This window comes from Ureibacillus galli, assembly GCF_014836845.1.
Classification (GTDB): Bacteria; Bacillota; Bacilli; order Bacillales_A; family Planococcaceae; genus Ureibacillus; species Ureibacillus galli.
Genome location: NZ_JACSQA010000002.1, coordinates 234,186 through 291,856 on the forward strand (window position 1 = coordinate 234,186; position 57,671 = coordinate 291,856).

Below are 57,671 nucleotides of genomic sequence, written 5' to 3' on the forward strand. Positions count from 1 at the left end.
TCATTACTATATCGAGTATAGCTATTTTCCCAGTAATTTTTGTACCGTAACATACTAATAAATTCTTCTACTTTAAAAACTGTTCCATTTGTAATTTCTAATGTATAAGTTTGTCTTATGATTTCATTCGAAAGTAATTTCTCTATCAATTCTTTTTTGTAATTTCTTAAATCATCAATAACCCTACTTTTTATTAAAGAGTTGTTTTCCCAGTAATCAGGAAAATCCTTTAAAACATTTTTTATTTCAAACTGCACTTTTGTCTCCATCATTTTTTCCTCCATCTATCTATACATAACCAAAAGATTTAATATTAAAATAAAATCATAAGGTTATTTTTATCTAGCTATAAAATACGCTAAATGTTTTCCTGAATTTTTGGCATCTTTACAGCCATTGTAGATGGATTCCAATTCTCCCGAATTGCCATTCTAATTAAACCCTCCGGATTTTTCATCTTTTTGTATGATTGTTGCAAAATAAGTAGAATCTCTAACGTTCGTTTAATTCCGATACTTGTAAGGATTTGTAAGACTTCGTTAGTTGGTACGGTTAAAGTTACAGCTTGGTAAGCTAAATTAATTAATTCTTTTTCATCATAGGTTATCTGCTTAATCTGTTTATTTGGTAATAAGGTTAAGGGAATTTTACTACCCCATAAATTTGAAATCATCAGATCTTCTTCTGGAATTTTCCAACCTTCTTTATCACTACGAATATATGCGTTAGGAAATTCTCCTGACCTTAACCATCTTTTTATAGTTTCTTCATGTTTCCCAAATAATTTAGCTACATCTTTAACTGAATATTCTTTCACGACATCACACTCATTTGTTTTCATTATTACAAGTGCAATTTTACTGAAATATTTTGTTGTTGTAAATAAGTACAATTACTGTTGTATTTGCTAATTAGCTCCGTTACTTGCATACATCTCTTCAGAATTTCTATAACACTAGAAAATATTTAATCCCAAAATGTCTCAACAAATAATTTTCTAGTAATAAGATGTTTTTACCAAATGCCTTATGCTCAAATTGAAAAATTATTTATAACAAAACCTATCAAATTTACATATAAAAAAGGATAGAAACTATGTAATTCACATTTCCATCCTAATAAAATATTATGTAATTTATTTGGCTGCCATTATAGTTAAAGCTTGCTTCAAAACTTCTACTTCCTTCTTTAATTTCAAATTTTCTTGCTGAATATCTACATGGTTTATTTCATTTGCATCTAGTGAATATTTGCGAATCCAACTATAAACAGTTGCTTTAGAAATTTTATATTCTTTACAAAGAACTCCTACAGAATGTCCATTTTTAAATAGATTTACGATATTTTTTTTGAATTTTTCATCATAGTTTTTAAATACCATTTCTCTCATCCTTTTCATTACCGGTTCCATTTTATTGTAGCACCCCACACCACCGATGACTATAGTCGGTCGAAGCTTATTTCTTTTTTTCTCTTAATAGAGAGTAAGAGGTGAGCTTATGGAAATAGCAAAAGCATTTGGAATTGTTCTAAAAAAATATCGAACTAACAAAGGATTTTCACAAGAGAAACTTGCATTGATGTGTAATTTAGATCGTACATATATAGGTCTATTAGAAAGAGCACAGAGACAACCTAGCTTAACAACTATTTTTAAAATATGTAAAGTCTTAGAAGTAAGGCCTAGTGAATTTATTAATGAAATTGAAAATATTATACATCAACATAAAAAATAAATGGAAACTAACATAATACTATCTTAAACTACATGTATTTTAAGATTAATTCACTGACAGTATTATTATTTTTTTATTAATACTCTTGATTTCAAGAACACCATGCCATCATTCCAACAGAAGGATATGTGAATTTCTCTAATTTTAATGATAAAGAACGTAAAATATACGATTTAGTTGTAAAACGTTTCTTAGCTGTCCTATTCCCTGCTTTTGAATATGAACAATTAACCTTAAGCGCTAAAATTGGGGATGAAACTTTCATTGCCCGGGGAAAAACAATTTTATCGAGCGGTTGGAAAGAAGTTTATGAAAACCGGTTCGATGATGAAGAAACAGCAGATGAAGTGAAAGAGCAAATTTTGCCACGAATAGAAAAAGGGCAAACTTTAACGACTCAATTAATTGCTCAAACTTCAGGTCAAACAAAACCGCCTGCTCGATTCACTGAAGCAACACTACTGTCCGCTATGGAAAACCCTGTGAAATATATGGACACTCAAAACAAACAATTAGCTGAAACGTTAAAATCTACAGGTGGATTAGGGACTGTTGCAACTCGAGCAGACATCATCGATAAATTATTTAATTCTTTCTTAATCGAAAAACGTGGCGGTAAAGAGATTTATATCACATCCAAAGGTCGCCAGCTTTTAGATTTAGTACCAGAAGATTTGAAGTCCCCTACTTTAACAGCTGAATGGGAACAAAAATTGGACAAAATCGCCCACGGTAAATTGAAAAAAGAAGTCTTCATTTCTGAAATGAAAAATTATACAAAAGAAATTGTTTCAGAAATTAAATCAAGCGATAAAAAATATAAACATGATAACATTTCCACAAAGTCTTGTCCTGATTGTGGAAAACCGATGTTAGAAGTAAACGGCAAAAAAGGAAAGATGCTCGTTTGCCAAGATCGGGAATGCGGCCATCGCAAAAACGTATCCCGTGTGACCAATGCTCGTTGTCCTCAATGTAAGAAAAAATTAGAGTTACGCGGTGAAGGAGATGGCCAAATATTCGTATGTAAATGTGGCTATCGCGAAAAATTATCGACTTTTGAAGCGAGACGTAAAAAAGAAGGCGGCGGTAAAGTAGATAAGCGAACTGTACAAAAGTATTTAAAACAACAAAAACAAGAAGAACCTGTGAATAACGCGTTAGCAGAGGCATTAAAAGGACTAAAACTTGATTAAGTAATAACGAAAAGCCATCTTACACCTAGGTAGTAAGATGGCTTTTTGTCACTTTATAGCTTCATTGGAAATACCATATGGCTATTAAAGCTTGTTATTTCTCTTCTTTACTTGAAATTTTTTTATTCATCCCGCGGAATATTTGGGTATACATCGTTCCTTGCACGACATGCTCTAAGAAAAAATCACCGACTAATTTTAAATAGTCGTCATCATCGTACATCTTTCGGTTTTGAATTTCCATTTCCCCTAAGCCTTCGTATGTTGCAAGAAGTGCATACTTATAATCCTGACCAGTAATAGGAATGAACACTTCCACAGTGTGATCGTAATGTTCATTTCGATATTTCTTAATGTTTTGTAAGTTTTTGATAGCATCTTTAAATTTCCCCTGATTAATTTCAAAGGTTTGATATACATAAACAGGCATTTGTTCTACTCCTTAAAATATTTAAATTGGAAGATTTCAGAATTTGTCCTATTACGTTCAATGAATGAATAGGATGGTAAAAACCATCTATCTGTTACTAAAGGAGTTAAAAAATGAGTGTATTTTTCGGATACGTTTTTCTAGGGATATCACTTGCTGCCCCTATTGGTCCCGTCAACGCCGCACAAATAACGAAAGGTATATATGGTGGCTTTGGACATGCTTGGCTTGTCGGGCTAGGTGCAATGTTAGCAGATGCAATCTATATGCTAATTGTCTATTTAGGGGTATTTCATTTTCTTGAAACTCCGTTTATGCAAACATTATTATGGTCATTTGGTTGTTTTGTTCTCATTTATACTGGTGTTGATAGTATTGTGAATGCTGGGAAAGAAGTGAAAATGAAAAACGTTAAGGAAAGTTCATTAAAAAAATCCTTCTTTTACGGTTTTTTATTATCTATCACAAACCCACTATCAATGCTTTTTTGGCTAGGCATTTTTGGTTCTGTTCTTGCAAAAACGGTTTCCACTTATGACATTGACCATATTATTTTGTATAGTCTAGCTATATTTGTCGGATTATTCATTTGGGACGTTACAATGGCTTTTATTGCGAGTAGCTTCAGGAAAATCTTAACAAATAAATTATTAGGTATTATTTCAATCATATCAGGTCTATCACTTATAGGATTTGGCGTGTATTTTGGTGTACAAGCCTTTAAATTACTCTTTCTCTAAAATAGATACAATTAAACACTACGTGGTAATTCATTTTTTTTCTTCTTCCCTTTACGCATAAATAATATGACTATCAAGATTAATGCAACGAACAATATACTAACGAAAAAACCCATACGGTTCGTTTTATCAAAAATAGTGCCACTTACTGCAAGTAATATTAATAACATTGCTAAAATTCGCTTTATATGGTCAAAGGTTGTAGCTTTGATGAGTTTAGGAAATGAAACAAGAATAAAAAACCAATTATAGATGAGCATTAATCCAGCTGCTGTTGTAATATACTCGTACACTTTGTCTGGTACGAGTCTTGAAATAACAATCGAAATGACTAAAACGGAAATCGTTAATGCTAATGCGAAAGGTGGAACTTTAAGTCTTCCTTTTTTCGAAAAAAGTTTCGGTGCATCTCCTTCTTCAGACATCGTGACGAGCATACTAGTAACTGCAAATAAAGACGCAGCCATTGTAGAAAAACCTGCAATGATAATTCCTGCATTAAATACATGGGGGAAAAAATTCAAATTATAATCTGCAAGGGCAATAACAAAGGGACTTTCTTCTGCATTAAACTGATCAAATGCAACTAAAGTTGAAGCCAAAATGATAGAAATTAAATAAATGGACAATAACATGATTAACATGACTGTCGTCGACTTGATTACTTCTTTCTTTTGTTCGAGTCTTACAGATAAAATCCCCATAATTTCAATACCACCAAAAGCATAAAAACCAAAAATTAAAGATGACCATAAACCAGTTAATCCATTGGCAAATAATTCTTCTGAAGTGTTCGGAATATTAAAGTCGCGAATACTACCGCCGAAAAATCCAAAAAGCAAAAGTATAGCCAGTATGATGAACATAAATATAGCGGCCACTTTCATAACTGCAAATAAGTTTTCTGCTCTCTCAAAACCTTTTGTTCCGATTAATACGACGATAATACCTAGGGCAGCATAAATCGAAGCCAAAATCCATAACGGAATGTTCGGGAACCAGAAACGGGTTAAAATCGAAAGCGCCGTCAACTGACTACCGGAAATAAGCATTTCTGAAAACCAATATACCCATCCGCTACTAAATCCCGCCCAACGTCCAAATGCCTTTTTGGCATATGATCGGAACGAACCTTTTTGCGGATCCTGTACAAACATTTTGCCAAGTAACTCCGACACAATCATCGCTGTTAGTCCAGCGAGTATAAATGAAATGACAATGGAAGGGCCAGTTTTTGATATACCAATACCTGATCCGAGAAAATAACCTGTTCCAATTGTGCAACCAACACCAATTAAGGAAAGTTGCCACCATTTCAGCTTACCTTCACTATTTTTTTCATTTTTTTCTCCTACACGTGCTGGTATTTCCACCAAAACTACCTCCCCTGAATTCCTATTTATTATTGGCGTCGGAATGAAGTTTATTCATAAAAAGAAAACGACAAGATAGAAGATCGAATAACTTTTTTAAAATGTCTTTTCTTATTGAGATTTAAAATTGAAAAACCCCGAATAAGGACACTGTATGTAAGTGTCTCCTATTCGGGGTCTATCATTTCTTCACTAAGGCTTTCCCTTAGCGATTTTCACGGTTGTTTTTATTTTGATCAAGATCACGATTTAAGTTTAAATCTTCTGCAAACTCTTCACGATTGTTCGCGTCTTGATTACGGTTGCGGTTGAAGTTTAAATCTTCTGAAAATTCTTCGCGGTTATTTTCGTTACGATTACGGCTAAAATTCAAATCTTCCGCAAATTCTTCGCGATTGTTTTGGTCTTGTCGACGATTATTATTTTTATCCACTATTATTTCACCTCCACCCAACCTATTTTGAGTAATTACATTATTTTTATACTACAAAGAAAAAACACTCATCATCGAGTGTTTTATTTGACGTATAGGTTAAAAAAGCAACGTGACTTTTAAAAAATAAAATAACAGCGCATTAATTAATCATTTTTCAATATCATAAATTAATGTATCAAATAATTCCTCATCTACATAAGGTAAAATTGCCTATTCACCAGGCTTAGGTAATTTTATAGAAGATGGACTATGGGCATCTGACCCGTTATTTTCTCCTCCAAGTTGAAGGGACCATGCTGTTGTTTAAACAGGAGAAATTGTTTTTGATTTTTTACGAAAGCCGACTACAGTTAAATTTTTATTTACTAAATTGTCCCCCATAAATCCCACATCCATTTTTGATTGTTAAGACTTGGCATTTCAGCACCTATAACACCCGATTTATTTTCATTGCCAATGATTCCCCGTTCTTCAAACTTAGTAGCTTTTTCCCCCATCGATTGATTTAAAATCATTTTCTTCAACAAATTCGGAATATCTTCAGGTAATGTCACATCCTTATTAGAACAACCAACAAGAAATAAAAAAAGCAGAACGATAAAAAACATTGTTTTTTTCCTTTTTCTTATTTCCCAATCGTTTCCCCACTTTCAACTTTAAATTTTTTTACTTCTTCTCTCTAAAAATACGGTATCTCTCCATCTACCATTTAGTTTTCCTAGCTTTTCACGAAAACCTACAACTCGGAAACCAACCTTTTTGTGTAATTGAAGGCTTGCTTCATTTTCCGGAAAAATTGATGATTGCAAAGTCCAGTAACCCAACTTTTCACTTTCTTCTATAAGACGATTAAGTAAAGCCGTTCCCACTCCTTTCCCTATTGCTTTTGGTGCAACATATACACTCACTTCACCAACGCCTGCATAACAACTGCGACTGGATACTGGACTTAAAGAAACCCATCCTATTACATTCGTACCTTCTACAGCAACAAATCTACATAGAGGGTGATGGGATGCGTTCCATGCTACATAACTTGGTGGTGTTAATTCAAAGGTGGCATTACCTGTTGCAATGCCCGCTACATAAATATCTTTCACATCTTCCCAATCTTCTTTTATCATGTTTCTAATTTCAAAAGTCATTCTATTCCTCCTTTTAAACTATTCATTATATTTTGTTTTAACGAACAATTTCCCTTTTAAAAAACATTTTTTCAAACTTTGTATTATTTAAAAAAACATCTCCACTCTAAAAAAGGAGAGATGATTTTAATGACTATATTGTTAAGAAATTTCCTGAATCGCTTTTATAAAGTTCGAATAGGTATACTTACCAAATGTATCAGTATCTCCTTTAAAAAAATGCTCGACTATATAATCCTGGGTTTGAAGCAAGGAATAATTTTTTGCTTTCATTACAAGTTTTATATAAGCAAGGAAATATTCTACCGGTAAATTCCCTCCATGGTTAACGGTCATGATGATTCACTTCCTTAGGAGCAGCAACAACTACTTGATGTTGTATTTTTTTGAACTAAGGTAATGCTACATACGCCTGTTTCAGGTAATTCAAGTTCTACTTTTTTCGAAGCTTCTATATCCCCTGACAGATAGGAAACAACAGAACGTACTTGTTCGTAACCGGTCGCCATTAAAAATGTTGGAGCACGTCCATAACTTTTCACCCCAACTATATAGAAATTTTTCTCAGGTTGTCTTAATACTTCTTCACCGTGTGGACGTACAGTTCCACAACTATGGAAATTTGGATCTATTAAAGGAGATAAAGCCGCTACACTTTCAGTTGCTGTATCTACACTTAATCTAATTTCCCGTAAAAAGGAGAAGTCAGGACGACTACCTGTGTTCGTTATAATTTCATCGATTCCACATAGTGTGAAGTCGTTTCCTTTATATTCTCCTTTTAAATCAATACGACCATTATTTTGATTTAACTGATAAACCCTAAAAGGTGTTAATACTTTAACGAGACCCGCGTCAACTAATTGATGAATACGACTCCCTAGTTCCCCTCTTCCTTTAAGCGCATCGTTTTCTTCTCCACCATACGCTTCTTTTACACTATTCTTTCTCATAATCCAATAAATTTCTATGTTATTACGTAATTGAGAAAGCTCTAATATCGTATTAATTGCCGAATGTCCCCCACCAACAACTGCAATTCTTTTTCCTTCATATCTTTTTCTTTGTCTCCCTTTCATATCAGGAATGCCATAATATATATGTTTGTTTAGTTCTAGCTCAGATGATGTCCAAATATTGTCTGCGTTAACTGGGTTAGGGTGAGACCATGTTCCTGTTGCATCAATTACAGCCTTTGCCTCAATTCTTTTCGTCATCCCTTGTTGTTCTACATAAATAATAAAGGATGTTTCTTCTCGACCTAGATTTTTCATTTTATCTAGTCCCTTTTTGCTAATGGACACAACTTTTGAGTTTAAAAAAAGATTATTTTGAATGGCGGGTAATTTTGATAATGGCTCTAAATAACATTCAACGAATTCCTTTCCTATTGGAAGTTCGTTAGCAGATGGCTCATTCCACCCACTATTTTCTAACAATTTTTTAGCAACTTTATCAATGTTATATTGCCAAGGTGAAAAAAGTCGTACATGACCCCATTCCAATATATTACTACCAACACTTGGACCTGATTCTAAAACTATGAAGTGTTGACCTTGATTAACTAAATGGGCAGCAGCCGCTAAACCAACCGGACCAGCTCCTATAATCGCTACTGGTAATTGGTTCAGGCTACGACTTAATTGATTCTCCGAAGATTGATTTTGCTGTTTTAGAGAGTTACAGCAACTATTTAATACTCCATTTAATTCATTCATCATAAAACCCCCTATTTTTTACTTGCAAATTACAACTATTAATTAAATAGAAAGCAAGATTTCTCTTGCTTAATATAACGGTTTACAACAAACAGAGGATTTAGACATTGCTTCATTTAGTAATTTTATCGAACGAATGACCGTTTCTCTTTCAAACTCGTTCATATGGGAAAATACCTCATCTAAATATGCATTCATCGAAAGATCAATCGTTGTAGCAACAAACTTCCCTTCAGCTGTTAAACTCAAAATCGAAACTCGCTTATCTTGTGTGGAAGGTGTTTTTTTTACTAAATCCATTTTTACTAATGTTTGGATTTGTCTACTGAATGTCGTTATATCCATCGCTAATGTTTCAGCAACTTGTTGCATGGATGGTTCAAACTGTTTATCGATTTCATAAAGGATATGACTTTGAACTAAAGAAATATCAAAATTCCCAACCGAACAACAATTTTTATCTAATAAACCAAATCTCCTTGTTAGTAAGTGGAAAATATCCCTTTTGTTTTCCATCTTATCACCTCTTGTATTATTTATACGCTATTTAATTGCATATTGCAAGTAATTTAAATAAAAAATATATTCATTGTTTAGCCCATTTCATTAAACGGTTATATAAAGTAACTCAATGATGAAATAATCACCACAAAATAAAAGGCTACCAAAGAAGGTAGCCGTCTTTCGTTAAAGCAAATATCGTACTTATTCGCCCGTTTCTTTAAACTTTTTAATTCTATCTCCAATAGCATCTCGAACACGTTGGAAAGCCGCCCACTTTTCTTCCTCTGTTCCTTGAGCTTTAGTTGGATCATCAAATCCCCAATGTTCAGGTTTAACATTAGGAGGTGTTATTGGACATTTGTCTGCTGCATCGCCGCACAATGTCACTACTAAGTCTGCTTTGTTTAACACCTCTAAATCAATGATGTCCGATGTATGTTTTGTAATATCGATACCTACTTCTTGCATTGCTTTAATAGCATTGGAATTTACACCATGGGCTTCAATCCCAGCACTTTTCACTTCCCATTCAGGGGATAATAATTTTTTGGCCCACCCTTCTGCCATTTGACTTCGACACGAATTACCAGTACATAAAAAATAAACTGTTCTCTTGTTCATAATCTACTCCTTTAAAACATTAATATCGTTACATATAATCCTAATAACGTAATAAATAAAATAGGGATTGTCAGTATTATTCCAGTTTTAAAATAAGTTCCCCAAGAAATTTTTATCCCCTTTTGAGAAAGGACATATAACCAAACTAACGTTGCTAGAGATCCAATCGGTGTAATTTTAGGGCCTAAGTCAGAGCCAATAACATTCGCATAAACAAGTGCTTCTTTTACTACTCCAGTTGCATTCGTTTCAGCAATGGCTAGTGCATCAATCATTACAGTTGGTAAATTATTCATAATCGATGATAATATAGCGGCGATAAAGCCCATTCCCATTGTTGCTTCAAATAAACCATGATTGGCAATCGATTCGATTACTTTAGCTAATGCAATTGTTAACCAAGCATTGCCGACACCATAAACAACGACGTACATCCCAATTGAGAAAAACACAATGTTCCAAGGTGCCCCTTTTACAACATCTGCTGTATTCACAACGGAACTTCTTCTTGCCATTAATAAAAAGAAAATAGCAATAACCCCTGCTACAATGGAGACAGGAATGTCTATGAATTCACTCGTAAAATAACCAATCATCAATAGAATGAGTACGTACCAAGATAAATGGAACATTCTCTTATCTTTAATCGCATCTTTCGGATTTTTTAATTTTGACATTTCATAAGTGCTCGGAATATTTCTTTTAAAATAAATTAGTAATACGATAATCGTTGCGAATAGTGAAAAAATGTTCGGAATGATCATTCTTGAGGCATACTCGGCAAAGCCAATATCGAAGAAATCCGCTGAAACAATATTCACTAAATTACTTATTACAAAGGGTAAAGACGTAGTATCGGCAATAAACCCACTTGCCATTATAAATGGGAAAATCATTTGTTCTTTAAAATTTAAATTTCTTACCATTGCCAATACGATAGGGGTTAATATTAAAGCCGCACCATCATTAGCAAATAACGCTGAAACAATTGCCCCTAATACACTGACATAAACAAACATTTTTATCCCGCTACCTTTTGCGGCCCTTGCCATATGTATTGCCGCCCATTCAAATAAGCCAATTTCATCTAATATTAATGAAATAATAATAATTGCGACAAAGGTCAACGTTGCATTCCAAGTAATATTTACGACCTCTGTGACATCCCCAAAATCAACAACTCCAACTAGTAGAGCAACGATTGCCCCACCACAAGCTGTCCAACCGATATTCAATCCTTTAGGCTGCCATATAACAAAGATTAATGTTATTAAAAATATAATGGTTGCGATAATTGATATTAACACTTCAAGTCCTCCTACACAGACACTTAAACATAATCATATTGTTATATAATATTTCACTTAAACAACAAACACAATATTGTTTCATTTTATACAATATAAAAGGTAGAGACGTCCTAGACGTCCCTACCTTTTAACGATTGTAACATTATACAGTTTGTTTTTCAGACGATAAAGAATAAAGTATTTTCCCTAATCGTTTAATCCCCTCTTCAATTGTTTCTGGGGAAGTGTTTGTATAATTTAAACGGAATGTGTTTACGTTATGTTTATTTGTATAGAACGGGTCCCCGGGTACAAAAGCCACTTTTTCTTCCATCGCTTGATAAAATAAATCTAAGGAAGATACTCCTTCTGGAAGAGTTACCCAAATAAACATACCCCCTTCTGGTTTCGTATAGTTCACATTAGTAGGGAAATATTTCGCCATAGCATTTAACATCGTTTCAGCTTGTGTTTTGTACAGATGAACAATTTTCTTAATATGGGATTGTAAATCATTATTTTTTAAATAATCATAGATAACCATCTGGGAGAAAATATTCGTGTGCAAATCCGTTGCTTGTTTAGCTGTATTCACATGATCCATAAGCTCTTTATTTTTCGTAATGATATACCCGATTCTCATCCCTGGTGTGACGATTTTAGAAAAAGAACCAAGTAATACGGAATTCTCTAAACGTCCGGCACCTATGTAAGGTAATTTTTCACCATTCCAACGTAATTCCCCATAAGGGTCATCTTCAATTAGTACAACATCGTATTTTTTCACCACTTCAAAAATGGCTTCCCGCGTTTCCTTCGAATATGTAATACCTGTTGGATTATGGAAATTTGGTACTAGATAAATAAATCGTATATGCTCGTTATTTTTTAATGTACTCTCTAATTGTTCTACATTTAATCCTTCTTCTTCTAATTGAACGGCATAAAAAGATGGTTCGGCTAAAGTAAAGGCTTGAATTGCTCCAAGATAACCTGGCTCCTCCATCACAATTCCTTCCCCTTTATTTATGAGAACTTGCGATATAAGTTGTAATGCTTGTTGAGAACCAGTTGTAATAAGAATATCGTCAGCATTGAAATTTAAACCGTAGTCCCTATTATATTTATCCGCAATGTATTGGCGTAATGGCAAATAACCTTCTGTCGTAGAATATTGGAATAATTTCGCCCCATTTTCTTCAATCGCATGTTGAATCGATTTTTGCAAATCTTCAATTGGAAACGAGATAGGATTTGGTAACCCACCTGCAAAGGATATAACATCCGGTGCATTTGTCACCTTTAAAATATTTCGAATGAACGATGATGGCGTATTTAAAATTTTTTCGGAGTACTTCATTTTTATTCCCTCTTTTTTTGGATAATCGCTGACCATTCTTTCATCAAATTAATCAGTGTTATCAGATTTTATCAGACTATTCTAAAAATTTCAAAGGGGAAATGAAAAAAAATAATTTTTATAGATAAAAATAAACGTGAAATCGCTAGGAAACAGTAAATTAATACAAGGTATAGATAAAAATATTCTAACTTTTGCATTTACAAAACAAATTTCAAGTTTCCCTAGAGATGTTAAGTTCAAAAAAAGAAAATGCCCAATTAAAAAAACATTTTAATTGGGCATCAATGATTTACTCTGGTGTTAATTCGCTTTCTTTAAACCAAAAATGATCCGTTACAGTTTCACCAAGGGAATTCGTATAATCGACAACATAAACCGTTGTATTTTCCACAGTATCAATGACACCTTGCGCACCTAACATACCATCTAAATGGTCTGCATTAATGATGACATCAGCACCTTGATCTAGCGTTCCTTCGTCAACTGGATCCAGCTCTCCTTCTACAAACCATTTATGATTTTCCTCATAAGGATCACCGTTCGTAGGTGTGTAAGAAACGGAATACACCGTCGTATCATAGGCAGCCTTTATCGTTGCAACTGCCCCTTCCATTCCATCCGTATGACTTGCGTTTACAATAGCCGTACTACCAACTGGATACTTAGGGTTTTCTGCTTCTTTTAACCCTTCTGGTATTTGATGCTCAGTATGTTCAGTATGTTCCCCATGTCCGCCATCTGCTTCTGGCTGTTTATCCGTTCCTTCAAGATTATTCGTCACATTCGTACCCGTCTCCGATGTATCTCCATTGTTCGTATCATTTACTCCACATGCCGCTAATGAAATAGCAGCACCCATTGTTATGATGATACTTAGTAATTTATGACGCATATTAATCCTCCTAAATATTCTCTTTCTATATTAAGGATTGAACTTTGAACTCGATTCTATTCATAAAATTAACTAAACATCATTATGATTGGCAATTGGAGATATAAAAAAATTATTTATCTAATTCAACTTTTTGTAACCTTAGTGCATTTAAGACAACGGATACGGAACTAAAAGCCATCGCAGCACCTGCTAACCAAGGAGCAAGGAAACCTGCTGCTGCAATAGGAATACCTAATATATTGTAACCAAAAGCCCAAAACAAGTTTTGTTTTATATTTCTCATCGTTTTATAACTTATACTAATCGCATCAGCAATACTGTTTAAATCACCACGAATTAACGTAATATCTGCGGCTTCCATCGCAATATCCGTACCAGTTCCCATGGCTATTCCAATGTCGGCAACAGCTAGGGCCGGTGCATCATTAATACCATCTCCTACCATCGCAACCTTTTTGCCCATTTTTTGTAATTTCTTCACTTCTGCAGCTTTTTCTTCAGGTAACACCTCTGCAATAATTTGAGATATTCCTACTTGTTTTGCAATTGCCTGAGCCGCCCGTGTATTATCACCAGTTATCATAATTACTTCGAGCTTCATCTTTTGAAGCCGCTCAATTGCTTTTTTAGAACTTTCTTTCACCGTATCTGCTACTGCTACGACCCCCGCAAGTTGTCCACCAACACTTGCTAATATTGCGGTCTTCCCTTTGGATTCAAGCTGTTCCATTAAAGGAACGACAGTGGAAATATTCATCTTGTATTGTTCCATCAGTTGACGGGTACCCACAATGACTTCTTTTTGATTTACGATTCCTTTTACACCGTATCCTGGAATCGTTTCAAATTGTCGAACATCTCTTAATTCAATTCCACGTTTCCTAATTCCTTGAACAATTGCTTGGGCAATAGGATGTTCAGATTTCCTTTCAATCGAACCAAGAAAAGAAAGGAACAACCTTTCACTCATTCCTTCCGTTACATAAACATCTGTTAGTTCCGGATTCCCATTTGTAATTGTTCCTGTTTTATCAATTACTACCGTGTTGATATAGCGTGTTTGTTCTAAATGTTCTCCACCTTTAAATAATATCCCTAATTCGGCAGCTCGACCTGAACCAGCCATAATGGAAGTTGGAGTTGCAAGTCCTAAGGCACACGGACAAGCAATTACAAGAACAGCTATTAATGCTTTTAATGCAGGAGCAAATTCCCCAGGTGTTATAAAAACGAGCCAAATTAAATAAGTAACGATTGCAATGCCAATAACAATTGGAACGAAAATACCCGAAATTTTATCTGCTAAACGCTGGATAGGTGCTTTAGATCCTTGAGCATCTTCTACTACTTTAATAATTTGTGATATAGCTGTATCCCGTCCAACTTTCGTTGCTTTCATTTTAATAAATCCATTTTTGTTCATAGTAGAACCAAAAACGGTAGAGCCGGCTGTTTTATCAATCGGAAGACTTTCTCCTGTTAACATCGCTTCATCTACTGCCGTATTCCCTTCTAGTATTTCACCATCAACAGGTATTTTTTCTCCAGGTTTAACAAAGAGTATATCCCCTATTACAACTTCCTCTATTGGAATCTCTTGTTCCATATCATTTCGAAGGACAACAGCGGTCTTTGCTTGTAAGCCTATTAACTTTTTTATCGCTTCAGATGAACGTCCTTTTGCTTTTGCTTCAAAAAATTTCCCAAGCAAAATTAAAGTAATTAATACAGCACTTGTTTCAAAATAAAGTTGTGTGTGATGACCGTTTGCATTAGAAAACGTTTGATAAACGCTATATAAAAAAGCAGCAGAAGTACCCATCGTAACAAGAACATCCATATTGGCACTTTGATCTTTTAATGCTTTAAATGCACTTACATAAAATTGCCAGCCAATAATTAATTGAACCGGTGTTGCCAATACCATTTGGACCCAAGGATTATTTAAAAAATCTGGTACGTAAAGAAAAGATGTAAAAGTAAAATGACCTACCATTGTCCATAATAGCGGGATAGAAAGAACAGCCGAAACGATAAATTTTATTTTTTGCTTTTCTATTGCTTGCTGTCGATAATCCATTACATCCTGATTATTTTCTTTTATATGAGCACCATAACCTAACTTTTCCACACGTTGAATAATATCCGTTACCGTTACTTCTGCCGGGTTAAACTCGACGGTTGCATTCTCTAATGTTAAGTTTACATTGGCTAACATGATTCCTTCGATTTTTTGAAGGCCTCTTTCAATTCTCGTTGCACAGGCTGCACACGTCATGCCAGTAATCGTAAACTTTTTTTTCTCCTTCACAACACTAAAGCCAAGGGAATTAATCTTTTTTTCAAAGTCTTTCTCACCGACTTTTTCAGGATCGTATTGGATGACTGATTTTTCAAGGGCTAAATTTACGTTTGCATTTTCGACTCCATCTAATTTATAAAGACCTTTCTCAATTCTATTGGCACAGGCTGCGCAGGTCATGCCAGCAATGTGCAAAGTTGCTTCCTTTTGTTTAGTCGTCAGTTTTCATTCACCTACTTCCTAATACAGTAATGGGGTATATAATTGATACGAAAGAGAGTGCTTTTATAGAGCACTCCTGCAATTCTTCTATTCAACGTCATAACCTATGATTATCAATTGTTTCTTATATATCAGTAAAGGTTACTTTTTTAATTTAGGTCACATCGACTTTACCCAGCTCCAAATTATCACCAACTTTAAAAATTGTTAAAAAACTGTTTAATCGTTACAGCATGTCCCTTCTTCATTCAAATGACCTGAGCGGGCAATTTTCGTTTGCAAATAATTTTTATTGTATTCAGAAACGTCTCCCCATAAAGGTTTTCTAGCATTAACCGGTAAACCTGATTGTTTCAAAGCCTCTAATTTTTTCGGATTGTTTGTAATCAATGTGACAGGCTTAGAGCGAAGGGTTTGTAACACGTGAATCGCATCGTCATAATTTCCAGAATCATTGACAAATCCTAATGCATAGTTAGCATCTACCGTATCGTAACCATTTTCTTGTAGCAGATAAGCCATTGCTTTACTAAATAGTCCAATCCCTCTTCCTTCGTGATTTGCCAAATAAAATAATGCACCTGTACCATGTTCCACAATGATTTTCATTGATTGTTTCAATTGGTACCCACAATCACACCTTTTACTACCAAAAATATCTCCTGTATGACAGATAGAATGCATTCTAATTATTGCATCATCCCCGTCATTAAAGTTTCCATAAACGAGTACACTGGATTGTTGCATTTCAGCTAAGTTAATTGAAGATAGTTTTTCAACTATTTTTTCAATATCTTGATATACTTCATCACAATTTAACCAACAATACCATTGGAAAGTAACCGTTTCATCATATAAGTTCACAGGCAATTTTATCGGACCGACTAAATAAATAGCATTCTTTCCCGTTTGAATAAGTTTAATTTTATCCTTTAAAATTGAAATAACTTGTTGATCTAATTTCATCGAATCGCCTCCTATAAATAGTTTGTAACTTACCAATGTTTTTATGTTTGAAACAATGGAACGTTCCTTTTCAACTTATTTACAAATTTAAAATTCTATTATGGAGGCGAAATGTATAGTTTCTTTTATATCACTTTATTAACGGACATCATAAAAAATACATGAATGATTAACTTTTAAATAAATTCATTCTTCTACTTATAAGTTTAAAACATAAACTACTACTGGATCTAAACTTTAGGTTAAGAGTGTTTATTTAATCAGACATTGATTTCCACATTTTATAAGCTTAAAATTGCCTATAAGAAGAATTTGGTAACCATACATAGGGGGTGTTTCAATGATAGACTTTATCTTAACACTAAAACCAATATACCAAGTATTACTTGCGACGTTATTTACTTGGGGAATGACAGCATTAGGGGCTGCATTCGTTTTTACGACTAAAAACTTTAATCAAAAATTTTTAGATAGTATGTTAGGCTTTGCTGGTGGTGTTATGATTGCCGCAAGCTTTTGGTCTTTATTATCCCCTGCACTCGAAATGGCAGAGGGGGGACGTTTCCCATCATGGTTCACTGTAGCAATTGGGTTTTTACTCGGCGGAGGATTTCTATTCGCTATCGATAAACTGTTGCCCCATCTTCATCCGAATGCAGCGATTGAAACAGCTGAAGGAATACAACCAATACGAAGAAAAAGAAGCACTTTGTTAGTACTTGCTATTACATTGCATAATATCCCGGAAGGATTAGCTATCGGTGTTTCTTTCGGCGCTGCAGCCATTGGGTCTCCATCCGCATCTGTTGCTAGTGCCCTTGCTCTAGCAATCGGAATTGGGATTCAAAACATACCAGAAGGTGCTGCTGTTTCAATGCCTCTTTTACGAGATGGGTTATCAAAAGAGAAGAGTTTTCTATTTGGTCAATTTTCGGGTATGGTAGAACCACTTTCTGCCCTTGTCGGATTTCTCGCTGTTGCTTCCATCGAACCATTATTACCATTTGCTCTTGCCTTTGCTGCAGGTGCTATGATTTTTGTTGTTGTAGAGGAAGTTATCCCAAGCTCCCAAGAAGAAGGAAATAAAGACCTCGCCGTGATGTCTTCAATGATTGGATTTACCATTATGATGATTTTAGATGTGGCATTAGGGTAAAATAAAAGAATAGAAAAAGGAGATGCTTAGAAAGCATCTCCTTTTCTTTATTGAAAATCGATTTGAGTTAATACTGGGTCATGATCACTTGCACGACCTGATTCTTCTGTAAAGTCTGAATTTACATGTAGAATATCAAGAACTGATTTCTCAACTAGATTACTAGATACAAAAATGTGATCAAGAGCTTGAGAATTTCCTTGGTACGTATACGTATATCGATCTGCTTCATCTAGTGAATGAATCATATTTACCATCGATTCATTGTCTCCCTCTAACGTTTGAAGAGCAGGCGTCCATTGAAAATCATTAAAGTCTCCCAATGCAACAATATTGGCTTCAGGATTTTGTGATTGAATCGATTCAACAAAGTTTCGTATGATTGACGCAATTTGAATTCGTTGTTGTTCACTGCCTAATACTGGCGGTTGGATTGAACCGAATAATGGTGAGTCACCTGACTTCGAGTTCCAATGATTAGCAATGACAATTACTTGTTCATCATTAAATGTAAACTGTGCAGCTAAAGGTTTTCTACTATTAGAAAATGCTTTATTTGTAGGATTAATTCGCCCCGGATTTAATGTCAAAGCACCATCCACATATTCTGTTCCAACTGTTGCAGTACCAACTGATTCTGCCTCCGTCAATGACACTCTTTCAGGATTGTAAAGGAAACCAACACGAATATTTCCACCAGGCGCTCCGCCATCTTGATTATACTCTGGATCGATATTGACATACTCATATTGAGGGCCACCTTCAGCAACGATTGCATTAATCAATGTTTGATAACTTTGATCTGCTGCTGAACTTCCAGATGCCGTTTGACCGTCATTATCTTGCATCTCAGTAACCCCAACAATATCCGGTGCATTTAATTTATCCGCAATCGCTACAGCAATCTTCTTCACTTTTGCTGAATCAGATTTAGCCGAGAAGTTTTCTAAATTATAAGATGCGATTGTTAATTTTCCATCAGATTTTGTAATAGAGGTTGTATCTGGTACCTTCCCACCATCGACTATTTTACTTTGAATATCTGAATTCTCTACATAGACTTTATAATTGGAATAACCATAGTTTACAATACCCGTTACAGGTCCATTAATTCGGTCGCCTGTATTAATATCGCCACCATTTGTTAATTCCTTTTCACCGTTAAATAACTTCAATTGAATTCGTTCAGGGTTTGTATCCGTTTCCCCTAATAGAAGCCCTCCATTAATTGTAGTAGCTTCAACTGAGTCAAATACAGCTATTATTTCACCATATTCTTCTGGGGACACGACTCGCAAATTACTTTCTGTACCTTCTCCTATTTGAACACGCATTCCCTCAAGGCTTTCCCAGAAATCAATCGCATCACTCGTTGGGTCAAAGGAAGTTAATTCATCATCATCTATCGATTCTGAAGGAATCATCGACGGTGTAATGACAACCGGATCTGGTAATTCCACATTACTTTCTACAACTACCACAGAACCATTTTTTGCATTAATTTCAGTTACCGGTAAATCAGTATCTGCATCATCATAGCCATCCAAACGGTATTCATCTACAGTACCAGTAACATTTACTAAATCGCCTACTTTAAAAGAATAAGAAGAAGATGCATTACCTGCATAGACAACAATACCTTCTGATGTACTGGCATCATTATCTTCTGTTCCTTTTGCAGATTGCATATAGAAGTATTGGCTACCATCTAACTCAAATAAGGAAGTAATTACCCCTTGTACACCCTCTACAACACTGCCATCAAAGGAAGATGTATGGGAAGCTCCTTGTATTTGACTAATCGTTGGAGACTCATCGTATACTTCATAAGAGATACTAAAAACATCACTATCTTTTAAGCCTTCTTTTACGGCAATCGCTTTAATTGTTGTCGGTTCATTAATGATGATTGGTTCTGAGTATACAGCACTGTCCTTTGTTGGTTCTGAACCATCCAATGTATAGTGAATTGTTGCACCCTCTGTTAAAGTAGAAAGTTCAATTGCAGTTCCTACAGGGATTACAGTGGAACTAATAGAAGGTGTGATTCCTTGTACTTTTGTTGCATCCACAATCACATCCGCTAAACCGCGCGGTATAATTTGATATGTGCTATTAAACTGTTGAATAATTCCAGTAAGAGAATCATAGGTTTCCCCAACTACCAATCCCAGGGTTCCATTTTCATCTCGTACGACAAACGTAGTTCCTTCAGCATCTTTTGCTGCATAGTTTCCGGAACCATTATTAGCTGTAATTGTGATTTGTTTTACAGTAGCTAACTTTGATTCATTTTCTTCATTAATTTCCGCACCTGTTATTTCAATTGGAGACAATCCTTTACCTGTAGAGACTCTTTCTACTAACGAAGGACTTTGAAGTTGTAATAGTCCTCTATAGTCAGCCAGTTCCCCTGATAATACAACTTCATCACCAACTTCTACTGAATCGGCTAAACCATATACAGCAATAGCGGCTGTCTCATCTTGAATATGAATTGTATTTTTTAGTTTAGCTGTTACAATTCCTTGTACTTGCGCCTCTCCAGACCCTTGTTGACGAGCTTCAGCAATAGTAATGGTTACGCCCTCTTCTGGCTCATCAATATACGGATGTTGACCAAGATTTTCAAAAGAGTCTTTCCCTAAGTTCGTCCATTCCGTCTCAAATGTAAAAGCATCATTCGGGTTGATATCACCAGTCGTTACATCCGCATTCCTAACAAGTGTTACATCTTTCGCAAAATCACTACTTGATCCAATTTGTCCAATGGAATCTACGATTTCATCATTTTTTTTTAAAACTAAAGGGTCATTTCCATTAAAATTAATAACCGTCGAATTTTCGATTTGACCCACTGATTTAATCTCATCTGCTGCTTGCCCATGATATAAAACAAGCGCTTCTCCAGCTTCTAAAGTGCCATGTAACTCCATCGATTTAACGCTCTCAGCGACACCATTCGTATAAAGCTCTAATGAATACTCGGAAAGATCGATAACAGAGCTAGATGCATTATATAATTCAATCGCTTTATTGTAACTACTTCCTTCAATATATTGGGAGATCATTAAATCTCCCCTAGAAACCCCCTTTGATACATCTACCAGCCTTCCTTCAATAGATGTTGGAATACTTTCTACACTTACTAAATAATCACGGAAGTTTTCCCAATCAGATAAACCTAAATCTGTTACACGCCCTTCAGCATATGCTGTTGCAAATACATCATAGCCATCTCCACCTTTAGCTGTGAAAGCATTTGTTGCAACTGTATACGATTCGTCGTCTTGAATTTCTACAAAGTTACCTTGTCCATCTTTGTAATAAACGGCAACTACCCGTTCTCCTACAGGCTTTGTTGAATCGAACTCAACTTTCCCACCTGCTACATGTAAAAATCCGCCATTTTCAGCTGGATATTCCTTAAAACTAATTTCAAAAGCCGCTTTTAATTCAGCGCCTGTAACTGTCATTGTCGCTAGTGTATTTCCAAAAGGTAGAACGGTAATTACTTCGCCAACCGTAACTGGACCAGCATCAATAGCTGAACGAATTCCTCCTCCATTTTGGAATGCTAATACAACATTTTCGTTATACTGTTTTGCTTTTTCAAGCATACCGTTTGTAATTAAATTACCAAGAATTGTTTCACTATTTCTTACGCTTATCCCCTCCGTATTTCCACTATCTGATACACGAGGATTTGTAAGGGGTGCATCCAATGTGACACCAATTTCTTCATTTTTAATTTCTGCAATTCTATCTGAATAAGGGGCTAAAAGCTCTTTCGCTTCTTGGTCTTCTTCAAAGGAATCTACTTCCAACAGTTGACCACCATATTCTGTAATAACACCTTTTTTATCAAACGTAAGGTTTAACTCGCCTAGATATTCACTATATTGATAAGCTTGTACAATTACTGTCGGTTCCTTTTCTTCGCCATCTAAATCTTCAACAACTAAAGTAGGTTCATCTAATTGTGTATGACTATGTCCACCTACGATTACGTCAATCCCTTCGACAGCACTTGCTAATACTAAATCATTATCGATTTCTGCATTATCGTCATATCCGATATGGGTTAAGGCAACAATTTTATCCACACCCATTTTCTCAAAAGCTTTAACTGCTTTTTCTGCTTCTTTAATATAGTTTTCGAATGCGATACTTCCAGGACTTGAAATGGCTGCTGTTTCTTCTGTTGTTAAACCAAAAATTCCGACCTTTTCACCTTTAATTTTCTTTACAATCCCTTGATAAATTTTTCCGTCTTTCGGTTTGCTTGAAACTAAATCGGAAAATAAACCGTTAAATTTACTATCTTGTGAGAAATCAACATTCGCACTAACGAATGGGAAGTTCGCCCCTTCGATAAAATCTGCTAATGCTTGGTGACCTTCTGGTGAAGAACCTAAATCAAACTCATGATTACCAAATGTCATTGCATCATAACCCATTAAATTTAAAAATGTTAAATCAGCTTGTCCTTGAAATTCATTGAAATATAGTGTACCGCTAAATACATCTCCTGCATTTAAAAGAAGGGTATTTTTGTTTTCTTCTCTTACTGTTTCAACAGCAGTAACTAACTTTGGAACATTGTCTAAATGGGCATGGGAATCATTCGTATGCATAATCGTTAATTCAAAATCTTTTTTTCCTTTTCCCTTATCTTTGTCTTTGTCCTTGTCTTTCCCTTTTCCGTTCCCATTATCATTCTCTTTTTTATCCACACTTTGTTTCACTGGATGTTGATATTGAGCTACTTTTTCAGACTGACTACTTTTCCCTTCCGATTCCGCTGCCAACACATTTGGGGATACTGCGCCAATTGTCGAGGCAACAAGCGTCGTAGCTAATGTTGCTTTAAAAAAACGATCTCTACTTTTTTTAGAAAAATGCATTCATTTTCCCTCCATTTTTTGATTAATAATGCTATTGGTAATTCATGTAGTAAATTAGTAATTGTAAAGATATAAAACGAATAGATGAAGACTTTATATTACCTACATTATTCGAAAAATAATTCGAAAGAAATAGATTATTTGTAAAATAATCGTAAATAATTATAAAAAAAATCCTTTCCACGTAAATTTAACGAATACAGGTTATTATTTATCAGATTTTTTTGACTTCTATAATAAATTTCTATTCCCATTTCATTAAAAACGAACATCCAATTGTATATATAGGTAATTCCAACTAAAAACAGTCTACATACGGACGTAAAGACAGTTCTGTACCATTAGTATGGTTCACGATTAACCAACTATGTTTGCTAGAGACTTGTCATTTCCCAAAATTATATTCTTAGCCGTAAACATAAAAATGCCCCTAACAATTGTAGGGGCATCTTCATAACATCCATTACTCTTCTTCCATTATTTCATCAAAAGCAGAAGAAACTTTATCGAATTCCTCATCACTTTCAATTGCACTAAAATCTCCATCTTCATCAACTTTTAAGAAGAATACATCAATATCTTCTTCTGTCTCTTCTTGTAAGTCCTCCACGAACCCAACTGCAACATATTCAGTTCCTTCGATATTTATAGCTGCTAGAACTTCAACTTCTAATTCCTCATCATTTTCGTCTGTAATTGTAAAAATTTCTCCTACTTTTAATTCATCCATAAGTCCATTCTCCTTTTAAGAAAGTCTGTTAAACATATTCTTTTATTGCCAATTAGGGGCAAATTCATACTATAGAAAAAGCAATTAAGTCCCACAAAAAGTTCGATACGGTAAATTTGAAGGTTCAGGCAATTGACTATATTCTTGATGCTCTGATGAATCATCAAAGGGATTAGCCAGTACCTTTAATAAACGTTCCATCACACGATAATCTCCATTATTAACTGCTGCATCCAACGCTGCTTCTACACGATGGTTGCGAGGAATAACCGATGGATTACGTTCTTTCATAAGTTGCATTGAATCTTCTATCGTTTGTTGTTGTCTTGAACGACGCTCTTGCCACTTTTTTTGCCATTGATTAAAATCTTCTTTATCGTGAAGAGATGTCATTTCCAACTTATTGACCGTTAACGCTCGGAACGTATTTGTATAATCAGCACGATATTTCTTCATTATATCAAGTAATTCATTGATCAACTCTTTATCTTGCTCTTCTTCATTAAATAACCCTAATTTTTCCCGCATTCCGCCAAGCCAGTTTTTTTCAAAAAGGAGCGGATATTTTGATATTTCATTTTGGGCTATTTGAACCGCCTCATCCTCATCGTCATGGAGTAATGGAACAAGCGCTTCAGCAAATCTTGCCAAGTTCCATCCCCCTATTTTCGGTTGATTTCCATACGCATAACGTCCTTTTGTATCAATGGAACTAAAAACCGTATCAGGATCATACGTATCCATAAAGGCACACGGACCGTAATCAATCGTTTCTCCACTAATGGTCATATTATCTGTATTCATAACACCATGAATAAAGCCAACAAGTTGCCATTTGGAAATTAATTCTGCTTGTTTTTTAATGACTTCTTGAAGTAAATATAAAAATCGATGATCACTGTTTGGAATATCCGGGTAATGGCGAACAATTGTATAATTAGCTAACACTTGCAAGTCTTCATAACTACCCCAATTGGCGATAAATTGAAAAGTTCCGACACGAATATGACTCGATGCTACACGTGTTAAAATAGCACCTGGTAATTCCGTTTCTCTAATAATTTTTTCTCCTGTTTCAACAACAGCTAAGCTTCTAGTTGTCGGAATGCCTAACCCATGCATCGCCTCACTAATAATATATTCCCTAAGCATAGGACCAAGGGCAGCACGTCCATCTCCTCCTCGGGAAAAAGGAGTCCGTCCAGAACCTTTTAGTTGAATATCAAATCGTTCTTCCTTTGGCGTAATTTGCTCCCCATAAAGAGTAGCCCGTCCATCCCCTAGCATCGTAAAATAACCAAATTGATGTCCAGCATAAGCCTGTGCCATAGGAAAAGAACCTTCCGGGGCTACATTTCCTGCAAGAATCTGCACTCCTTCATCACTTTGAAGTTTCGCACTATCTAATCCAAGTTCTTCTGCAAGTTGTTTGTTCAACACGACTAACTTCGGATTACTTACCGGATGTAACTTTAAACTCGCATAAAAAGAATCGGAAAGTCTCGCATAACTATTGTCGAAGTTCCATCCTATTCCCATATAATCCCCTTTTCTTTTACTTAATATTTTTGCGTTTTCTCATCCTCTTTACAAAACCTACTAAGAAAACCAAATTTACCTTTGGTGCACAAGTTCCATCATTATACACTATCCTGGATAACATCACATAAACTCACATACTGGTGGAAAAAATCTTTTAAATAAAAAGCTTATTCCCAGGGACTCGTGTTCTTTTTACAACTTTATTATTATCCATATCTGTTTGATCTATGATAATTTCAAAAACTGTATGGATTTTTTTAAAGTAATCTCTTTGTAAACGCTTTTTTGATTACAATCCGGAATATGAATAAATTTTTTACTCAACGAAAGAACATTCTGTGGTAATATATCCTAATCAAATAAGTTAGAAAGAGGAAAAACATGAACGAAACACTTCAAACACCTCCAAAAAAGTTAAATTTATTTCATTTAACTTGGCCCATTTTTTTAGAGGTTTTTTTATTTATGTTAATGGGGCTTGCCGATACGTTTATGCTGAGTGCGGTATCAGATGATGCAGTTTCAGGAGTCGGTACAGCTAATCAATATATACACATTGCTATTTTAATTTTAGAAGTCGTTGGGAATGGGGCTGCCATCGTTGTTTCCCAATATCTCGGTTCTCGCCGTTATTTTGAGGCAGCAAAAATTTCCGCTTTAGCAGTCACATTAAATTTATGTCTTGGTTTATTAATGTCTGTCCTATTTATATTCTCTTCCAACCATTTAATGGTTATGATGAATTTACAAGATGCCGTTCTAGAACATGCACAAGGCTATTTAATCATCGTCGGTGGAGGTATATTCCTTCAAGCAGTTATTAATTCTTTAGCAGCCATCATTCGTGTACACGGTTGGACAAAACAAACAATGTTCGTTTCATTAGGAATGAATATTATCCACGTTGTAGGAAACTATATGTTAATTTTCGGTAACTTTGGTGCTCCTGAACTAGGTGTACAAGGTGCTGCCATTTCATCGGTTGTGAGTCGATTAATTGCCGTCTTCATTTTCTTCTGGCTACTATATCGAGCATTAGAAGTAAAGATAAAGATGGAATATTATTTTTCCTTATCTAAAGAATATGTACAGAAAATTTTATACATCGGATTACCAAGTGCCTTTGAACAAATTATGTATCAAGTTTGTCAAATTGTGTTCTTATATTATGTGACCTACCTTGGTGCAGAAGCTCTTGCAGCACGACAATACGCGAATAACATATCGATGTTTACTTATCTTTTCGCTATTGCAATTGGGATGGGTACTTCCATCATCGTTGGTCGTTTTGTTGGTTCAGGAGATAAGGACTCTGCCTATAAGCAAGTATGGGCAAGTGTGAAGGCAGCATTAATTTTTACTGTAATTATTGCAGCGATCGTGACCACTTTCCGTGTACAACTGGTTAGCCTATTTTCCGATAACCCAGAGGTCATCAAATTTGGCGCATCTGTTTTAGTTTTAAGTTTATTACTGGAAACTGGTAGAACGATTAACATTACAATTATTAACTCGTTACGTGCTTCTGGGGATGCTCGTTTCCCTGTTAAAATCGGATTCTTATCGATGATATGTATGAGCTTACCTTTAGGTTATTTATTAGTGTTTGTTTTCGATTTAGGGTTAGTCGGCGTTTGGTTAGCCATTGCGGCTGATGAGTGGACTCGTGCTATTATCGTCTTATTTAGATGGAAAAGTCGAAAATGGGAACAGTACGCGTTAGTTTCTCCAGATAAAGAAATTGAACCTGCTGAAAATCCCGTTACTCCTTAACATGTATTTCCTTTAAGAGTGCTTCCTAAAGCACTCTATTTTAAATAAAAAAGACTTCCATTTAGGAAGTCTTTGAAATCTAATTTTTATCCACCGGTTGTTTGGGTAACGTTTCACTTAGCTTACAATATTCAACGAACACGCGAGCTAGTTCACGAAGACGGTCTTGAATCGTCGCATCAATAATTTGATTATTTTCATCAAAATGGGATGAATGGGTATAAACATAGTTCGGTGTCACTAGACAACGGAAGTAATCTAATATTGGTCTAAGTTGATTCTCAACTACTAAATGGTGCTGATATGTACCACCATTTGCTACCATTGAAACTGGTTTATAACGCATTGCTTTCGGGTCAATCATATCAAACGCATTTTTTAATACTCCCGGAATAGACGCTTGGTAAATTGGTGTTGAAATAATATACCCATCCGCTTCTTCAAACTTTCGAATCATCATTTGCATATCTTCATTTAAAGGGCTACCATCTAAAATTTGATGTTTTAAATCAGCGAAATATAATATTTCAAGCTCTAAGCCGCTATTATATTCTTTTATATATTGTTCAACTTGACGCAATATCGCACCTGTTTTAGTACCGAATACAGTGCCATCAACGAGTAAAATTTTCATGTTGTGTATCCTCCACCTTTTTATTTCCATCCGTTATTGTAACAGATGCGATAAAGCACGAGTAGGGAACAAGATTAGATTCATTAAATTTCAGTCTTTTGTCGTAATTTCTGTTTGACTCGCCTTTTCCATCGCTTTCTCCATCATTCGGGTAGGAGATGTAAGACTGACGATTGTTGTTCCAACGTCAAATGAACGCTTCATCCCCTTCGTAAAAAATATTAAATGGTTATCTTTATCTACCGCGAATAATGGGATCGTTTTATGACCATCGCCTTCAAGAAAGCGTTCAAATGTATATTGATCCGTTATTTGTGTTTTTCGAATTAAGTATCCTTCATGAATAAGGCGATTTAACGTGTAAATATCGTAATCCCCGTCAAATAACGTTTTTCCAACAATTGTTTCACTGTAATCACTTGAATCGTCCGTAGGGATAGATGTTTGAAATATATGTTCTCGACCTAATTCAGGAACGAAACGTTGACATATAAGGGCATTATACGCATCCTCTTCCGTGGCGGCTACTAATATTTCGTAAGGAGTTAAGTCTACATGAAACTCCGTATATTCACTTAAGATATCCCCTACCTCTGTTTTTATCCCTAATTGACGAGCTTCAGATAAGGCACTCCATGAACGATCGATAATGAGAACAGGCTTTTGGAAACTTTGTAACGCTTCACCTAATACAGCAGTAAAAGGACTACCTCCAACAATCGTTACGCCCATCTCGTCTGTACATTGTAAGTTCAATTTCTTCGCAAGCCAGCTAATCGATAAACCGTGCGCTAATACGGTAGCAAATACTAACGCTAACGTTAAAGCAGTAATAATATCCGCATCTTCAAATCCCGATTCCGTTAAGACACTAGCAAAAAAGCCAGATACAGTTAAGGCGACGATTCCTCTTGGTGCAATCCAACCAATTAACAAGCGTTCCTGTTTCGTTAAACCTACCCCAATGGTTGATAGCCAAACGGATAACGGTCGGACAATAAACAACATTGCTACTACAAACAAAAGCATACGCCAGTTTAAAATATCGAGTAACGTATGGATTGATAATGAAGAAGTTAACATGATAAATAACGTAGAAATGAGAAGGACAGAAACATTTTCTTTAAAGTGCAGCAATTCTCTTAATGATGTTAAATGCATATTGGCCATGACAATTCCCATTGCGGTCACAGCAAGTATCCCGGTTTCGTGTATGATTTCTTCAGATAGTACAAATACCATCAGTACACTAACTAAGACGACCGGCGATTTTAAAAACTCGGGTATAAAACCATGTTCAAGTAAACGGCCTAATATAAACCCTATTCCAGCTCCTATAATAGCCGAAAAGATTGAAGCACCAAAAAATAATAAAAGGGACGCCTCCGAAATCATGCCATTCAAATATAATACGGCTTCGAGGGCAAATAAGGCGACTAAAGCACCGAACGGGTCAACAATAATAGCTTCCCATTTTAAAATGGTGGCTGGCCTTTCTTTTAGCTTAGCTTGACGGAGTAACGGCAATATCATTGTTGGACCTGTAACGATAAAAAGCCCGCCCATTACAAAGGCAACATCTATTGATAGTCCTGCTATAAAATGAGCAGCTAAAGAACCAATTATCCATGCGATGAAAGCGCCTAAAGTGGATATACGAAAAATCGATTGGCGAAATCCCTTAATTTCTCGAAGATCTAAGCCTAAGCTACCTTCAAATAAAACAACGGCAACAGCAAGCGCAATAATCGGATTAAACACTTCCCCAAAGCTTTCTTGCGGATTAAATAACCCGAATATCGGACCAACTAGCAATCCGACTAATGACATAATAACGATGGCAGGGAGTTTAAATCGCCAAGCTACCCATTGTGACAAAATTCCTAGTCCTACAATTACAACGATTTGAATAAGTAGATTGTCGAGCATTGTAACATCCCTTTCATCCAATATCGAAAAACAAAAAAGTCCTCCATTAGTATTTACGGAGGACGTTCTTTCATTCCATTTCATAAAGCTATTTATTAAGTTCATTTTTCGTCTTGATTTCCCTTAACTTTTCCCGATTAAATACAACTTCTTCATCAATTGGTATCGCTTCTTGCTCTTTAAATTTATCCCAATTAAATAATTGTTCCCTCGGAATCACTTTCTCTTCTTTTACTTCAGGCATTTTCATCATAGCAAGTTGATGGGACTCGTAGATTGTTACCGGTGATTTTTTTCCAAAAAGAGCGATGACTTTCATTGCTAGAGCAAGTTGATCTGCTTCAATCGGACGATATTTTTTCAATGATCCAATAAATAACGGATTTAACCCTTTTAAAATCCATTCACCCATTTTCTCCCCTAAACGAAATTCCTTACGATCTCCAACTAACAAAGAAGGTCGTATAATCGATAATTGGGGCAAATCTAAAGCTATTAATTCTCGCTCTACCTTCCCCTTCACTTTATTATAATAAAAAGCTGATTTTTCACTGGCACCCATTGCAGAAATCATAATGAAGTGCATAATGCCACATTTTTTCGCTAAAGAGGCAATGTGCAATGGGTACTCCACATCCACTTTTTCAAATTGTTCTCTCGTCTTCGCTTTTTTCATCGTTGTTCCCAAACAACAAAAAACTTCATGGGCAAAATCAATATCCTCTTCTTCCAATTGGTCAAAAGAACGAACTTTTACGGTTAGTTTCGGATGTTCGAAATCCAATTTCCTTCTAGATAACACTGTTACCGATACATATTCTTCACTGTCACAAAGTAGTTTTACGAGGGCATTTCCAACTAATCCTGTCCCTCCTACAACGATGGCTGAACGCATTTCCACTTTCACGCCACAACCTTTCATGTTTTTCTTCTATTCAGCATAAAATTGTTAATCTAAGTTTCTCCTATTTTATAGTGTTAATTTTCACACATACTTTCTAATTTTTCACCATAATTTAATTAATAGTTGGGAAAGGATGGGATTTTATGAAAAATGAACTAAGTGTCACTTCGATAAAAAAGAAAATTGCTTTTATAGTGGAGCATAGTTCGATTAAAGGGTATTATCCCCTTGAGCGTGCAGCTACATTAGCAAAACTATTAAAAGATGAAGAAAGTGTCTATGTATTTTTAAAACAAGACGGGCATGAGGCAATTGAAATTTTTACGGATTTACAACTTTCTCCTATTTTATACGACCATTATACAGAGTTAAAAACACAGATTCGTAATCTTGAACCAGATTTAATTGTTCAAGATGGGAAAGATACATTAGTTGAACATATTGAACAACTTAGACCTTTCTGCAAAACGATTGTCCATTTTGATGATTTTGGCGATGGTGCTGAATTAGCAGATTGCAATATCGTTGCCCTTTTTGAGGAAGTAAGGGAAAATACAGCACAAAACATTCTGTCTGGGAGCTTTGCTTTTGCCGTAAAGGATTCCCTTAAAGTAATTGCAAAGGAACGTGTTTCGAATGAACTTTCGAATCCACCACATATTGTCGTTGCCTATGAAGATGGTGATGAAAATAATTTAACTTATCGAACATTACGTCATTTAACTCAGCTACAGATTCCATTAAAAATTACCGTCGCCATTGATCGGGAATATCGTCATTCTGTAGAAGATTTGCAAATGATGGTGCTTAGTCGCCGGAACACGAAAATTTTTAAGGATGACCAAGCTTTAGAAAAACTGCTCCATGAAGCTGATATTGTCATTTGCAACGCGAATTATACACCTTATAAAGTCGCAACAGTCGGTATTCCTTGTATTACAGCTGCTCAAAACGAACGGGAATTAAACAATGCTTTTCCAAGAGAACATAACGGATTTATTCATCTCGGATTAGGACGTAAGATGAAACAATCCAACATCCAAAATGCGGTGATGGAGCTATTATTACATGAAGCAAGACGTGAACGGGCAGTACGAAAACAATTTGAATTGGAAATCTCGGATAACAATGAAGTCATTAAGTCATTGTTATTAGATTTTGCATATGAACGTCATAATATGGTTTCTTTATAGACTAGCCTAGAGTAAATAGGACGTCCCCATTTTAAGTTCTTTCCTGCAACTATAACTACTTAATTTTAACATGTGGCCCGACATCGATTATTAATGAAAAGAGCGCCCTTCTTATGGTACAATGTTTGTACGTTTATTTTGTACGAAATTATATTGAAGGAGCTACTTTCATGTTAACTAAATCAGAACTTCAACAAAAAATCGCAGAATTAAAAATGGATTATATAAATCTTCAAGGTGATATCGAAAAGCTTGAAAGTACAGGCCATGAAGAGTCTGTTCGAAAAGCAGAAGAGCGCCTATCAAACATGGAAAAACAACTAGCAGAACTGAATAAACAGCTCGCGGTGTTGTCTTAACCCGCGAGTTTTTTTGTATCCTTAAACTAAAAAACTTTGAAATACATTATCGGAGGAACATATTATGGCAATATTAACAGTTGAAAATTTAGGACATTCCTTTGGTGATCGCACCCTTTTTAAAGATGTTTCATTCCGCCTCGTTGAAGGGGATCATATCGGATTAGTCGGAGCAAACGGAGTCGGAAAGTCTACATTAATGGGGATTATTACTGGGCAAACGATTCACGATACAGGTCGAGTAGAATGGCTACCAGGAACACATTATGGCTATTTAGATCAGCATACAGTTTTAACAGCCGGCCGTTCTATGCGGGAAGTTTTACGAGATGCCTTCCTCCCTCTTTATAAAAAAGAAGCGGAATTAAATGAAATTGCCAATAAAATGGCGGATGCTTCTCCCGAGGAGTTAGAAACATTATTAGAGCAAATGGCAGAAGTACAAGATGCCCTCGATGCGGGAGATTTTTATACATTGGACATTAAAATCGAAGAAGTTGCGCGCGGTCTTGGTTTAGATGCAATTGGATTAGATCGAGACGTTGCTGCCCTTTCAGGTGGCCAACGTACAAAAGTGTTGCTGGCTAAATTATTACTTGAAAAACCGAAAGTCTTGCTACTCGATGAGCCTACGAACTACTTAGATGAAGAACATATTACATGGCTTTCAAACTATTTGAAAGATTATCCCCATGCGTTCCTATTAATCTCCCATGATACGGAATTTATGAACGGTGTAGTAGATGTCATTTTCCATTTGGAATTTTCTAAGCTTACTCGTTATACGGCAACATACGAGAAATTTTTAGAGCTGGCGGAAATTAACAAGCGCCAACATATTGATGCCTACGAGAAACAACAGGAATTTATTAAAAAACAAGAAGAGTTTATTGCAAAAAACAAAGCAAGATATTCTACAACAGGTCGTGCTAAATCACGCGCTAAACAACTTGATCGTTTAGAACGAATTGATCGCCCAGAAACGGCTGTTAAACCCGAGTTTAGTTTTAAAGAATCACGCGCTTCTAGCCGCTTCGTAGTAGAAGCAGAAAATTTATTAATCGGTTACGATAAACCATTACTTCCTCCCCTCACGTTTACAATTGAACGTGGCGAAAAGATCGCTTTAATCGGGATGAATGGTGTTGGGAAATCTACCTTATTGAAAACAATGCTCGGTAAAATTAATGCTTTAGGTGGAAAAGTAGCTCGAGGGGATTTCCTCCTCCCTTCTTATTTCGAACAAGAAGTAAAGGCAGATAAAATAACACCTATTGATGATGTATGGAACGCCTTCCCAAGTATGGACCAACATCAAATCCGTGCTGCCCTAGCCCGAGCAGGTTTGAAAAATGAACATATTTCCCGTCCATTAAATTCATTATCAGGGGGCGAACAAGCAAAGGTTCGTTTATGTAAACTGATGATGGAAGAATCGAACTGGCTAATCTTTGACGAACCGACAAACCACTTAGATGTAGACGCTAAAAAAGAATTAAAACGTGCTATGAAAGAATACAAAGGTACGATTGTTTTAGTTTCCCATGAACCTGAGTTTTACGAAGGTTTAGCAACAAAAGTTTGGAATGTCCAAGATTGGTTCACAACTGGTAAAACAGACTTATAATATTCAAAATAATCGGTTTGGATTCCTTAGGAGTTCAAACCGTTTTTTATTACCTCCTTTTAAACATTATGAAAATTCTATTCCGCTCTTTTTTATCGATCCAACATCCTTTCAATCATTTCTTACGCTCCATTATCAAATTAACTTGTAAAGAATTGAAACTTTTCTTTTCTTAAGACGTATATATTTATAGGAAAACGGTTATATATTTATATGTAAGATGCCCACTTATAAAATATGGAAAAGCTATTGACTTATAATTATCTTACTGATAAGATATAAATATAATTAAAAATATCTTATTTGTAAGCTATTACAAACAAAAGAAGGCGAGGAGATTTTATGGCAGTTACAATTTACACACAATCTAGCTGTTCCTCTTCACGAAAAGCCATTAAATGGTTAAAAGAAAATAATATTTCTTATAATGAAAAACGTATTACTTCACAACCTTTAACATTAGCAGAATTTAAAAATATTTTAAGAATGACTGAAGATGGAACAGATGAAATTATTGCTACGAACTCCAATGATTTCAAAAATTTAAATATTGATATCGACCAATTATCTATTCAAGACCTATACAACTTAATTCAACAACATCCACGTATGTTACGTAGCCCTATTTTACTTGATGAAAAACGTATTCAAGTTGGCTATAATGAAATGGACATTCGCCGTTTCATCCCACGCAAAGTACGTGCTTATGAATTAAGTGCCATGCAAAGACTGGCAACACAAGGTTAGTCAATAGTCTAGCGATATATAATTTCGTATTGGATTCGTTTTGAGGCATGCGAAATAAGACTTAAGTGGAGCTGAACATAATGGATAACCAGAGATATGAATCACTTTCCTCTCTTTTTGAAGTAGTGTCTTCATTGGAGCGAAAATGGGCAAATGAATGGAACCATCAAAATATATTAGGATTTTCAAAATCTCATATTTTACTGTTAGATTTATTAGCTAAAGAGGGTCCAAAACGCCCTTCTGCTATTGCTGAGCGCTTAAAAGTGACGACTGGTGGCGTAACCGTTTTAACCACGAAATTGATTAAAGCGGGACTCATTGAAAAAACCCAAAGTAGTGCGGATCGCCGCGCTTCTCAGATCGTTATTACACCAGAAGGAAAAAAAGTTTTAGAAGAGTCACAAGCTCAGGTGACAGCAATGGTGAATTCAATGTTCGGCATGCTTACAAATGACGAAATTCAAACGCTACATAACATCTTCGAAAAGTGTCTAGTAAATAGCAATGGGCTTAATAAATTAAAAGATGAAGAATAATTTAACGTTACTAACTATAAATTCAAAAACGCAAGGTGTATGAATGCACCTTGCGTTTTTACATATGAAAATGTTCATATAAAAAGAGACTCTCCCAATCGAGATGGAGAGTCTCTTTTATTTGATATTAAGCCATGACCACATCTTGTAAAGATGCATCTGCTAGTAAAATTTCCTTTAGTCTAGCTTTTGCTCGGAATAAACGTGATTTTACAGTGCCGATGGAAACTTTCATTAATGTCGAAATTTCAGCCAATGAATATTGGTCCACATAAAAATACCATAAAGTTCTTTGATAAATACCGTCTAATTGCTGCATTTTTTCTTGTACAATTTTTGTTACGACTTCTTTTTCCACTTGATCTTCCGTAGAAATTTCATTATTGGGAACCAAATCTAAAATCGGTACGTCTAATGTTTCAGGTTGACTCATCATATATTTACTTCTTCTTACATTTTTACGATAGCGGTCGCGGAATGTATTCATAGTAATAGTAGTAAGCCAAGCTTTTACGTGGTCAACCTTCTCTACTTGTTCTTCATTACGAACAACTTTGACCCAAACTTCTTGCATTAAATCTTCGGCTTCAGCAATATTGCGTGTTAATTTTAAACATAAGTGATATATGTAGCGATTATATTCTTCATAAATTCCTGTTAAACAGTTATTCATTCTTTCTTCCTCCAATTTCTAACTACCTTCTATATACATTTTCCCAAATAAATGTATTACACTCTATCGGATTTGCTTTCAATTTCATTACATTCGTGTAAGATTAAAAGTCTTTCCTTGTAACTTTCGTAAATTCGGTTTATATTGCGTCTACTAAAAAGAGTATGACTCCAAGAATAATTTCCCTTTTTTAAAGTCATCCAACAGTACCTGTCTCTTCTATGTGGTATACTATTTCTACTATCTGAAAAATTTGAAATGAGGGATTAATCATGAGTCATTTACAAACATTAGATGCTTATTTCTCCGAAAACCGTGAAAAACATTTAGAAGAATTATTTGAATTTCTTCGTATTCCAAGTATCAGTTCCCTATCAGAACATAAACAAGACATGCAAACAGCTGCCCAATGGTTAGCAGACAAACTACAACAGTTGAACATTGAAAATGTATCCATTGATCAAACAGAAGGACATCCAGTTGTATATGGAGAATGGCTTCATGCGGAAGGAAAACCAACGATTTTATTCTATGGTCATTATGATGTACAACCTGTGGATCCTCTTCACCTTTGGGAATCAGAACCTTTCAATCCAGTAATTCGCGATAATAAATTATTTGCTCGTGGTGCATCAGATGATAAAGGTCAAGTATTTATGCACTTAAAAATGATTGAAGCATTATTTGCAACTGAAGGAACCCTTCCTGTAAACGTGAAATTCATCTATGAAGGGGAAGAAGAAATCGGTAGCCCTAATTTACCCGCTTATGTAGAAGCAAATAAAGAGAAGCTTTCTGCAGACTTAATTTTAATTTCTGACACTGGATTATACGCTCCTGGGAAACCAGCCGTTTGTTATGGGCTACGTGGACTTACAGGAGTTCAAATCGACGTACGTGGAGCTAAAGGCGATCTTCATTCTGGTCTTTACGGTGGCGGTGTACAAAATGCCATTCATGCATTAACTGAAATTTTAGCTTCCTTCCGTGATGAACACGGCACAATTCAGGTGGAAGGTTTCTATGATAAAGTGCTTCCTCTAACTGAAGAAGAACGTCAAGCTTACCAAGATTTAAATTTTGATGAAGAAGCATTAAAAGAAGAAATTGGTGTAAAAGAATTATTTGGAGAAGAAGGTTTTACTTACTTAGAGCAAACTTGGGCTCGACCAACGTTAGAAATTAACGGCGTATTTGGTGGTTTTTCCGGTGAAGGCATTAAAACGGTTCTTCCCGCAGAAGCTGGCGCCAAAATTACTTGTCGTTTAGTTCCAGATCAAGATCCGAATGAGATTGTCGCTCTTTTAAAGGCACACATTGAAAAACATAAACCAAAAGGTGTAGATGTAACGGTTTCTGAATTTGATAAAGGAGCTCCTTACCTTACACCATTTGATCACCCGTTAATCCAGGCAGCTGGGCGTTCATATGAGCGTGTTTATAACGTTCCTACCGCATTTACTCGTGGTGGAGGATCGATTCCAATCGTTGCAGCTTTTGATGAAATTCTTGCATTACCAGTTGTGTTAATGGGGTTCGGTTTAAATAGCGAAAACTTCCATGCACCAAACGAACATTTCCATTTAGAAAACTTCGATAAAGGGCTTCGTGTATTAGGCGACTATTTATATGAAGTATCTAACTTACAATCATAGCAAAAGACAATTTCCTATATTGACCTAAAGGTTCTTTACGAACTTTTAGGTCCTTTTTTATGCCTTACAATAAAACACTTCATATTAAAATAAATATAAAAATATTTCATTTATGTAACAAAAAGGAATTTTCTAAATATTTGTAGAATTGAATTTATATAATATATTAACAAAAAAATTTAGCTAGCTACTTGTTAACTTTTAAAACAGGAGTGATTCGAGTGGAAAATAAATGGAGTTTTGTTTTACTAATGCAGCCTGTTGCAGGTCTATTACTTATTTTAATTGCCATTTACACTTTTACTGTAGGAAGTCCTCACCTATTACCTTGGGCATTTGTGTTAATGGGGCCTCTCTTTTTGGCAATGGGGATATACGAAATGAAGAGACAAAGTAAAAACCCAAGTATTTTCTATTTCTGTTTAGCAGCAATCTCCTTACTATTTGCTTTATTTTCATTTACGGCCTTCTAATAAACTATACCTATTTACCGATGAAGAATAATTCATCGGTTTAATCATGTATTTTAATAGAATTTTAGATTTGGGGATAACTTTGACAGATGGACTTATAGAAAAAAAGCACCGCGCTACTGGAAGCACGGTGCTTTTGGCTGACCTTTTAAAAAGCGTTATATATATAAACATAGGGGAGGTTATATATCTTGTCGAACAAGCTTTTACAAGGTTCAAATGAGCTTAACTTACCACTTTTACTAAAGAGCGATTTTTCATAAGAAGCAATTTACGTTTCTCTTCTTATGATGTTTTAATCATAACATCCATCTACTCCACCATGGTATACCACCTATTCACATGTCACATTTTTATCACAAACTCGTTCACAATTCCGAAATATTTTGTTATATAACAAGTATTTTTTTAACACTTTTTTATTGAAATCCTTAGATATATATATTTAAAAACCTTTATATAAAGCGCTTTCATGTAATTTAAAATTATATTTATTATACATTATTGATATGGAACAGAGCATTACCCCATTAATTTATACTAATTTTTTATTAGTTACCCCCCTTCCCTTTTTCCATTCCTTAAAGGTTCTAGTGTAAATGCCCTTCCCTTTATTTTTTATCCACATATCCACCATTTGTTATTTATTAGGGGCTTTATCCACAAAATAAAAAGGTGCCCCAATTAGGACACCTTAACATCTTTATTGTAGAATCATACCAACACTTGAATAAATAATGACCGTTATAAATAGTAACATCATATAAATTAAAGAGTAAGCAAACATTTTATTTGCCCATTTTTTCTCATCCATTTGGCGGTAGCCAACAATACTAATCCACAACCAAATTCCACCTAAAATAAGGGAGCATAATGTTAATCCCCAGCTTAGTGGAACAAATAAAAAACTAGTAAACATTAAAATAATTAAATAAATATTTGTTTGAAGATAAGTTCTTCTCATACTTGTCTTCACAGGTAACATTGGTATATTTGCTGCGGCATAATCATCTTTTTTTCGTATGGCAATGGCATAAAAATGTGGCATTTGCCAAATCACCATAATAATGAATAATGCCCAAGCTGCAGGATACCAAATATCAGGTGCAACCGCTGCCCAACCAATTAAAGGCGGCATCGCTCCTGAAATACTACCAACTTCTGTATTCCAAATCGTTTTTCGTTTTGTCCACATCGTATACGGGACAACATAGAAAAACACACCTAGGAAACCAAGAAATGCCGCTAGCAGTGTTGTTAAAGAAAGTATCACTAATCCTACGATAAGTAAAACGATGCCAACGATTAATACTGTACGAGCACTTAGTTCACCTGTTACTGTAGGTCTTGATTTAGTTCTTTGCATAATCGCATCAATATCACGATCGTACAAATTATTAAAAATACCTGATGCTCCGATAATAAAAGCAGAACCTACAAAGGCAAATAGTATATGTGGAATATGTTCAATAAAGCTTAAGTCGTACGTATATAAAGCGAGCATAAGTGCAGCAATCATGGGAATTAAATTTGATTTAATAATCCCTGTCTTAACTGTCTTTGCCCAGAGATCAATAGTATTTTTCATAGTCTTTCTTTCCCCTCATTGTTCAGCAACCTTTCGGAAGCACTATATACTATCATACCACTAATAAACTTCTTCCAACAATGAGCTGAGCCTTTTTTTATGAAAATTCATTGACGATTATTTTAAACGAATAGGTTTTTTGTACATTGTCATCCTACACATACTATTCAGAATCTTTATCGAATAATTTAAACTAGGAGGTGAATTTGAGTGAATCGATACGTGATGCACATTATAAGAATTTTACTTGGTGTCATTTTCTTCAGTGCTGGCGTTAATGGTTTTATTGTATTTTGGGGCATGGAATCCCTTTTTCCCACGAGCAATGAGGCAATGATTCTCTTTCAATTTGATTATTTATTAATAGTAGAAAAAACAATAGAAGTTCTATGCGGTGTCTTCCTATTGCTAAATCGATATGTTCCATTAGCGGTTGCTAGTTTGTTACCCATTATTGTGAATATCTTTTTATTACATGTTTTTGTTGATCCTTCTTTACTTATCTTGGCTATTATTCTCATTATTTTTGAAGTATATTTATTGATTTACTTTAGAGGAAATTTCATTCAATTATTCGAAAAAAAGTCTTCAATATAAAACAAAGGTGTTCCAAATTATTTTGGAACACCTTTTTCGTTCAGTGTTAATTTTATTCCTCTATTTAATTGCCTTTTATCAATAAAAGAACAAGCCATTTTTAATAAAGGTAAAACGAATAAAAAGACAAATAGTAGACGGAACATTTGAAATACCGTTACGGTTATAACATCTGCCCCAATTGCTGTCGCAAGAAGACTCATCTGATCCAGTCCACCTGCTGCTGTACTAAGGAAACTAGTCGGCAACGAATAGTGTAGGAAATATATTAATAAAAGACCTTGTGCGAAAGTAGCAATCATTAGTAACAAGGCACTTCCCACCCCTAATAAGAGAACCCTTTTTCCTAGTTTAATCATGTTTGGTTTTAGGAGTAATCCGATATATGCTCCCATTAATAGTTGAGCAATATGTAATAAGTACCCTGGTAGTTCCGGCGTTTCAACAGAAAATAACGACAAAACAATAATAAACAGGATCGGTGTTAAAAAATAAGGTACTGGTATTTTTAGTTTCTTACCAAACCAAACGGTTGCTCCTGAAGCTAATAACAATAACAAAATCGGGATGATTTCATTAACAGAGAAACCTGCTCCTCCGTCCGCTTGCACGACATGACCTGAAAGGACAAAGGGAATCAACAACACAATACTAATCACACGAACGACGTGAAAATAAGTAACAACAGCTAAATCAATATCCTTTTCCTCTTCAGCAAACAAAACAATTTGTCCTAAACCACCAGGAACCGTACAAGTTAAAGCGGTTTTCAATGGAACATTCCCTATTTTCTGTACACCAAATGCCATTAATACACTAATGATGACGAGGACTACATTAAGAAGCAACATGAAAAATATTAACCACCCCATGCCAGCAAATACGGAAAATTGAAAAGTTTGACCGATGGAAACCCCAACGATAATTAATCCGACATTACGAAAATGTACTGGCCAGTAGAGTTCATATTTAATAAAAAATTGACTAATTAACACTGTAAATAAAGGACCAAGCATCCACGGAACAGGGAAATGTAAAAAATCAAAAACTAGTGCCCCTACTAAGCTAATGACTGAAACTAAACCAATCGATTTTAAATGCAAAGGGAAACCTTCTTTCAAAAGAATGATAATATATGTATTAGAGTACCATAAATCGATAGTTGTGAAAGTCACTTTTCAACTTCCACTATTATCTATCTCAAAATAAAAAAGCCGCTTTCCCATTGTAGCGGCTAATTTTCATATATTATTACTTTTTCTCCATAACAGCAAAATAATTACCTTCATCATCAGCAAAATTAAATATTTTCCCGGAAGGTAAATTGACCATTTCTCCTAGAGTCACGTTTTTATTTGCTAAATCACTATATAGTTTCTCCACATCATCGGAATAAAACATTAACGAAGGTGTTCCAAGATTTAATTCTGGCTCCATATTCGCAATGAATTGTTTATCATGTAAAACGATACTCGTTTGAGCACTATTTTTTGGAGCTACTTCTATCCATCTCATTCCTTGGCCGCTATCTTCTTCCCCAATAACAGTAAACCCTAACTTTTCCGTCCAAAACTTCACCGCTTCATCTTGATTATTCACATATAACATGACTTGACCTAATACATTAATCAAATGCTCCACCCACTCTTTTAAATTTTGAAATCCATCCCATTTATATTAGCGTTAATAATTCTAAGTACTAATTCTGCCTATGTATGTAAAACTCCTTTATTTGTGTTGCATTTCTCACACTTTTAATACAGAAAATGAAAAAAGCAACTAACAATCCTTTAGATACTCTAAACATTTTTATAAATTAAATTTTTCCTTAATTATTTTAGCTACTTCTTCGGCACTTAAGTTTGTATTGTCAATCTTAATATAATTTGGGAATTTGATTTCACCTTCAAAAGAATTTAATCTATGTTTCTCCATTGTCTGTTTTAAGTCATTCTCAGACCATTCGATATCTCTTTTTTTAGGTTTATGTTCAAGTCTATTTGGAGTTTTATTTCGGTTAAGTCTCTCTTCTAAATCAGCTTCTAATTCGACATAGTAAACAGTACCACCTCTTGACTCAAAAAGATGGGAGATACGCTTAACATAATCCCAATCCGACTCTAAATCAAACATCCAAACATACGTGAAAATCATCCCATATAAATTACTTTTTGAAGCCTCTTCAAAGATTTCTTGACGAAATAGGTTTACTAACCGTTTCCCTTCTTTTGTACCATAATCAAAAAAATGACTAACCAAGTCAATTGTCATATGGTTATGAAAAAGTCTCAAATCCGTTATTTTCATTAACTCTTGTCCAACCGTCATTTTCCCAACCGCTTGTGGTCCAAATATATGAACGAATTTCATAAACTCCCTCCTCCATCCCCATTGAGTTTCTTTCGATTTTTTTATTCTTTAGCATTCATCAATTTTAAAGAGTGGCAAACATTATACAATAATATTTAGAAGTTGTTTAAAATCATTAATAACTAAATCGGCATGCTTTAATTCCTCTGCTTGGGCAAAGTCGAAATTCACTCCAATGGACCGTAATTCATTATCTTTTGCAGCCATTATATCTGATAATCGATCCCCTATTACCCATCCTGCCTTAATATTATTTTCATGAATAACCGTTTTCACTAAATCAGATTTATGGCCCGATGAAATTGATTGAATACTATATACTTTTTGTATAAATCGTTCTAAGTGATATGTATTTACAATCGCCTTTAAATACTCAGGTTGCCCGTTACTTGCAATGAAAAGGGGAAATTTAGAGCTAAGTTCCATTAAAATTTCTTCTACATGTGGATATAAACTACCTTTATGATCCTCAATCATTTCTAGCAGTTTATCGTGAAATAAAGCATTACTCATTTCCCGAATTTCCATTGAATGGTTTGGACAAAGTGTTTCCCATACAACTTTTAATGGTACTCCCATAATCTCCCGATATTGATCGATAGGTGTTTCTCCATGTCATAAATGTCGTTCCCGTAATACTTGAAAAGTTGCTTCTAATGCTGGCTCCAAGATCGTATCTGTTTGAAATAATGTTCCGTCCATATCAAAAATTACTGCTCGCATTATGTCACTCCTCGTATTCAGTTTCTCTTGCTTGAAATGGAGAAATTTCCTTAGCATCCAAAGGTAGTTGTTGAATATGTTCTAAATAGGCCAGGACTTTTTTGACTTCGATAACCGAATAATTAAATTGAAGTCGATTTGCTACTTCCAATGTTATCTGTTCAAACAAATTCGTCATCGTAAATAAAGCATCCCAAATGTCATTTATATTTCCTTTCGGATACGTGTTTAGGAGTGTATTCCAAATTTCTTTTTCCAAATACTTCTCCATGTACTTACCGTTTTTCCCTATACTGATAGTAAAGTCTGTTTCAATTCCTATTTTCCATTCAAGCATTTTCAATAACATATTTCTTATGATTTGTAGATGATCCATCGCATAAAGAATTTCATTTCTCCATAATCCTTTGGCGACATAAGTTGAAACCCACCAAAACTCATTTGTACAATCATCAAATAATTGTTGAGAAGGTTTATTTACCCAATAGTCCTGATCTGTAGGTGAAGGTAGGATTGGAAAAATAGAATCTTTATCTAGTAAAACTTTGGCTAATTTATCATCTTGTATCCATTCGTTACTTTTTTCAACTGGCCAAAGGGTCAAGTCAATGCGGTTTCCGTCTGTAAAAAGCATTAAATAAGCATATTGATCGCGATTAGATGGATACAAAACAGAATGATCTGGCCTTTGCATAATAATAAGTTCACCGAACACTTTTATCCAATCTACACGATTTATAAATGAATCCATATCCGTGACAAAATAAACAATGTCATAATCTTGAAAGGGATCTTTAGGTACCTTTAAGTTTGTTCTAGACCCATTCATACCAACTGCCCTAATCCGCTCATCCTGCTCAGCAAACTTTTTTATTAAATCGATCATTACCTTTTCCGAGCGCATTTTTGTCCCCCTATCAAGTCCTAACCATCGTCGTAAACTGTGCTTTATCTGAACAAAACTCAGCTTTTTTCTTAAAACCCAACTTTTCGTATAAATGTACTGCTCTTTTATTAAAAGTAGCGACGGTTAAACGGATTGGAACCCCTTTATATTTCCTTTCAATCGATTGGAGAATAAAAGAACAAAAGAAAAATCCATTCCCTTGTCCAACATATTTAGGATTCATTCCTAACCCCATATCAATACAACTTTCTCGATAAGCATTCACTTGATGACCAATAGGAACTTGTGCCGATTCTCCAATACAAAAATAACCAAACAACTCTCCATCTTCATTTTCGATCGCGTAATAATATCCATCTAAAAGTTCTTTTCTATTATCTTCTGTATCAACACTATTATAAAAATCATATGGTATATGGTATTTCCAGCTTAATATTTCTTTCGCAAATAGTTCATTCATCGATTTAATATGTAAATGCATGTTCGAACACCTCCTTTTTGCTGTTCAAAATAAAACTACCCATTTTAATAAAACGAGTAGTTTCTCCTAAACTAGAAGTTTTAATTTAAATAGTAACGATTTAATATTTAATTTCTTCGTCATAAAGACACTATTTGGATCTTCAACGTAGTTTGCAAAGGGCTCACAATATGTAAAACCAAAATTCGTATATAATCTTCGTGCTGGTTCAAAGGCATCCATTGAACCAGTTTCTAAGCTAAGACGTTGATACCCCCTCTTTATTGCTTCCTCCAAAATATGTTGTAGAATTTGTCTAGCCACCCCTTTTCTTAAATGGTCAGGGGAAGTTTTCATCGATTTAATCTCACCGTGGTCTTTAGAAAGCTCTTTTAAAGCCCCACATCCTAGTAATTCTTCCCCTTCCCATGCACTCCAAAAAGTAATATCCGGACTTTTTAATTGCTCCAAATTTAATGCATGAATGCTTTCCGGCGGAGATTTTTCCCCCATATTTTGAAGATGGTCACCTATTAATCGGGTAATTTTTGTTCCTGTTAAATCGTCTAATTTAATTTCCATAGATTACTCTCCTATCAATTTTAGCAATTACAAATCATGACTACATTGCCATCTAGGTCTTGAATGTTAAACCAAGCCATTTCTCCTACTCTTTCTATTTCTCTTACAACTTCATATCCTATTTCTTTAATATACTGGTAGGCTTCATCAATATTTGGTGTATAAAAATTGAAAATGGGACTTGGACTAACATAATGTTTAAAATGGGGATCAAAGGAGTGGTCATCTAATGTTAGAGATGTTGTACCGACAACCGGAACATTAAAAACAGGTGATATAACCTTTTCTACATCTAGTTCTATTCCTAAAAGGTCACAATACCATTTTGCCGACTGCTTTAAATTTGTAACGTGAACAAAAATTCCATTCATTTGGTTTTTAATCGGAATTGTTTTTTTCATTAGTAGACCACCCCCTTTGCATCATGTTTACTTCTTTTCATATAATCCAATGCCAATACCAACTGGATCAACTAAATAGGAAAGATAGAAATCGTCAAACTCCATCTTCTCCCGTACAACCTTCGCACCATTTTCTATTGCTTTCTTCACAGCTTCATCAATGGAATCGACTTCAATTTGGATCCGTGTACCATGCGGATAGTCACTAGGACCTTTGCTAATACCACCTATGATCCCCTCTCTTTGACAAGTTGAAATAGACCAACTTATAAACACCTGCATACAAATAAAACAAGCCATAATCATAATCCTGAAGATAACGTAGCAGAAATTGCTGAAGAATTTGATTCAAAAGTTAAAAATAAAAATAATGCAACGAACCATGATAAAAATCAACAATCCAATAAAAGATAAATATTTGGAGGAAAACATCGTGGCAAAGAAAAGAAAACCAAATTTTAAAGAAAAAGAAGATAAGAAAAACAATAATCAAAAAAGCAATCAAGAAATTGCTCAAGAGTTAGATGTCAATGAAGTAAAAAAGAAAGCGAATAAACAAAAAAACAAATAAAAAAATTAAATGCACCATAAGTAGTTTTACTCTTTGGTGCATTTCTATTTACATCAAATTATTTGCAGAAGCTAACGTTTTATACTTCTCGATCATCTTTTAATCCTCAAAAATATCCCTTAAAAAACGTTCGCGATTTTCTAAAAAATACTTTGTAATTTGGTAATGACTCGTTTCTTCATAATTTACTTCTTCAATAGTTCCGTCATCAAAACTATATATCGTTGCATTAGGGTATCCTAATAAAATCGGTGAATGGGTCGCAATAATAAACTGGCTTTCTCCAGATACTACTAAATCATGGATTATTCTTAAAAAAGCAAGTTGTCGTTGAGGGGATAGCGCTGCTTCCGGCTCGTCCAACAAATAAATCCCTTTTCCACTAAATCTGTTGGCGAATAAAGAAATAAAGGATTCCCCATGGGATTGCTCATGTAAAGAAGTACCACCATAGGAATCATAAATACTTTTATGACTTTCTCCAATTTCATCTATATGGGAAGCAAAATGGTAAAAAGATTCTGCTCGAAGAAAGAATCCATTTGATACTTTTGGCAACCAAGAAAGTCTTATGTATTCCCCTAATGCTGATTCCGAACGGTCAACTTTATATGTATTATTCCGACTACCTCCCGCTGTATTAAATCCACATTTATCGGCAATGGCTTCTAAAAGCGTGGATTTACCTGATCCATTTTCACCTACTAAAAACGTAACATTATTTTTTATATCTAAACTTTTTAATGATTGGATAGAAGGTATTGAAAACGGATATTGTTGATAAGAATCAATCCGATCATGTAGTAATTCAATTCTTTTAAGGAACATGGAAACACCTCTTTTAAATATTGAATTGTGCCATGAGAATTTTCTGAATGAAAAGAAATACACCCCAAGAAACAATCCCTACAATAACGGCTAGAATGAAAGAAAAGGAATTTTTTAGCATGAAATAAATGGCTAAAAGCATCACAATAGTAGCTGGCAAACCTAAAATGACACCTAATGTAAAGGATTGGATTTGTTTACTTGTTTCTCCTTGAACGGTTAACCAGAAAATACTGAGTAAACTAATGAGCGGGAGAGCCGCAATTATTCCTCCGTAAAGGGGAAATTTCCTAGCCAACTCTGTTACAGCAGCAATAATAAAAGCCGACGTGAAAAGTTTTATCCAAACCATTATTTCGCCGCCTCACTTAACAAACGAAAGGCTCTCATGACGTTATCTTGCTCTTCTTCGGATAACTTTCCTAAAGCTGCTTTCAGTAAATTTTCATCTAACTCAGTATGTTGCTTTACAACTTGTAATCCAAGTTCTGTAAGTTTTAAATAAACTTTACGTTGATCTTTATCAGAACGCTCCTTCTTAATCCATCCATTGTTCTCCAACTTTTTCACATGCTCTGAAGCTGTATTATGAGAAATAGTCAAAGCTTCTGCCAAAGATCGAACTGTTACACTTTGTTCTTTCTGTAAAATTTGCAAAATACGTACACTTTGGTGAGAAATCGCATGTTCCAATTTTGGATGTAGATAATAATAAATATCCGTAAAATAATTATTTAATTCCATAAAGCACCTCGCATTTATATCGTTTATACAGATTATATCGTATAACACGATATAAACAAAGGTCCATCATCATTTCCCTATAAATAAGGTTTCCATTTTCCACCGCTAAAATGGCAAAACGGTCTGGATTGTTTAATGAAAGCTCCGTACATTCCTTAGGTGAACCTGTAAAACGAAGTTGGTCCTCTGTAATTTGATATTCATCAACCGCCTGTTGATATGTGTCATTATAAAAGTACAATTGCATCTTTTTTCTCCTCCAGAAAGAACATTTGTTCCCGTTTTACCGAATCTGTTATAACAATTCAATAGTTTTTTCAGAAATCTTCGTCAACTCTTCGATGAAATTGATTGCTGTACAAAATATGTTTTTGTTCAAATCCTGCCTTAAAGTAGACATGATTTGCTCGGTTATTTTGATTATTTACACTTAAACGAATTTCTGTAATATGGGAGTGGGAAAACATCTCCGTCAAAACTTCTTTTAATAACAAAGTGCCTAATCCTTGATTTTGAGCTTTTGGAGAAATGGCTAAATATTCTAAGGAGGCCTCCCCTATTTCAGAGTCGATTTCATAGTAGGCGTAACCAACAACGTCATTCATTTCAGATTTCAATACTTTTAAAATACAGTGCTCACTTAATCGATTAATAATTGTTTTCGCATCGTAATAGGTATTGGGAAACATTTCAAAATGTAGCTTTTCAAATGTTGGATAATCCCTTTCTTCGTAAGGTTTACTCCGTATTTCTCCCATCTCATGAAAGTTTTCTTTTTTTATTTCTAAAATTAGATGTTCTCCTGTTTTTGCAGCACCTATTTCATTTAAAAATTGTTGTTGAGTTATGTTTTCTTTATTAACAAAAAAATAAAACTCGCTTATTGAAGAATTTCCCTTTACAACTTGCTCCCATAATTGATGCTGTAGAGGTAGAGAAACTATTTGCAGAAAAGGTCCCCACACTTCTGCACTAGTTCCAATGTCTAACCCAATTGCCGTAATTATTACTCCATCTTGATTTTTAGCTATCCAAAAGGAAATTCCATCCTTTTCATGGACAAAATCTTCCTTTAACGTTTTATAAATTTCCTCTTCAACTTCTCCACAATATCCAATATGAAATTGCTTTTGGTTATTTAATTTCGCCAAAAACCGGGATAACTCAATTAAATTTTGTGCCTTCTCCATTGACCATTTTTCCCCCTTTGTCTTATAAAATATTTCGCCACCCAATTCGTAAAACCTTTCAATAGCATGAAAAAAGCGCCTCCTCATAAGGAAGCGCTTCTAGCATGATAAACTTAGTGAATATCTCTTTTTCTGAAATTACCGCCTTTTACTTCAGCAACGTCATAAACCGTTACAAAGGCATGGGGGTCAATTTCCTGAATGATTTCTTTTATTTTACTTTCTTCTAAACGGTTAATTACACATGTTATCTCTTTGAATAATTCATTCGAATAGCCACCGTATGCATCTTTATATGTAGCACTTCGACCTAAACGATCCCTGATTGTTTCCACCATTACTTCTGGATGTGAAGTAATAATTTTAAAGGTTTTTGAACCGCTTAACCCTTCCTCTACGATATGAATTACTTTAGATGCTATAAAATAGGCAATCCCTGAAAGAATGGCACCTTGTAATCCGAATACTGTAGAAACAATAATGAATACAAATAAGTTTAAAAATAAGATTAAATCACTTGTTCCAAAGGGTAACTTTTTAGAAAGTAATACTGCTAACATATCAATACCATCTAGGGCACCACCGTTACGCAAGGCAAGACCCATACCAAAGCCGAGAATGACACCACCGACAACTGTAACGAGCAATGTATCTCCTTTAATAATAGCTGGTACATGGTGCATAAGAACCGTTCCAATTGCTAATGACGCAATTCCAATTACCGAATAAATAGCGAAACTTTTCCCGATTTGTTTATAACCTAACCAAACAAAAGGAATGTTGATGATTGCAATTAAAACGCCTAATGGTATACCGAATAACTGTGAGCCAACAATACTCAGACCCGTTACCCCACCGTCAGAAACATTATTTGGGATGAGGACCGCTTCTAGTCCGTAGGCTGCGATTAGTCCACCAAGGATAATCAAAATCGATTTTGATAAAAATTTTACTATCTTAGGTTTACGTTTTTTCTCTTTATTCATTTCATTTCCCCTATCCAAATTAAAATTAAATATTGTATACAGTACTGTTTAATCTATGTAATAAGATTTTGATACTCCTACTTAATTATAGTAGTACAGAAACGATTATCAAAATCATAAGTCTTCTTATTTAAATGTAGTATGGCATTTAATACGAAAAAATACTTTATTTTATTACCAAGGATCCACACCTTTCAATCACCACCATTGATATTTGTAATATTTTAACAGTATAATAATTACAAGAAACGGTTGACTTCATGAGATTTTTACAGCTGCTTAAAATATCGTTTTGACGTTATGAATCAAATGAAGGGGAGCTAAATTATGGGGATGAAACTGAGTGAACAATTTCAACGTTTTGCAAAATACGAGTGTGAAAATTCTAGTAAATTATATGAAGTACTTTCCTATCAAATAGCTGAGGACGCTGAATTACTCGATATTGTTACCACCATTCCAACAGGTCAGCCTAAACCGAATTTACTTTTCGCCATCGTCCACTATTTATTATTTGAAAAGGATGAATCATTAAAAAATTACTATCCTACCTTTTCAGATCATCTACTTCCTGCTGAAGAAGCTTTTTTACCCTTTAAACAATTTGTATTAAAACATGAACAATCTCTAAATGAACTTTTTCAAACGAAGCTTGTACAGACGAATGAAGTTCGGAGATGTGCTTATTTATATCCAATGTTTGCCGAAATTTACGAAGAACATAAGCAACCATTAGCATTAGTTGAAATTGGTACAAGCGCTGGTCTTCAGCTTGGCGTGGATCAATATAATTATTTATATAATGGGGAAATTTCCGTTACGAACTCCAAAACACCCGTTATAATCTCATCTGAAAATATCGGCACTCCATTACCAAATGCCATTTATACAACCCCGAAAGTGAAAACACGGATAGGAGTGGACTTGAACCCGATTGATTTAAAGGATGAAAACGAATTAAGATGGCTACAAGCCCTTATTTGGCCCGAACATCATGAACGGAGAGAATTATTAAAGGAAGCGGCTAATGTTGTAACACAGCTCCATCTTCAATTAGTTCGAGGAGATGGGATTGCTAAATTGGAGGATCTATGTGAGCTTATTCCTGAAGGTGAAATGATTGTCGTTTTTCATACTCACGTGGCAAATCAAATCCCAATGGAAGGACGACAACAGCTAGTTGAAAAGTTGAGTAAAATAAGTACAAAACGTCCGTTATATCATTGCTATAACAATATGTACGATCCTAATTTACATCAAGATTATATATATGATGGAGAAATCATTGAAAAAAGAATGATGGAAAATACAGATGGTCATGCAAGATGGTTTAATTGGGCAAAGTAGAATAAAGCATCCCCCATAATTTGGGGGATGTTGTCATTCCTTTTCAAATGAATAGTTTTTTTCCACTTTACAAATTTTTAAAGAATATCCTTTATACCATTCGGATTTCCCTTTTTCCTTGGCGACCTTATGAGCTGTATGTTCTCTCCACTGTTGAATTGCTTCTAAAGAATCCCAATAGGATACCATAATTCCTAATTCATCATCTCGAACACTTTCTATCCCTAAAAAGCCCTCTTGGCTAGATGCTAAAGCTGTCATTTTCTCTGCCATCGTGCCGTATCCTTTGTCTACACCCGTTCCCTTTGACGTGAAGATCACTGCATAATAAGGTGGTTCATGAATTGTCGTAGCTTCGTTCATCTCAGGTGCCCTCCTTCACTACTTTCTATAGGATATTCCTTCTTTTTCTGGTTCTATGTCAAATGTTGGGGTGAAGTGATATTACACGGCACCCCGATTATCCTAAATGAATCCCAATTTTCTTAGATAAATTATTTAATAAAATTTTCGCTTTAAAGTGTTCATAGCTTCTAAAACCATAAGCATTACGCTTCAAAACTTTTGATTTATTATTAATTCCTTCTAAAAAACCATTTAAATATCCAAAACTTAAACTATTTAAAATTTCAACTTGCCAATTTTTTAGCGTTTGAATGGCCTTTAAAAATGCCGGAATATTTGCTTTTTCTACCTTTCGGTAAAAGGCTTCTAATCTTTTTTTTATTTCTATCAAATCATTTGAAGTTTTTGCCCAATCAAACCATTCGCAGTAAGCTTCTTTTAATTCATAGGCTTGCTTTAGTTCCTTCGACATTCCTATGTAACGATTTAAGTACCAACGATTCGTTTCTGTTAACTTATCAAATCGTTTATATAGTACATGACGCATTTTCTTACATTTCTTTCGATCATATGCATGCCATTCTTTTTGAACATTTCGACGTACTTCATCTAGTGCCCAGTAAATATAACGACAATAATGAAAGCGATCCGCAATAATAATCGGGCGATTTAACGCCTTCCTAACTGCTGCTTTAAAGCTTGGATTCATGTCCATAACCACAATTTCTACATCTGCACCGTATTTCATCAAGTAATCCTTAATGGTTTCTTTTCTACGATTTGGTAAAATATCAATTGGTTCATGTGTTTCCGCATTGGCAATAATTAATTGATAAGTTCCCGCATCGGTATCTGCTTTATATTCATCAATCGCGATACATTTTGGTAAATGAACCCCTTCATTTAATTGTTCCTTTACTACTTCTTTAAAGCGACGAATCACTGTTGAGCTTGATGTACCAAGTACTTCAGCTGCTTCTTTAAATGTTTTTGCCTTTATTGAACGGATTCGTACAACTTGATTCCATTCTTTCGAGAAACGTTGATATTTATCCACGAAAGGGGATTTTTCTGAAAAACGTTTCCCACATTGGCATACATAACGACGACGTTTATAAAAAAGGACGGTTAATCGTTCAAACCATTTTAAATGATTAATTTTTTGAATTCGATAATCATGGACTTTTGATGTTATATTCTTGCATGCTGGACATTGATGTTCTTTTTTTGGTATGGAAACGTGTAGAACAATACGTTCCCCCATCTCCTCCACCTTATGAACAGTTACACCTTTTAATCCTGGAATATTCATGTTAAAATTCATTTGCACGTATCACCTTTCATTGCTTGTTTCTCGACAATTCAAGTATATAGAAATCGGTGATTACGTGCTTTTTTATTTATGAAATTTTTTCAAACCCCAACAAATATTATAGAGCCCTTTTTCTCTAGTTATACCTAAATAACAAATAAAAAATGCGTCTTCTCATATGAAAACGCAGAAAACTAAAACTATTAAACCATTAGATTAATGATTGATTTCCTTTGTCAGCAAGACCACGTCCGATAACATTAGCGGATATTGGCTTCTTCCCTAGTTCTCTTGACCAAATGGATAATTGACCAATGTGGTGAATTTCATGAGCAATGATATGGCGCATGATTTCACCCCAAGTGTCTGTTACTACTCTTCCATCTGGTAAAGTTTCCGTAAATAGCCGACTTTCCATACTCGCATCCCAGTTATTCACAAAGCCCTCTACTTCTTCTTTAAACCGAGCATCTAATTGTCGCACCTTTTCTAAACTATTAAACTTTTCAAAGTCCTCTTGAAAATCAGGTTTTCCTTGTATTTGGCGGATCCAACTCCACTCTACGTCTACGATATGGAAAAGAGTTTTTAATATACTCTCCATCCCTCCCGTACGTTGCCGTAATAACTCCTCTTCTGGCAACTCCTCACACCATTTATACCATTCTTCCCTTACCATCCAATTATATTGAAAGAACATGTTCATCTTTTCCCGCTCCTTTATGGCAAACTTGAAATCAAACAACCTATTATATATATTCTTTAAAAGGACTAATGATGTTTATTTAATTTCCCCTAATTTTTCTGCTGATACGATGGATAAGAGAATACTTAGACCCCCTAATATACAAAATACAACGATTAATGTATCTTGTTGTACATTAATAAAGGATGAAAAATTAGGCAACTGCATCACAACAATTGCACAAATGATTGTTGGAAAAACCGCTCTTTTCCATATACCAAACAAAAATAACGGGATAAATGTAATTATCGTTGCCTTGAAAGCTGTACTTATCATAGCAGTTATAAATGTTATCATGTCATTAAATGTTGGCTGTCCATTAATAATCGGAATAAATTGATCAACAGTAACAATCACGATACTAGATAGTAAAGAGGAAAATAGCGTTATGATAAAAACGACAAAAGCTATGAACAAAATCTTTGCTATAAACAATTTTCTTCTAGTAATCGGATATCCGAAAGATAAGGCCATCGTTTTTGATTTATACTCTTCAATAAATACATGATTAATTAAAGATGCCCCAAATAATATGACCCCCAATTGAATAAAGGAATTCAGTTCAATGGCCAGGGCATAACTTTCGCTAAAATAAGGGATGATGGAGTGAATAAAAAATGGAGGAAGAATCATTAGTATTCCTAAGTAAATGGCCATTTCTCCTATTACTAAGGAACGTTTTAATTTTTTCCATTCAAGCATCATTAATTTAGTCAACTTTACCACCTCCACTAATTTGCGCATAATAATAGTCTTCTAAGGAACTTGTATGCTTTTGAATTTCTTCAATGTCCACACCATGAACAATTAACATTTTTGTAATGTCCGATTGGGAATGGGTTAAGTCGTAAATTCGAATTCGATTATTTTGGACGATTTTCATATTTGATATTTGAAGCTCACTTTCTAGGACATAAACGGCTTTCTCCACATTTGTCGTTTGAAGCTCAATATAATCCGTTCGTTGTTTTCGAATTTCCTCGATGGAAATTTCATTAATTAACCTCCCTTTATTAATTACCCCAATACGATTAACGACTTGCTCCATCTCTCCTAAAATATGACTCGATAATAAAAACGTAATGCCATATTCTTGATTGAGCATTAATATTAAATCCCGAATATCTTTAATACCGATTGGATCTAAGCCATTGGTCGGTTCATCTAAAATAATCAATTCCGGTTTCGTAATGATTGCCCGCGCAATTCCTAATCGTTGTTTCATCCCAAGGGAAAAATCTTTTACTCGTCCGTTTTCGTTTCCCTTTAAATGAACCATATTTAACGCTTGCTTAATAGCAACTTCGTCATAATAGCCTAAATAGTCGCAATGGATTTTTAAGTTTTCCATCGCTGTTAAATGTTCGAAAAAGGTAGGATATTCAATAATGCTTCCGACTCTCTTAAGAGCTGCCTTTGAACGATTAGTAAGCTTATGCCCAAAAAGTTCAATTTCACCGCTTGTTGAAGAAGTGATTCCTGTGAGCATTTTCATAATCGTCGTTTTCCCAGCCCCATTTTGACCAAGGAAACCATATATTTCTCCCTTTTTAATGTGTAAATTAATATTTGAAACTAGCTCTTTCCCTTTTACTTTTTTCGTCAGACCTGTTGTTTTTACGATATATTCCAAATCGCCTCTCCCCTTTCTGTTACCCTTATCATAAGCAACAGACTTTTCTTTTTTCTTTCTCAAACCTTACAAATTTCTTAAGTTTTCTATGTATAAAAAAGAAAAGATTATAAAAGTTGATTTGACGACTTTTGAAGTCCCACTACTAGTAGGTTATCCGGTTAAAGACACACGTAAATACCGTTTTTTCGTAAGGTTTACTTTTTAATAAGATAGAGCCTTTCATCCCTTCCACTAACCGCTTTGTAATACTTAAACCGAGTCCACTTCCTTGAAATTCGGGATTCCGCGCATCATCCAACGTATACAGCCGTTCAAATACAAGCTCTTGCTCTTTTTCTGCAATGCCCTTTCCTTTATCCCAAACATCTATAGCAATATTATCCCCTTCTTCTCGTACGGTTAAGCCAATGATGCCTCCCTCACTACCATAACGAAGGGCGTTAGAAATTAAATTACTCAATACACGATTTAACGCTTCTTCATTTCCAAAAATAAAATAATCTTGTTCAGGAATGTCCAGTTCCACTTGCAATTTTTTTGACTGAAGTAAATGGTAAAATTCCAGCACATTTTTCCTGCAAATCTCGCTTACAGACACCTTTGTTAACGGAATAGAATAATCCCCCGATTCCAATTTCACTAAATCAAAAAATCGATGAATTAATTCGATTACTTGCTCAGTTTTTTTATAAAGTTGTTGCGTAACTATTGTACGTTCTTCTTTTTGCATCATTTTATCCATCGTTAATTTCTCTACATATCCTAAAATGACCGTCAATGGTGTTTTCAAATCGTGGGACATGTTTGAGATCATTTTTCTTAAACTTTCTTTTGTTTTCGAATAATCCGCAATTACTTTTTGATTGAAATCGAGTAGGCGATTTATTTGAATGAGAGCAGTTTGAACCGTTTCCTCATTTGTTATGAACAACACCTTTTCTGCAGACTGGTCATGAAGGATAGAATCTAGTTGTTGACTTAATTCTCTTAAGTTTTTCTTGATTTTAAACTTGGAATAGAATTGCCAACCAATCAGGAGTAACAATAGGACGATGATTACAATCAATAGTAAAATCATGTTCACTCTCCTAACTTGTAACCAATTCCCCAAACGGTTTGAATATATTGGGGGTTGGATGGATCTTCTTCGATTTTTTCTCTTAATCTTCGAATATGTACGTTAATTACATTTTCATTTCCAAAATAATCATCTTCCCAAATCATTTCGTAAATTTGTTCCTTTGTAAATACACGACTTTTATTCGTCATCATTAGCTTTAACATATGAAATTCCTTTGATGTAAGCTTCACTATCTTATCTTTAACTTGGGCTGTAAATGAATTTAAATCTAATGTCAATTCTTTGTAGTGTAATGTATTCGCTATCGGTTGTTTCTCTACAGTGGAATATTGCGTTGCCCTTCGTATTGCCGCATTCACTCGAGCAGTTAGTTCAATCATAGAAAACGGCTTGCTAATATAGTCGTCTGCTCCAAATCCTAACCCTAATGCTTTATCAATATCGCTACCTTTTGCTGAGATAATTAGTACTGGAACTAAACTAGTTTCCCTAAACTTTTTCAATAACTCCATGCCACTTAATTTCGGAATCATTAAGTCTAGTAAAATTAAATCAAACTTATCTTGTTGAAAATGACTAAGAGCTTCTTCCCCATCAAAAGCAGTAATAATCGTAAAGTTTTCGCTCTCTAAGTGACTTTTAATAAGATGACTTATTTCTTTATCATCTTCAACAAGTAAAATAACTTTTTGCATTTTTTCACACCCAATTATTTTTCATTTTTACCTATTTACGCCTAACAAGACTTCTTTTAACTGTTCAACGGAATCAACGATGGTAGTGGGTTTACATTCCTTTAACTCTTGTAGCGAGCCGTATCCATAAGTAACGCCTATGGAATCAATCCCTACTTCATTGGCACCAATACAATCATATTTGCGATCTCCAATCATAACAAAGTCACCTGGTGAATCATTGTTATAATGATCTAGTATATATTGAATGATTTCTGCTTTTGAAGAACGGGTTCCATCTAAATGACTGCCAACGACAAGGTCAAAATATGGATCCAGCTGAAAGTACTTTAAAATTTGATTAGCGAATTCAGTAACCTTAGAGGTAGCAACAATTAACTTATACTCCTGTTTTTTAAGTATCTTTAAGAGAGAGGGGATCCCTGGATATAGTTCATTTTCAAACATTCCCTTTTCTTTAAATCTCTCTCGATATAATTCTACAGCTTGCTTCGTTTGGCTTTCATCAAAGTTATAAAACTCCGTAAAGGAACTATGTATTGGCGGACCTATAAATCGTTCAAGATGATTTAAATCAAACTCATCGATGTTCATTTTCTTTAACGCATATTGAACAGATTTTGTAATACCTTCTTTAGGGTCTGTTAATGTTCCATCTAAGTCAAATAGAATATTTTTATATTTGTTCATAGCCGTCTCCTTTAATGTTGAGTATCATTTAACTCGTCACTGGAATAAATTTTTAATTGGGGGCAAAATGGCTTTCCGTTTTTTATTTAGAGTGTA

The 57,671-nt window shown here is 34.8% G+C and carries 60 protein-coding genes and 2 pseudogenes (1 of these 62 only partly in view); 15 read left to right on the forward strand and 47 right to left on the reverse strand.

What is annotated here, in order from left to right:
* From H9636_RS02800 to H9636_RS02810, 3 genes are all read right to left on the reverse strand, one after another.
* On the reverse strand, positions 1–269 hold the beginning of the coding sequence (locus tag H9636_RS02800) for a site-specific DNA-methyltransferase (RefSeq protein WP_191706129.1). 1,591 nt of this gene lie to the left of the window's left edge; 269 of the gene's 1,860 nt are visible here — the first part of the coding sequence; it begins with the start codon at positions 267–269; its stop codon lies beyond the left edge, outside the window.
* A gap of 89 nt (positions 270–358) precedes the next feature.
* Positions 359–817, reverse strand: coding sequence for a helix-turn-helix domain-containing protein (locus tag H9636_RS02805; RefSeq protein ID WP_191706130.1), 459 nt, complete (start codon positions 815–817; stop codon positions 359–361).
* 318 nt (positions 818–1,135) lie between these two features.
* On the reverse strand, positions 1,136–1,411 hold the full coding sequence (locus H9636_RS02810) for a transposase (RefSeq protein ID WP_191706131.1): 276 nt from the start codon (positions 1,409–1,411) through the stop codon (positions 1,136–1,138).
* Positions 1,412–1,499: 88 nt separating this feature from the next.
* Here H9636_RS02810 and H9636_RS02815 point away from each other — a divergent pair, with 88 nt between their 5' ends.
* Both H9636_RS02815 and H9636_RS02820 read left to right on the forward strand, forming a co-directional pair.
* Positions 1,500–1,736 carry a helix-turn-helix domain-containing protein gene (locus tag H9636_RS02815; protein WP_191706132.1) on the forward strand — a complete coding sequence of 79 codons (237 nt, stop codon included), beginning with the start codon at positions 1,500–1,502 and terminating at the stop codon, positions 1,734–1,736.
* Positions 1,737–1,831: 95 nt separating this feature from the next.
* Positions 1,832–2,932: pseudogene (locus H9636_RS02820) on the forward strand (DNA topoisomerase); the annotation flags it as partial.
* Between the two features lie 94 nt (positions 2,933–3,026).
* Here the strand turns inward: H9636_RS02820 and H9636_RS02825 are convergent.
* On the reverse strand, positions 3,027–3,362 hold the full coding sequence (locus H9636_RS02825) for a hypothetical protein (protein ID WP_191706133.1): 336 nt from the start codon (positions 3,360–3,362) through the stop codon (positions 3,027–3,029).
* Between the two features lie 113 nt (positions 3,363–3,475).
* On the opposite strand from H9636_RS02825, the gene H9636_RS02830 reads away from it, so the two are divergent.
* Positions 3,476–4,102, forward strand: a complete 627-nt coding sequence (locus H9636_RS02830) for a LysE family transporter (RefSeq protein WP_191706134.1) — start codon at positions 3,476–3,478, stop codon at positions 4,100–4,102.
* A gap of 11 nt (positions 4,103–4,113) precedes the next feature.
* Here H9636_RS02830 and H9636_RS02835 read toward each other — a convergent pair whose 3' ends face one another.
* The 12 genes from H9636_RS02835 to H9636_RS02890 all read right to left on the reverse strand — a co-directional run bounded on the left by H9636_RS02835 (position 4,114) and on the right by H9636_RS02890 (position 16,936).
* Positions 4,114–5,475 carry an amino acid permease gene (locus H9636_RS02835; protein ID WP_404817733.1) on the reverse strand — a complete coding sequence of 454 codons (1,362 nt, stop codon included), beginning with the start codon at positions 5,473–5,475 and terminating at the stop codon, positions 4,114–4,116.
* A gap of 205 nt (positions 5,476–5,680) precedes the next feature.
* Entirely contained in the window at positions 5,681–5,908 is a 228-nt protein-coding gene (locus H9636_RS02840; RefSeq protein ID WP_191706135.1) for a hypothetical protein, read from the reverse strand.
* A 368-nt stretch (positions 5,909–6,276) separates the two neighbouring features.
* Positions 6,277–6,519, reverse strand: coding sequence for a hypothetical protein (locus H9636_RS18970; RefSeq protein ID WP_225230034.1), 243 nt, complete (start codon positions 6,517–6,519; stop codon positions 6,277–6,279).
* A 48-nt stretch (positions 6,520–6,567) separates the two neighbouring features.
* The gene (locus H9636_RS02850) at positions 6,568–7,056 is read right to left on the reverse strand and encodes a GNAT family N-acetyltransferase (protein WP_191706136.1); all 489 of its coding nucleotides are present in this window, start codon (positions 7,054–7,056) and stop codon (positions 6,568–6,570) included.
* A 350-nt stretch (positions 7,057–7,406) separates the two neighbouring features.
* Entirely contained in the window at positions 7,407–8,774 is a 1,368-nt protein-coding gene (locus H9636_RS02855) for an NAD(P)-binding domain-containing protein (protein WP_404817734.1), read from the reverse strand.
* A gap of 69 nt (positions 8,775–8,843) precedes the next feature.
* Positions 8,844–9,290, reverse strand: coding sequence for a MarR family winged helix-turn-helix transcriptional regulator (locus H9636_RS02860; protein WP_191706138.1), 447 nt, complete (start codon positions 9,288–9,290; stop codon positions 8,844–8,846).
* Positions 9,291–9,479: 189 nt separating this feature from the next.
* The gene (arsC, locus tag H9636_RS02865; protein WP_191706139.1) at positions 9,480–9,899 is read right to left on the reverse strand and encodes an arsenate reductase (thioredoxin); all 420 of its coding nucleotides are present in this window, start codon (positions 9,897–9,899) and stop codon (positions 9,480–9,482) included.
* Positions 9,900–9,910: 11 nt separating this feature from the next.
* Positions 9,911–11,206, reverse strand: coding sequence for an arsenic transporter (locus H9636_RS02870; protein ID WP_191706140.1), 1,296 nt, complete (start codon positions 11,204–11,206; stop codon positions 9,911–9,913).
* A 145-nt stretch (positions 11,207–11,351) separates the two neighbouring features.
* Positions 11,352–12,548, reverse strand: a complete 1,197-nt coding sequence (locus tag H9636_RS02875; RefSeq protein ID WP_191706141.1) for an aminotransferase-like domain-containing protein — start codon at positions 12,546–12,548, stop codon at positions 11,352–11,354.
* Positions 12,549–12,840: 292 nt separating this feature from the next.
* A complete protein-coding gene (locus H9636_RS02880) occupies positions 12,841–13,443 on the reverse strand; it encodes a YdhK family protein (protein WP_191706142.1) in 603 nt (200 codons plus the stop codon).
* 112 nt (positions 13,444–13,555) lie between these two features.
* A complete protein-coding gene (locus H9636_RS02885; RefSeq protein WP_191706196.1) occupies positions 13,556–15,970 on the reverse strand; it encodes a heavy metal translocating P-type ATPase in 2,415 nt (804 codons plus the stop codon).
* 219 nt (positions 15,971–16,189) lie between these two features.
* The gene (locus H9636_RS02890; RefSeq protein ID WP_191706143.1) at positions 16,190–16,936 is read right to left on the reverse strand and encodes a GTP cyclohydrolase II; all 747 of its coding nucleotides are present in this window, start codon (positions 16,934–16,936) and stop codon (positions 16,190–16,192) included.
* 340 nt (positions 16,937–17,276) lie between these two features.
* Between H9636_RS02890 and H9636_RS02895 the strand changes: the two genes are divergently transcribed.
* Entirely contained in the window at positions 17,277–18,092 is an 816-nt protein-coding gene (locus H9636_RS02895) for a ZIP family metal transporter (protein ID WP_191706144.1), read from the forward strand.
* 47 nt (positions 18,093–18,139) lie between these two features.
* Here the strand turns inward: H9636_RS02895 and H9636_RS02900 are convergent, their stop codons facing one another.
* The 3 genes from H9636_RS02900 to H9636_RS02910 all read right to left on the reverse strand — a co-directional run bounded on the left by H9636_RS02900 (position 18,140) and on the right by H9636_RS02910 (position 25,268).
* Positions 18,140–22,999, reverse strand: coding sequence for a 5'-nucleotidase C-terminal domain-containing protein (locus tag H9636_RS02900; protein WP_191706145.1), 4,860 nt, complete (start codon positions 22,997–22,999; stop codon positions 18,140–18,142).
* Between the two features lie 463 nt (positions 23,000–23,462).
* Positions 23,463–23,729, reverse strand: coding sequence for a DUF1292 domain-containing protein (locus H9636_RS02905; protein WP_191706146.1), 267 nt, complete (start codon positions 23,727–23,729; stop codon positions 23,463–23,465).
* 84 nt (positions 23,730–23,813) lie between these two features.
* The gene (locus tag H9636_RS02910) at positions 23,814–25,268 is read right to left on the reverse strand and encodes a protein adenylyltransferase SelO (RefSeq protein ID WP_191706147.1); all 1,455 of its coding nucleotides are present in this window, start codon (positions 25,266–25,268) and stop codon (positions 23,814–23,816) included.
* 384 nt (positions 25,269–25,652) lie between these two features.
* On the opposite strand from H9636_RS02910, the gene H9636_RS02915 reads away from it, so the two are divergent.
* Positions 25,653–27,044 (forward strand): MATE family efflux transporter, encoded by a 1,392-nt coding sequence (locus tag H9636_RS02915; protein WP_191706148.1) that lies wholly within the window; start codon positions 25,653–25,655, stop codon positions 27,042–27,044.
* Positions 27,045–27,123: 79 nt separating this feature from the next.
* Here H9636_RS02915 and H9636_RS02920 read toward each other — a convergent pair whose 3' ends face one another.
* The 3 genes from H9636_RS02920 to H9636_RS02930 all read right to left on the reverse strand — a co-directional run bounded on the left by H9636_RS02920 (position 27,124) and on the right by H9636_RS02930 (position 30,529).
* Positions 27,124–27,678 carry an NADPH-dependent FMN reductase gene (locus H9636_RS02920; protein ID WP_191706149.1) on the reverse strand — a complete coding sequence of 185 codons (555 nt, stop codon included), beginning with the start codon at positions 27,676–27,678 and terminating at the stop codon, positions 27,124–27,126.
* A gap of 90 nt (positions 27,679–27,768) precedes the next feature.
* The gene (locus H9636_RS02925) at positions 27,769–29,607 is read right to left on the reverse strand and encodes a cation:proton antiporter (RefSeq protein WP_191706150.1); all 1,839 of its coding nucleotides are present in this window, start codon (positions 29,605–29,607) and stop codon (positions 27,769–27,771) included.
* Between the two features lie 88 nt (positions 29,608–29,695).
* Positions 29,696–30,529: an NAD(P)H-binding protein gene (locus H9636_RS02930; protein WP_225230035.1), complete on the reverse strand. Its 834-nt coding sequence runs from the start codon at positions 30,527–30,529 to the stop codon at positions 29,696–29,698.
* 125 nt (positions 30,530–30,654) lie between these two features.
* On the opposite strand from H9636_RS02930, the gene H9636_RS02935 reads away from it, so the two are divergent.
* From H9636_RS02935 to H9636_RS02955, 5 genes are all read left to right on the forward strand, one after another.
* Positions 30,655–31,704 carry a PseG/SpsG family protein gene (locus H9636_RS02935; protein ID WP_191706151.1) on the forward strand — a complete coding sequence of 350 codons (1,050 nt, stop codon included), beginning with the start codon at positions 30,655–30,657 and terminating at the stop codon, positions 31,702–31,704.
* 113 nt (positions 31,705–31,817) lie between these two features.
* Positions 31,818–32,063 (forward strand): SE1832 family protein, encoded by a 246-nt coding sequence (locus H9636_RS02940; protein ID WP_191706152.1) that lies wholly within the window; start codon positions 31,818–31,820, stop codon positions 32,061–32,063.
* 64 nt (positions 32,064–32,127) lie between these two features.
* Entirely contained in the window at positions 32,128–33,690 is a 1,563-nt protein-coding gene (locus H9636_RS02945) for an ABC-F family ATP-binding cassette domain-containing protein (RefSeq protein WP_191706153.1), read from the forward strand.
* A 342-nt stretch (positions 33,691–34,032) separates the two neighbouring features.
* Entirely contained in the window at positions 34,033–34,437 is a 405-nt protein-coding gene (gene spx, locus H9636_RS02950; protein ID WP_122970678.1) for a transcriptional regulator Spx, read from the forward strand.
* Between the two features lie 80 nt (positions 34,438–34,517).
* Complete coding sequence (locus tag H9636_RS02955; protein WP_191706154.1) at positions 34,518–34,976, forward strand: MarR family winged helix-turn-helix transcriptional regulator; 459 nt, start codon at positions 34,518–34,520, stop codon at positions 34,974–34,976.
* Between the two features lie 127 nt (positions 34,977–35,103).
* Here the strand turns inward: H9636_RS02955 and H9636_RS02960 are convergent, their stop codons facing one another.
* Positions 35,104–35,649 carry an RNA polymerase sigma factor gene (locus H9636_RS02960; protein WP_122970680.1) on the reverse strand — a complete coding sequence of 182 codons (546 nt, stop codon included), beginning with the start codon at positions 35,647–35,649 and terminating at the stop codon, positions 35,104–35,106.
* A 272-nt stretch (positions 35,650–35,921) separates the two neighbouring features.
* Between H9636_RS02960 and H9636_RS02965 the strand changes: the two genes are divergently transcribed.
* Positions 35,922–37,304: a dipeptidase gene (locus H9636_RS02965; RefSeq protein WP_191706155.1), complete on the forward strand. Its 1,383-nt coding sequence runs from the start codon at positions 35,922–35,924 to the stop codon at positions 37,302–37,304.
* Positions 37,305–37,525: 221 nt separating this feature from the next.
* Positions 37,526–37,777 carry a DUF3953 domain-containing protein gene (locus H9636_RS19350; RefSeq protein ID WP_191706156.1) on the forward strand — a complete coding sequence of 84 codons (252 nt, stop codon included), beginning with the start codon at positions 37,526–37,528 and terminating at the stop codon, positions 37,775–37,777.
* 703 nt (positions 37,778–38,480) lie between these two features.
* Here the strand turns inward: H9636_RS19350 and cyoE are convergent.
* Positions 38,481–39,365, reverse strand: a complete 885-nt coding sequence (cyoE, locus tag H9636_RS02975) for a heme o synthase (RefSeq protein WP_191706157.1) — start codon at positions 39,363–39,365, stop codon at positions 38,481–38,483.
* 210 nt (positions 39,366–39,575) lie between these two features.
* On the opposite strand from cyoE, the gene H9636_RS02980 reads away from it, so the two are divergent.
* Positions 39,576–39,962: a DoxX family membrane protein gene (locus H9636_RS02980; RefSeq protein ID WP_318240984.1), complete on the forward strand. Its 387-nt coding sequence runs from the start codon at positions 39,576–39,578 to the stop codon at positions 39,960–39,962.
* A 17-nt stretch (positions 39,963–39,979) separates the two neighbouring features.
* Here H9636_RS02980 and H9636_RS02985 read toward each other — a convergent pair whose 3' ends face one another.
* The 9 genes and pseudogenes from H9636_RS02985 to H9636_RS03025 all read right to left on the reverse strand — a co-directional run bounded on the left by H9636_RS02985 (position 39,980) and on the right by H9636_RS03025 (position 45,687).
* Positions 39,980–41,137, reverse strand: coding sequence for an AbrB family transcriptional regulator (locus tag H9636_RS02985; protein ID WP_318240985.1), 1,158 nt, complete (start codon positions 41,135–41,137; stop codon positions 39,980–39,982).
* Positions 41,138–41,213: 76 nt separating this feature from the next.
* Positions 41,214–41,594, reverse strand: coding sequence for a VOC family protein (locus H9636_RS02990; RefSeq protein ID WP_191706158.1), 381 nt, complete (start codon positions 41,592–41,594; stop codon positions 41,214–41,216).
* A gap of 177 nt (positions 41,595–41,771) precedes the next feature.
* Positions 41,772–42,332 (reverse strand): AAA family ATPase, encoded by a 561-nt coding sequence (locus H9636_RS02995; protein ID WP_191706159.1) that lies wholly within the window; start codon positions 42,330–42,332, stop codon positions 41,772–41,774.
* Positions 42,333–42,413: 81 nt separating this feature from the next.
* A pseudogene (locus tag H9636_RS03000) lies at positions 42,414–43,058 on the reverse strand (HAD hydrolase-like protein).
* 1 nt (position 43,059) lies between these two features.
* Positions 43,060–43,959 (reverse strand): aminoglycoside 6-adenylyltransferase, encoded by a 900-nt coding sequence (locus H9636_RS03005; protein ID WP_191706160.1) that lies wholly within the window; start codon positions 43,957–43,959, stop codon positions 43,060–43,062.
* A gap of 13 nt (positions 43,960–43,972) precedes the next feature.
* Positions 43,973–44,443, reverse strand: a complete 471-nt coding sequence (locus H9636_RS03010) for a GNAT family N-acetyltransferase (protein ID WP_191706161.1) — start codon at positions 44,441–44,443, stop codon at positions 43,973–43,975.
* Between the two features lie 66 nt (positions 44,444–44,509).
* Positions 44,510–45,004 (reverse strand): GNAT family N-acetyltransferase, encoded by a 495-nt coding sequence (locus H9636_RS03015; protein ID WP_122970688.1) that lies wholly within the window; start codon positions 45,002–45,004, stop codon positions 44,510–44,512.
* Between the two features lie 20 nt (positions 45,005–45,024).
* Complete coding sequence (locus H9636_RS03020) at positions 45,025–45,405, reverse strand: VOC family protein (protein WP_191706162.1); 381 nt, start codon at positions 45,403–45,405, stop codon at positions 45,025–45,027.
* Between the two features lie 27 nt (positions 45,406–45,432).
* Positions 45,433–45,687 (reverse strand): VOC family protein, encoded by a 255-nt coding sequence (locus H9636_RS03025; protein WP_225230050.1) that lies wholly within the window; start codon positions 45,685–45,687, stop codon positions 45,433–45,435.
* Positions 45,688–45,838: 151 nt separating this feature from the next.
* Here H9636_RS03025 and H9636_RS03030 point away from each other — a divergent pair, with 151 nt between their 5' ends.
* Positions 45,839–45,976, forward strand: coding sequence for a hypothetical protein (locus tag H9636_RS03030; protein WP_158599658.1), 138 nt, complete (start codon positions 45,839–45,841; stop codon positions 45,974–45,976).
* A gap of 99 nt (positions 45,977–46,075) precedes the next feature.
* On the opposite strand, the gene H9636_RS03035 is transcribed toward H9636_RS03030, so the two are convergent.
* The 6 genes from H9636_RS03035 to H9636_RS03060 all read right to left on the reverse strand — a co-directional run bounded on the left by H9636_RS03035 (position 46,076) and on the right by H9636_RS03060 (position 49,724).
* A complete protein-coding gene (locus H9636_RS03035) occupies positions 46,076–46,804 on the reverse strand; it encodes an AAA family ATPase (RefSeq protein ID WP_122970690.1) in 729 nt (242 codons plus the stop codon).
* Between the two features lie 13 nt (positions 46,805–46,817).
* Positions 46,818–47,159 (reverse strand): DUF3147 family protein, encoded by a 342-nt coding sequence (locus tag H9636_RS03040; RefSeq protein ID WP_174232637.1) that lies wholly within the window; start codon positions 47,157–47,159, stop codon positions 46,818–46,820.
* The gene (locus H9636_RS03045) at positions 47,156–47,548 is read right to left on the reverse strand and encodes a MarR family winged helix-turn-helix transcriptional regulator (protein ID WP_122970692.1); all 393 of its coding nucleotides are present in this window, start codon (positions 47,546–47,548) and stop codon (positions 47,156–47,158) included. The genes H9636_RS03040 and H9636_RS03045 overlap by 4 nt, the downstream gene beginning before the upstream one ends.
* Entirely contained in the window at positions 47,535–47,795 is a 261-nt protein-coding gene (locus H9636_RS03050; protein ID WP_191706163.1) for a hypothetical protein, read from the reverse strand. Before H9636_RS03050 ends, H9636_RS03045 begins: the two co-directional genes overlap by 14 nt.
* 70 nt (positions 47,796–47,865) lie before the next feature.
* Positions 47,866–48,738, reverse strand: a complete 873-nt coding sequence (locus tag H9636_RS03055; protein WP_191706164.1) for a GNAT family N-acetyltransferase — start codon at positions 48,736–48,738, stop codon at positions 47,866–47,868.
* A gap of 113 nt (positions 48,739–48,851) precedes the next feature.
* Entirely contained in the window at positions 48,852–49,724 is an 873-nt protein-coding gene (locus tag H9636_RS03060) for a YitT family protein (protein WP_122970696.1), read from the reverse strand.
* A gap of 327 nt (positions 49,725–50,051) precedes the next feature.
* Between H9636_RS03060 and H9636_RS03065 the strand changes: the two genes are divergently transcribed.
* Complete coding sequence (locus tag H9636_RS03065) at positions 50,052–51,071, forward strand: DUF2332 domain-containing protein (protein ID WP_191706165.1); 1,020 nt, start codon at positions 50,052–50,054, stop codon at positions 51,069–51,071.
* Between the two features lie 33 nt (positions 51,072–51,104).
* On the opposite strand, the gene H9636_RS03070 is transcribed toward H9636_RS03065, so the two are convergent.
* From H9636_RS03070 to H9636_RS03105, 8 genes are all read right to left on the reverse strand, one after another.
* The gene (locus H9636_RS03070; RefSeq protein ID WP_122970697.1) at positions 51,105–51,434 is read right to left on the reverse strand and encodes an antibiotic biosynthesis monooxygenase family protein; all 330 of its coding nucleotides are present in this window, start codon (positions 51,432–51,434) and stop codon (positions 51,105–51,107) included.
* Positions 51,435–51,531: 97 nt separating this feature from the next.
* Positions 51,532–52,746 carry an ISL3 family transposase gene (locus H9636_RS03075; RefSeq protein ID WP_191706166.1) on the reverse strand — a complete coding sequence of 405 codons (1,215 nt, stop codon included), beginning with the start codon at positions 52,744–52,746 and terminating at the stop codon, positions 51,532–51,534.
* Positions 52,747–52,939: 193 nt separating this feature from the next.
* The gene (locus H9636_RS03080) at positions 52,940–53,434 is read right to left on the reverse strand and encodes a DinB family protein (protein ID WP_191706167.1); all 495 of its coding nucleotides are present in this window, start codon (positions 53,432–53,434) and stop codon (positions 52,940–52,942) included.
* A 75-nt stretch (positions 53,435–53,509) separates the two neighbouring features.
* Complete coding sequence (locus H9636_RS03085; protein ID WP_191706168.1) at positions 53,510–54,190, reverse strand: ABC-2 transporter permease; 681 nt, start codon at positions 54,188–54,190, stop codon at positions 53,510–53,512.
* Complete coding sequence (locus tag H9636_RS03090; protein ID WP_191706169.1) at positions 54,183–55,106, reverse strand: ABC transporter ATP-binding protein; 924 nt, start codon at positions 55,104–55,106, stop codon at positions 54,183–54,185. Before H9636_RS03090 ends, H9636_RS03085 begins: the two co-directional genes overlap by 8 nt.
* 145 nt (positions 55,107–55,251) lie before the next feature.
* The gene (locus tag H9636_RS03095; protein ID WP_191706170.1) at positions 55,252–56,187 is read right to left on the reverse strand and encodes a sensor histidine kinase; all 936 of its coding nucleotides are present in this window, start codon (positions 56,185–56,187) and stop codon (positions 55,252–55,254) included.
* A 2-nt stretch (positions 56,188–56,189) separates the two neighbouring features.
* Positions 56,190–56,885 carry a response regulator transcription factor gene (locus tag H9636_RS03100; protein ID WP_191706171.1) on the reverse strand — a complete coding sequence of 232 codons (696 nt, stop codon included), beginning with the start codon at positions 56,883–56,885 and terminating at the stop codon, positions 56,190–56,192.
* Between the two features lie 27 nt (positions 56,886–56,912).
* Positions 56,913–57,575: an HAD family hydrolase gene (locus H9636_RS03105; protein WP_191706172.1), complete on the reverse strand. Its 663-nt coding sequence runs from the start codon at positions 57,573–57,575 to the stop codon at positions 56,913–56,915.
* Positions 57,576–57,671: the final 96 nt, after the last annotated feature.

Bases quoted from the DNA above. Each gene is read 5' to 3' on its own strand.
- H9636_RS02810 (WP_191706131.1), bottom strand. From the start codon at position 1,411: ATGGAACCGGTAATGAAAAGGATGAGAGAAATGGTATTTAAAAACTAT.
- H9636_RS02815 (WP_191706132.1), top strand. From the start codon at position 1,500: ATGGAAATAGCAAAAGCATTTGGAATTGTTCTAAAAAAATATCGAACT.
- H9636_RS02825 (WP_191706133.1), bottom strand. From the start codon at position 3,362: ATGCCTGTTTATGTATATCAAACCTTTGAAATTAATCAGGGGAAATTT.
- H9636_RS02830 (WP_191706134.1), top strand. From the start codon at position 3,476: ATGAGTGTATTTTTCGGATACGTTTTTCTAGGGATATCACTTGCTGCC.
- H9636_RS18970 (WP_225230034.1), bottom strand. From the start codon at position 6,519: ATGTTTTTTATCGTTCTGCTTTTTTTATTTCTTGTTGGTTGTTCTAAT.
- H9636_RS02850 (WP_191706136.1), bottom strand. From the start codon at position 7,056: ATGACTTTTGAAATTAGAAACATGATAAAAGAAGATTGGGAAGATGTG.
- H9636_RS02855 (WP_404817734.1), bottom strand. From the start codon at position 8,774: ATGAATGAATTAAATGGAGTATTAAATAGTTGCTGTAACTCTCTAAAA.
- H9636_RS02860 (WP_191706138.1), bottom strand. From the start codon at position 9,290: ATGGAAAACAAAAGGGATATTTTCCACTTACTAACAAGGAGATTTGGT.
- arsC (WP_191706139.1), bottom strand. From the start codon at position 9,899: ATGAACAAGAGAACAGTTTATTTTTTATGTACTGGTAATTCGTGTCGA.
- H9636_RS02875 (WP_191706141.1), bottom strand. From the start codon at position 12,548: ATGAAGTACTCCGAAAAAATTTTAAATACGCCATCATCGTTCATTCGA.
- H9636_RS02880 (WP_191706142.1), bottom strand. From the start codon at position 13,443: ATGCGTCATAAATTACTAAGTATCATCATAACAATGGGTGCTGCTATT.
- H9636_RS02890 (WP_191706143.1), bottom strand. From the start codon at position 16,936: ATGAAATTAGATCAACAAGTTATTTCAATTTTAAAGGATAAAATTAAA.
- H9636_RS02895 (WP_191706144.1), top strand. From the start codon at position 17,277: ATGATAGACTTTATCTTAACACTAAAACCAATATACCAAGTATTACTT.
- H9636_RS02900 (WP_191706145.1), bottom strand. From the start codon at position 22,999: ATGCATTTTTCTAAAAAAAGTAGAGATCGTTTTTTTAAAGCAACATTA.
- H9636_RS02905 (WP_191706146.1), bottom strand. From the start codon at position 23,729: ATGGATGAATTAAAAGTAGGAGAAATTTTTACAATTACAGACGAAAAT.
- H9636_RS02910 (WP_191706147.1), bottom strand. From the start codon at position 25,268: ATGGGAATAGGATGGAACTTCGACAATAGTTATGCGAGACTTTCCGAT.
- H9636_RS02915 (WP_191706148.1), top strand. From the start codon at position 25,653: ATGAACGAAACACTTCAAACACCTCCAAAAAAGTTAAATTTATTTCAT.
- H9636_RS02920 (WP_191706149.1), bottom strand. From the start codon at position 27,678: ATGAAAATTTTACTCGTTGATGGCACTGTATTCGGTACTAAAACAGGT.
- H9636_RS02925 (WP_191706150.1), bottom strand. From the start codon at position 29,607: ATGCTCGACAATCTACTTATTCAAATCGTTGTAATTGTAGGACTAGGA.
- H9636_RS02930 (WP_225230035.1), bottom strand. From the start codon at position 30,529: ATGAAAGGTTGTGGCGTGAAAGTGGAAATGCGTTCAGCCATCGTTGTA.
- H9636_RS02935 (WP_191706151.1), top strand. From the start codon at position 30,655: ATGAAAAATGAACTAAGTGTCACTTCGATAAAAAAGAAAATTGCTTTT.
- H9636_RS02940 (WP_191706152.1), top strand. From the start codon at position 31,818: ATGGTACAATGTTTGTACGTTTATTTTGTACGAAATTATATTGAAGGA.
- H9636_RS02945 (WP_191706153.1), top strand. From the start codon at position 32,128: ATGGCAATATTAACAGTTGAAAATTTAGGACATTCCTTTGGTGATCGC.
- spx (WP_122970678.1), top strand. From the start codon at position 34,033: ATGGCAGTTACAATTTACACACAATCTAGCTGTTCCTCTTCACGAAAA.
- H9636_RS02955 (WP_191706154.1), top strand. From the start codon at position 34,518: ATGGATAACCAGAGATATGAATCACTTTCCTCTCTTTTTGAAGTAGTG.
- H9636_RS02960 (WP_122970680.1), bottom strand. From the start codon at position 35,649: ATGAATAACTGTTTAACAGGAATTTATGAAGAATATAATCGCTACATA.
- H9636_RS02965 (WP_191706155.1), top strand. From the start codon at position 35,922: ATGAGTCATTTACAAACATTAGATGCTTATTTCTCCGAAAACCGTGAA.
- cyoE (WP_191706157.1), bottom strand. From the start codon at position 39,365: ATGAAAAATACTATTGATCTCTGGGCAAAGACAGTTAAGACAGGGATT.
- H9636_RS02995 (WP_191706159.1), bottom strand. From the start codon at position 42,332: ATGAAATTCGTTCATATATTTGGACCACAAGCGGTTGGGAAAATGACG.
- H9636_RS03005 (WP_191706160.1), bottom strand. From the start codon at position 43,959: ATGCGCTCGGAAAAGGTAATGATCGATTTAATAAAAAAGTTTGCTGAG.
- H9636_RS03010 (WP_191706161.1), bottom strand. From the start codon at position 44,443: ATGCATTTACATATTAAATCGATGAATGAACTATTTGCGAAAGAAATA.
- H9636_RS03015 (WP_122970688.1), bottom strand. From the start codon at position 45,004: ATGGAAATTAAATTAGACGATTTAACAGGAACAAAAATTACCCGATTA.
- H9636_RS03020 (WP_191706162.1), bottom strand. From the start codon at position 45,405: ATGAAAAAAACAATTCCGATTAAAAACCAAATGAATGGAATTTTTGTT.
- H9636_RS03025 (WP_225230050.1), bottom strand. From the start codon at position 45,687: ATGCAGGTGTTTATAAGTTGGTCTATTTCAACTTGTCAAAGAGAGGGG.
- H9636_RS03035 (WP_122970690.1), bottom strand. From the start codon at position 46,804: ATGTTCCTTAAAAGAATTGAATTACTACATGATCGGATTGATTCTTAT.
- H9636_RS03045 (WP_122970692.1), bottom strand. From the start codon at position 47,548: ATGGAATTAAATAATTATTTTACGGATATTTATTATTATCTACATCCA.
- H9636_RS03050 (WP_191706163.1), bottom strand. From the start codon at position 47,795: ATGCAATTGTACTTTTATAATGACACATATCAACAGGCGGTTGATGAA.
- H9636_RS03055 (WP_191706164.1), bottom strand. From the start codon at position 48,738: ATGGAGAAGGCACAAAATTTAATTGAGTTATCCCGGTTTTTGGCGAAA.
- H9636_RS03060 (WP_122970696.1), bottom strand. From the start codon at position 49,724: ATGAATAAAGAGAAAAAACGTAAACCTAAGATAGTAAAATTTTTATCA.
- H9636_RS03065 (WP_191706165.1), top strand. From the start codon at position 50,052: ATGGGGATGAAACTGAGTGAACAATTTCAACGTTTTGCAAAATACGAG.
- H9636_RS03070 (WP_122970697.1), bottom strand. From the start codon at position 51,434: ATGAACGAAGCTACGACAATTCATGAACCACCTTATTATGCAGTGATC.
- H9636_RS03080 (WP_191706167.1), bottom strand. From the start codon at position 53,434: ATGAACATGTTCTTTCAATATAATTGGATGGTAAGGGAAGAATGGTAT.
- H9636_RS03095 (WP_191706170.1), bottom strand. From the start codon at position 56,187: ATGATTTTACTATTGATTGTAATCATCGTCCTATTGTTACTCCTGATT.
- H9636_RS03100 (WP_191706171.1), bottom strand. From the start codon at position 56,885: ATGCAAAAAGTTATTTTACTTGTTGAAGATGATAAAGAAATAAGTCAT.
- H9636_RS03105 (WP_191706172.1), bottom strand. From the start codon at position 57,575: ATGAACAAATATAAAAATATTCTATTTGACTTAGATGGAACATTAACA.